A 57,509-nucleotide genomic window follows, 5' to 3' on the forward strand; every position below is an offset into this window, starting at 1 on the left:
CTGTCCCACTCTCCAAACTTTCTATCTACGAGCAAGGCCCTCAGGCTCACTCATCTAGGTAAAGCCCTTTAGCAACACTTTGATCAATAACTTCCTGAGCCAATTCCCAAAGAGTTTCAGAGGTTTCTTGGATAAAGGATTTCTTAGCGATGACCTGCGACTTGGTCAGTCCATAAGGGTTGTCATGGGGCTGAGCGACTTCCAAGTGATTGAGCAGAGGAACCAGAGCGTCCAGCACTCGGGCATATTTAGCCTCTATGCTAATGCCAGTCTCAAACTCCTGCCAAAGCCCTAAAAAGGAATCCTGCTGATCTGAAGGCAGCTTGTTTAAACTGATTTTCAAAGACTCCAGCTCTCTATCGTAAGAATCGCTCTTGCCCACATCGTCAAAGATAAAGGTATCACCAGCATATATTTCGCCCAAATCATGAATCAATAACATAGACATGACCTTTTCCAGATTGACTTCTTCAGGGATATATTCTCGAAAAACTAGAGCCATGAGCGCCCCCTGCCAACTATGCTCTGCAGAATTTTCAAAACGATAAGCGTCCAAGGTCCGATTGTTGCGATGAGTGGCTTTCAGCTTTTCAAGCTCATTGGTAAAAGCCAGCTGCTGTTGTAGACGTTCAAGCATGTGGAACTCCTTTGAAATGTTTTTATAGCTAATTCTATTCAAAATTGATAGTTGCTCTTAACGCTCTATATGATTTTCTTCAAAAACTAAACTTTCACTTCTTTTCTGTTTTTCTTCCCTCGCCATCGAATCACTAATTCTGAAGTCAGATGGGTCAGGATAATCGTCAGAAGGAAGGCCCAACGGCCATTTTCCCACTTGGTCAGCTGCTGGGATTTGAGCAGAAAAAAAGATAACTCAATAAAGATAGGATGGAGGAAGAAATAAAGGATACTTAGATCTTTTAAATGTCGCCAGTTTTTTTCGCGCTTCCACTCTGCTTTTAGTAGCCAGTTAAATAAGAAAAGTGTAAAGGGAATGAGAGCAAAGAAAAAGTTTTTATCTAATCCCTGCCTGATGTAAACCAGAACTCCTTCACCTACCAGGAAAAGGCTTGCCAGCAGAAGAGGCATCCAGCGTTTTTTCTGAAATAATGCTACCTGCCCGTAATCAGCTAGAAAGTAGCCTAAATAGATAAAAATGGGCGTATAGAAGAGGCCATTCCTGCTAGTGAAAAAGAGCTTGGCATAGGCATCATACCAGTCTGTTAGCAGGCTAGGCGCCAGATAGGCGTGATAAGTCTCAATAGCACCTAAGGCGTAGAGAACCAGTAAAAGAGCAAATGTTTTCTTTGGACCCAACTTCCTATACAAGAAATGGACCAGCAGCAAACCTAAGAGAAAGGCAGGAATATACCAGAGCTGGTAGCTCATTCCGATGTAGAAGAGCGCTGCTAGGATAGCCAGAGGAGCTAGGTAGAGGGGTAAATGCAGTGATTGGAAATAAGTCAAAGCATAGGGGAGATAGACCAAGCTCCAAAAGCCATAGACCTTTAAAATACCTTTAATATACAGAGTCAGTTTCGTAGAACCTTGCTCTCGCTTCCAGCGTACTCGGAAAAAATAGGCTGAAGAAATTAAAAAGAAAGGGACCGCCATGCGACCAAACATACTCTTCTGAATAAAATGTAGAGCTTCATGCTCAAAAAACCTCTGGCAGTGAACCAGAATTACCAAAATGGAAGCAATATATTGAAAAAGGCTGAGCAGGGCATAATTGACTGGCTGTCCTGGCCCTACGACTTCTCTCCTTTGCATCAAGCTTTCTCCTTACGAGGTTTGTTTAAGATGTAAATGAGCACTTTTTTCCTTTGACCTAGGACTTGACTAGCCAAACATGCTGAAAGGCAGCAATGTCCCGATAAGGTGATTGGTTGCAGACAGCCAGCTCCATCTCAAGCATTTTTTCAGCCCAGCCAGGGGCAGTTTTATAGTCATTGGCCTGCAAGCCATAAAAAATCCGTACTCCTTGATAATCCTCAACTTCTAAAGGCAGACCTGAAATCACATCTTGAACCTGATAGACCTTTGCAGCTCCCATACTGTGGGTTTGATATTTCTGACCCGCTAAAAGCTGCTGGGCCTTTTCTGGGTCATTTTCAAAAACCACTGTATGCATAATGCGTCCAACCTCGTGATGCTTGACCAGAGAAATTTTGCCGTCCTTTTTTAAGAGACGGGAAAATTCTGTCAAATAGAGAGCAGGGTCAGATACATACTCTAAGACATTATGACAGACGATGACATCAAAAGACTGGTCAGGCAGATTTTGTAGAAGGTCCAAGCTGCCATGCAATTGCTCATAGGAAAAGTCCTGCTTGAGCTCAGCAATCATTTCTGAACTAGGCTCGATGGCGGTCACTTCGTTCTTTTCCGCTAGAAAATCAGCCACAATCCCAAAACCGCTACCGAAATCAAGAATTTTCTGGCCCTTCAGCGACTCTAGAAAGGCAAAAACAATATCATATTGCAGTTTTCCCCAAGGTGCCTGCAGATGAGCTTTGTAGGCTTGTAGATTAGCTGTCATAAAACCTCACTTATAGTTAAACATATTGACTGCCATCTTGTCGGCAATTCTTGGAAAAAGGGTATAAAGCTTGTGGGCCAGATTGAGAATCCTAGGTAGATTAATTTCCCGCCTCTTTTTACCAAAGGAACTGACAATTTTGCTCGCTACAAAGTCAGGTTCCAAAATATACTTATCGACTGCTTTTACATAGGAACCGTCAGGATCTGCCTGATCGAAAAAGGAAGTTTTGATAGGACCGGGATTAACTGTCGTGACATAGACCCCAAAAGGCAGGAGTTCCAAACGCAGGGCATTGGAAAAACCAATAGCAGCAAACTTGGTCGCTGAATAAAGACTGGACTTGCTACTGGCAATGAGGCCGGCCATACTAACGATATTGACGATATGTCCTTGACCTGCCTGCTTCATGCGAGCTCCAAAGATACGGGACAAATTCATCAGGGCAAAGGTATTGACCTCGAACATGGCCTCGATATCGCTTGAGCTGATTTTGTCAAATTCTTCAAAAATCCCATAGCCAGCGTTATTAACCAGAACATCGACATGGCCGTATTGGTTGTCAATCCGCTCTGCAAAGCTTTCCAAAGCTGAGCTGTCAGTAATATCCAGCTCAACTAGGTCAAGATTTTCCCTTTCTCCATATAGTTTTTCCAGCTTAGCCTTGCTCCGTCCGACCAAAATCAGTCGGTCATGGGGCAAGAGCTTAACCATTTCCTGGGCCAGTCCGCCGCTAGCCCCTGTGATGATGATGGTTCTCATATCTCCACCTCTTCCAAGTCCTTGACTACATGGACCTTTTCAAAGATAGCGCTGGCATCGCGGCGCATTTGGCTAATGTCCTTAGCTAGAAAGCGAGCACTGATATGATTGAGGAGGAGGCGCTTAGCACCAGCTTCCTTGGCTACTTCTGCTGCCTGCATATTGGTCGAATGACCATGATTTCGGGCAAGTTTTTCGTCTCCCTTGCCATAGGTCGCTTCATGGACCAGTACATCTGCGGCCACAGCTAAGCGGACACTGGCAGCAGTCTTCCGAGTATCACCCAGAATAGCAATGGTCTTGCCCGGACGAGGGGCTGATATATAGTCAGCTGCAATGATTTTGGTCCCATCTTCTAGGATGATATCCTGACCATTCTTGACTTTACCAAAGAGGGGACCAAAGGGGACGCCTGCTGCCCGCAGCTTGTCCGCATCCAGCGTTCCTTCCAAATCTTTCTGCATCACCCGATATCCTACGCAGAAAATCGTATGATCCAGCTTTTCCGCATAAACAGTGAACTTGTTCGTTTCCAGAATCTTGCCCAGACTGTTTTCATCAAACTCATGAAAATCAATCCGATAAGGCAGACGAGAACCTGACACGCGCAGGCTAGACAGGACAAAGTTTTTAATGCCTTTGGGTCCATAAATTTCCAAGTCAGTCTGCTCTTCATTGGCCTGAAAGGAGCGACTGGACAGAAAGCCCGGCAGACCAAAAATATGGTCGCCATGCAGATGCGTGATGAAAATCTTACTGATTTTGCGCGGTTTAATCGTCGTCTCCAAAATCTTATGCTGGGTTCCTTCACCGCAGTCAAACATCCAGACCTCATTGATTTCCTCCAACAACTTGAGGACAAGGCTGGACACATTGCGAGCCTTGGATGGCTGACCGGCTCCGGTTCCTAAAAATTGTAATTGCATGTTTTTCTTTCTAAATGATATAAATCATGGCAGAGCGATTCTGCGAGTGATAGTATTTTCTGCCAGCATAGGACTGAGCCAGCTGACTGACTTCATCTTGATTGTAGCCCAGAACCCTCTGGCTGCCATCCGCCAGCTGCTGCCAATCGGTCAAAGCAGTCAGCGCCTGACTGTCCACGACTTGAGACTCAGCTTTGAGAGGTGCCATTTTTATTCTCCCAGCTTCTTCGTAGACCAAGTACTGGGGAAAGACTTGGGCGATTTCAAAGAGCAAGTCAGCTGTTACCGGCTCTGGCTTTTCTGGGAATACCAAGCCGACCTCCTCGCTCTCAAAGCAAAATCCATAGGCCTTGCCAGAAAGATTGAGCCGGACAAAAGGTTTGCTTTCTATAAAGCTAGGCGCCGGATTCCACAAGTCCAGCGCCTGACTGATTTCTAAAAAATAGGCTGTCGCGGCTTCAGGACTTTTCTTTTGATAAAGCTCAGCAAAGTAAGCATTGATAACGCTGGGCGGCGGTGTGATGAAGCTAAGCTTCTGCTCTTCTGTCAGGCCAGCCAATACTTGCTCTAAGTAGACCCTGTCTAGGCTCGTAAAACCGCCGTATTTCAAGGCCAAGTCAATATAATCAGTCATAAAATTCTTCCAGTTTCCATTTGTTCTTCTCGGCAATCCAGCCCGAAATGACTTCGAAATCGTCTAAGTATTCTCGATTCCCCATAATCACGACTTTCTCTAAATCATGAATCTTGTAAGCTTTAGCCGGCGCCACCTTGATGGTAAAAGGCAAAAAAAACTCTTTCATCCGCTCCAGCAGGACTTGCTGCAAAAGAGCTCTGCTATTGTCCGCCTTAGCCGAAATCAAAGAATAAGGAGTCAGGGTCGGGGTGAAATGCTCCGCCTTGTCCGCTTTGTTATAGAGAGTCAGACGGGGAATATCCAGCATGTCCAACTCTTTCATAATGTCGAGGACGGTCTTTTCATGCTCCTCATGATGAGGGTCGCTGGCGTCAATAACATGGACCAGCAAATCGACATTTTTACTCTCCTCTAGAGTAGACTTAAAGCTTGACACCAGCTCCGTCGGCAAATCCTGAATGAAACCAACTGTGTCTGTCAGCGTGACATTGAGCTGACCACTGAGGTTGATATTCTTGGTCGTGGCATCTAGCGTCGCAAAGAGTTCGTCTGCCTCATACTGACTCTTACTAGTCAAGCAGTTCATAATAGTGGACTTGCCAGCATTGGTATAGCCGATGAGGCCGATTTTGAAAATGCTGGACTCCAGCCGTTTTTCACGAACAGTTGCCCGATTTTTCTCCACTGCCTTGAGCTGGCGCTCAATATCGTGAATCTGATTGCGGACACTGCGGCGATTAAGCTCCAGCTGGCTTTCACCAGGACCGCGGGAGCCAATGCCACCTGCCTGACGGCTGAGCATAATGCCCTGGCCGACCAAGCGAGGCAGCAGGTACTTGAGCTGGGCCAAATGAACTTGGAGCTTGCCTTCATGACTCCTAGCCCTCATGGCAAAAATATCCAAAATCAGCTGCATACGGTCAATGACCTTGACCCCCAAGCTTTCCTCTAGATTAACATTTTGGCGGGGTGTCAGACGGTTATTGACAATAACGGTCGAAATCTCCTCAGCATCAACCATCTGCCGGATTTCTTCTAACTTGCCAGAACCGACAAAGGTCTTGCTGTCATACTTTTCCCGCTTCTGGCTATAGGAGCCGACTACCTCAGCCCCTGCAGTCTTAGCCAGACTTTGCAGCTCCTCCATGGATAGGTCAAAATTCTCCGTATCTGCTAGTTCCACACCGATCAGAAAGACACGCTCTGTTTTTTTCTCTGTTTCTATCATCTCATATCCTTACTAAGACTTGGTCAGCCAGTTACTTGTCCAAAAACTTCCTGATGTCTTCCATAACCTGATTTTTATAGTCTGGATTTCCCACCTGATAAAAGGTCACGGACATCCGATTGCGAAACCAAGTCAGCTGGCGCTTGGCAAAACGGCGAGTATTCTGCTTGAGCTTGTCCACGGCCTCTTCTAGGCTCATCTGACCTTCAAAGTAGGGGAAAAGTTCCTTGTAGCCGATACCCTTGCTGGCTTGACTGGTTGGAGCCTGTTCATAAAGCCAACGAGCTTCTTCTAAAAGTCCGACTTCTAGCATCAGATCTACTCGCTGATTGATTCGATCATAAAGTTTTTGTCGCTCATCATCTAGACAAATCAATAAAGCTTCATAATCTGGCTGGCTGTTTTCTAGTGGCACGCCTAGCTGAGCAATCTCCAGTGCTCTCATAGCCCTGCGTCTATTTATCTGTGGAATCCCGATACCTAGCTCTGCTATTTTCCCAAACAAATCCTCATCCGACCAACTATCCAGCTGCGCCCGATAGGCCAAAATCTCCTCGTGAGGGACGGAGCCGCCCAGATGATAGCCCTCGAGCAAGCTCTGGATATAGAGCCCTGTGCCACCGCAAATGATGGGAAGCTGATCTTGAGCCGCAATCTCACGAATAGCCTGAGCCGCCTCAGTCACAAAATCATAGGCCGAATAGCTTTCTCCGACCTCCCGCACATCCAGCAGATGATGGGGAATGCCCTCTTGCTCCTCCGGACGAATCTTAGCCGTGCCAATATCTAAGCCACGATAGACCTGCTGGCTGTCACCGCTGATGATTTGACCATTGAAGCGCTTGGCTACCTCAATACTCAAAGCCGTTTTTCCAACTGCCGTAGGCCCCACTATCACAATTATCTTGGTTTTCATCTTTTTTCCTTGAAAAAATTTTGATTTTTCGTTACTATTAATTATAACATAAATAATAAAAGTTCAGAAAAGGAGAAATCACATGGCTAAAGGATTTGGAAAAGGCGTTCTTACAGGAGTTGCAGCTACAGTTGCTGCTGTGGCAGGCGCAGTATATGCAGTCAAGAAAAAAGTCATCGAACCTGAAGAACAAAAAGCGGCTTTCATCGAAGAAAACCGTAAAAAAGCAGCTCGCAAACGTGTAGCACACTAATCTTGCTCATTTCACTAAAAAGCCTGGAAAAATCCAGGCTTTTTGCTTTTGAAGGAGAAAACTTAGTCAAAATTGAGTTCCCATCTAGAACACACAATAATACGAAAAGACCGCTCGTTTGGGTGGTCTTTCTTCTTGCTATAGTCGGCACAACATCAAATAATCATCTTCCCTCTCTTCAACCGTGACAAAGCCCAGTCTTTGATAAAAGCCAACGGCGGGATTGTCTTTTGAAACGGAGAGGGAGACACCTGGGTAGCCTTTGGACTTGAGTAAGTCCAGCATGGCCGTCATCAACTGCTGCCCTAGACCTTGACCCCTGAACTCAGGCAGGAATGAAATGGACAGAGAGGGAGTCCGGTCGTCATAATAGCCGTAATCTTTCATGATCCGAACCCAAACAGCTCCTACCAGCCGGCCGTTCACTTCTGCTGCTAAAGCCCAATCATCTGGCTGTTGACCAAAGTCCTTGATATACATCTCAAGTTCTGGCTCCTTCAAGATACTTCTGGGCAGCGGCTCTAGACCTTGGGGGATAAAAATAGCTTGGTAAAGAAATTCCTCTAAGAGCGGGATTTCCTCTGGTTTTAAGGGCCTAATCTCGGTCATGATTTCTCCTTCTAGATCAACTGCTCCTCACCTATGCCGGCCTCAGCTAAGATTTTGGCCACTCGGTCAAACTGTAAGCGGAAATGCTCCAGCTTGTGGCCATCTGAACCAACTGAAAAGCGCTGACCGCCCAGCTCCTTGACTAGAGAGAGAGCGTAAATATAGAGTTCCTCGTGGCCGTACAGATACATGGACTTGCAGTTGAGCTCAAAGGCCAGACCATAATCAATCATCTTGTGAAAAAGCTGTCGCAGCTCTGGTTCAAAAGTTTTTAACTCCTCTACGGTAAGCGCAAATTTTCGGAAACCATAGTCAAAGTGAGCTAACACATCTGCTGGCACAGCCTCGATAGCCTCTTCCAGCTCTCTTAGGTAGCGGGGAATTAACTCCATCTTATCCAGCTGCAAGACTGGCTCTTCCAGATAGTCAAAACTGCCATTGTGGTGAACAGATAGGAGCTTGAGGTCATAATTCTTGTCCGTTAGGAAAGCTAGGATATCGTCCTTACGCGGAGCGTAATAGCCAATTTCAATGCCCTTTTTGATGCGGTTGCCATATTGCTGGTTCAGCTCTGCTATTTTTGCTGAATAGGCCTCATAGTCAGGCACATCATCATGGGGCGAGGCTGCTTCATAGGGGTAGGGATTGGACAAATCATAGTGCTCTGTGGTGACAATCTCGCCCTTGTAATGGTCCAGATAGTCACAGAAATCTGCCTCAGAATCATAGGAAAAATAGGTATGAAGATGGTTGTCGCGCATGCTGGACCGCCTTTCTGCAAATCTTGTGTCCCTTTAGTATTGGTCAATTTCAGGTCGGTCATGAATCCGACTCTGCTTGCCCTGTCTGGCCTGGAGGACGGCCTCTACCTGATCCAGACTGACGCCGGTCTCAACTAGAGCGACCGTCAGATGGTAGAGCAGATCAGCTGTCTCATTGGCCATCTCGTCCTTGTCAGCATTTTTTGCGGCAATGACCACTTCAGTCGCTTCTTCACCGACTTTTTTGAGAATCTTGTCCAGCCCCTTGTCATAGAGATAGCTGGTATAGGAGCCTTCCTTGGGCTCCTTTTTGCGTTTGAGGGCTTCTTGATAGAGGGTTTCTAGCATAGTATCTCCTTGTTACTGTCCTTATTTTACTATAAAAAGCAATTCTTTCCAATGGCAGGCTGGTGTCTTGATACTGACTTCTTCGTTTTATATTTGCATTAACCAAGTACTAAAGTAAAGCAAGGGAGCTTTTAGTCAGTTTTGCCGTCTTCTTCATCCCAAATTTTATGGAAAAAGCAGGATTTGGAACCGGTATGGCAGGCAGCTCCCAGCTGGTCTACCTCGATTAGCAGGGTATCCAGGTCGCAGTCAGACGTGATTTTTTTGACAATCTGATAGTGGCCGCTGGTGGCTCCCTTATGCCAAAGCTCCTGACGTGACCGGCTCCAGTACCACATTTGCCCGCTAGTGCAGGTCAGCTGATAGGCTTCTTCATTGAGATAGGCCAGCATGAGGACTTCTTTGCTAGTGTGGTCTAGGATAATGGCAGGTATAAGACCGCCTTGCTTTTGAAAATCTAACTTTACTTCTGTCATCAGATGCGTACCTCCAATCCAGCTTCCAGCATGGCTTTTTTGGTATCTGAGATGGAGACCTGACCATAATGAAAAATCGAAGCCGCCAAGGCACCTGTCGCTGCAGTTTTTTCAAAAACTTCTAGGATGTGCTGGCTAGAGCCAGCACCACCAGATGCGATGATAGGAACGGAAACCACTTGAGAGACGGCTTCCAGCATAGGCAAGTCAAAACCTGACTTTGTCCCATCCTTGTCCATACTGGTCAGAAGAATTTCCCCAGCTCCAAGACTGACAGCTTCTTGAACCCAGTCTAACAGGTCGCGACCGCTGTCCTTGCGACCACCAGCCAGATAAACATGCCAGCTGCCGCCCGCTACTTTCTTAGCATCCACGGCCAGCACCACACATTGACTGCCGAATTTCTCAGCGCAATCAGCCAAAAGCCGAGGATTTGTCAGTGCTGATGAATTAACTGCAACCTTATCCGCCCCAGCTTGGAGCATCCGCTTCATGTCCTCAACCGTACGAATGCCGCCCCCGACGGTAAAGGGAATGAAAACCTGCTCCGCCACGCGCCGGACCATCTCGACCGTCGTGCCCCGCTTCTCATGGGTGGCGGTGATGTCCAGAAAGACCAACTCATCGCAGCCGGCTTCATAGTAGGCCTTGGCCGCATCAACTGGATCGCCCACATCAGTCAGATTGACAAAGTTGATGCCCTTGACCACCCGGCCGTCCTTGACATCCAGACAGGGAATGATTCGTTTTTTTAGCATGGCTAGCCCCTTTCTGCTTCCTTGATCTGCTCTAGGCTAACTCGTCCACTGTAATAGGCCTTGCCCACAATGGCACCAGCCAAGCCCAGCTTTTTCAGCTCCTTTAAGTCATCCGCTGACTGGATACCACCAGAGGCAATGACTTGAGCATCCTTGAGGGAACCCAGCAATTTTTGATAATGCTGGATATTGGGGCCAGTCAGAGTCCCGTCTCGGTCCACATCTGTATAGACGAAGAGACGGACGCCGATTTTTTCCATGGCCAACGCCAGACTGATATAGTCCTGATTGCTGGTTTCCAGCCAGCCCTCAGTCGCAACTAGACCGTCTTTCGCATCAATGCCAATCACGATTTTGCTGCTTCCAAAGCGCTCCAGTGCGGCCTCAACAAAGGCAGGATTCTTAACAGCCATAGAGCCAATAATGACACGGTCAATGCCAACCGCCAGGTAATCTTCAATCTGCTCCAGACTGCGGATACCACCCCCGACTTGGATAGCTAGACCAGTCTCTGACTTAATTCGGGCAATCAAATCCCGATTGGCCGCCCGACCTTCTAAGGCTCCGTCCAAGTCAACCACATGAATCATGGTAACCCCGGCTTCTTTGAAAATTTTGGCTTGCTCCAAGACATCGGGATTGACCACCGTCTTCTGGCTAAAATCCCCTTTAAAAAGGCGGACGGCCTGGCCGTCTTTGATATCAATAGCGGGCAGTATTTTCATAGACATACTCCTTAAACTTCTCTAGGATACCGAGACCAACAGCACCTGACTTTTCTGGGTGAAACTGGCAGCCAAAGACCGACCCTTGGTGAATCATGGCTGGGATGGGTCGCCCATAATCAGCCGTCACATCCAAGTACTCCTCCGGAACATCCGTATAGTAGCTATGGACGAAATAGACTGACTGGTCCTCGAGACCAGCTGTCAAAGCAGACGAATGCTGGACCTGTAAGTCATTCCAGCCCATGTGAGGCACAGGCAGACCAGCCTGATCTGGAATCCTACGGCAAACACCGGGAATCAAGCCCAGTCCAGAGTTTTGACCATTCTCCAATCCAGACTCCAGCAGGAGCTGCATCCCTAAGCAAATCCCCAAGAGAGGCTTGCCATCAGCCACAGCCTCCTGAATAACTGACACCAGCCCTCGCTTTTCCAACTCCTGCATGGCAGTAGGAAAAGCACCGACACCAGGTAAAACCAAACCATCAGCGTCCAAAATTTCCTGCGGGTCAGCTGACAGACGCGCTTCTACTCCGACCTGAGCCAGAGCGCGGAGAACATTGGCAGTATTTCCCGCGTCATAATCAATAACAATCATCATCTCTACATCAACTCCTTTCACTCAGAAGGACAAGCTAGAGCAAGCCCTTGGTGGAGTTGACTCCATGAATCTCAGGATTTATGGTAATAGCCTCCCGCAGAGCTCGGCCACTCGCTTTAAAGAGACTTTCCGCCTTGTGGTGGCTGTTCTTGCCATGAAGGACTTTCAGGTGCAGATTCATCTGCAGATTAAAGGCTAGGGCTTGGAAAAATTCCTCCACTAGCTCGGTGTCAAAATTTCCAAGCTTGGGATTGTCAAAATCAGCCTCAAAAACCAGATAGGAGCGACCGGATAGGTCCAGACTGGCCATACCCAGCGTTTCATCCATAGGCACAAAGCTAGTGCCGTAGCGGTTGATACCTGCCTTGTCTCCCAAAGCCTGACGCAGAGCCTGCCCCAGCACGATCCCCACATCCTCGACCGTATGGTGGCTATCCACCCATAGGTCGCCTTCAGCCTTGACCGTCAGAGAAATCCGACTGTGGCGGGCAAAAAGGGTCAGCATATGGTCAAAGAATCCGACACCAGTCTCGATAGCGACCGGCTCCTGTTGGTCCAGATTGACAGCCAGTTCAATATCGGTCTCCTGTGTTTTACGCTTGATTTCAGCTTGTCTCATGGCAACTCCTTCTATTTTTCCTGTCTGCGGGCTTCGATGGCCTTGGCATGTCCCTGCAGGCCTTCTGCATAGGCCAGACTGGTAATATCCTTGTCAGCTGCCCCTACAGCAGCACGGCTGTACTGGGTGTACTGGATGCGCTTGATAAAGTCATAGACTCCCAGAGCTGATGAAAAACGGCTGGTGCTGGTTGTCGGCAAAACGTGATTGGCTCCCGCATAGTAATCACCGATAGGCTCACTGGTATAATGCCCCAGAAAGACAGAGCCAGCATTTTCAACCTGATCTAGATAGCTGTAAGCATCATCCATGGCAATTTCCAAATGCTCCGGTGCCACCTGATTCATGAGCTCAAACATGGCTTCCTTAGAAGGTGCAAGGATGATGCGACCGTTGTTCTCAATCGAAGCACGCGCGATTTCCTCCCGCGGCAGCTCTTTCAGCTGTCTGTCCAGTTCTGCTTCGACTTGGTCTGCCAGCTCCTCCGAGTCGGTTACCAGAATAGCCCGAGCTAATTTGTCGTGCTCAGCTTGCGACAGGAGGTCGGCAGCCACATAGACGGGACTGGATGAACTATCCGCAATGACTCCAATCTCCGAAGGACCGGCAATCATATCAATTCCCACGACCCCATAAACCATCTTCTTGGCTGTAGCCACAAAGATATTGCCTGGTCCTGTTATCTTATCCACCTTGGGAATGCTCTCAGTTCCATAAGCCAGAGCTGCTACACCTTGGGCTCCGCCAATTTGGAAAATCCGATCCACACCAGCCAGCTTGGCAGCGACCAAAATCGCTGGAGTAAAATGCTCCTGAGGTGGTGTAATCATGATGATTTCTTTGACACCAGCAATCTTAGCTGGGATAACATTCATGAGGACGGAGGAGGGATAGGCTGCGGTGCCGCCAGGTACATAGGTGCCGACCCGCTCAATCGGCCGAATCAACTGACCACGAACAACGCCCTCGCTGGGACTATCCTCAAAACCAGTCTCCAACTGCTGGCGGTGGTAGGATTCAATATTAGCTTGGGCATTTTTCAGTGCAACCAGGACCTCTGGGTCAATCTCCTCAAAGGCCTGGTCAATCAGCTCCTGTCCAATCTCAAAATCTGTCACCTCAACCTTGTCAAAAAGCATGGTATAGTCTCTTAAAGCTTGGTCACCGTCTTGTTTGACTCTTTCAATAATCTCAGCCACCGCTTCTTCCACATCTAAGTTTTGCTGACTGAGCTGCAGCTGCTCTTCGTATAAAATCCGTGAAATTTCTTCGTTACTTCCGCTTAAACGTTTGATAATTGTCATTTAAAAGCCACCTCTCTTCTTCCTACTAGGGATTCAATCTTTGCCACAAAAGGCATGATATCTGGGTTATTTTTCAGGGAAGCCTGATTAGCAATGAGCCGGGCTGACACCCGACAAATGTCTTCAAAAACCAGCAGGCCGTTAGCTGACAGGGTATGCCCCGTCTCCACAATATCGACAATGGCATCCGCCAGACCCAGCACCGGTGAAATCTCCACGCTGCCTTGGATGGAGATGATTTCCACATCTTCCCCCTTTTGATTAAAATAATCAGTCGCTACCGTTGGGTACTTGGTCGCAATCCGCTTGCGCTTGTGATCATGAGGGTCATAGTTGGGAACCGAGGCCAGTGAGAATTTACAAAGCCCAAAGTTCAGATCCAGCAGCTCCAGATAGCCGGTCGGATGCTCAAAGAGAATGTCCTTGCCTACAATGCCCAAATCAGCGACTCCATGGCGTACATAGGTCGTCACGTCAGGCCCTTTGACCAAAAGAAAGCGAAAGCGACTGTCTGGACTTTCAAAAATCAAGCTACGCCCCTTGTCTGCCATGAAGGACATATCAAAGCCAGCCTTGGTCAAGAGCTTGACCGTATCTTCCTCAATCCGCCCCTTGGTCAGGGCAATGGTAATCTGACTCATCTGCTATCACCTTCCTTTCCGCCCTCGTCCGGCAGGTCATCATGAATGGCCTGATAGACACTGTCAATGTCTAGGGACCAGCCGATAGCTGTCAGCTCTGCTGCCCCGAAGCGCTTGAAAAGCTGGTCATAGCGCCCACCAGATAGAAAGGCATCTGGTACTCGGTCGCCAAAGACCTTGAAGGTCAGGCCGGTATAGTAAGGCATGGCCGCCACCTGTCCCAAGTCCATAGTTGTCTGATCCAGCAAGCCTGATAGGCTCTGCAAAACTTGCTCCACATCATCTAATGCCGTCAATATCCGCTCGTTATCAACTATCTCTCTAGCCCTAGCTAAAACCTGTTGGCTAGGACCAAACAAATAGGGCAGCTCCTGCAAAAAATCATCAAATTCACTCGATCTGGTCTGGGTGAATTCAAAGAGTCCCGTCCTATTTTTCTTGCGAATATAATCTAGCAGCTGGGCCTCCTCCTGCGAATCCAAGGCCAGACTCTCTAGAATTGTCTGCAGGATTGCTGCATGGGAAAACTCGAACTGATAAGACTTAACCTGCGCCAAATCCAGCGACTGCTTGGCTGTCTTGATAGCCTCAAGCACCGCCTCGCGAGCTGGATAGCCGATAATCTCAATACCAGCTTGACTGAGCTCGTTGGCAAGACCGCGCAGCTCTTCTTGATAGTGAAAAACCTTGCCCGAATAGGAAAACTTGGTCGGCGTATGCACCCTGGTCGAAGCAATAACCCGACCAATCTGGCTAGTCACATCTGGCCGTAGCACCAGTAGCTCGCCTTTTTTATCGAAAAGATGATAATGATGGGGCTCCACATGGTCACTGAAGACCTCGAAGTGCTCCAAAGTCGGCGTGTCAATCCGATTGAAGCCCTGAGCCATCAGAAAATCACTGATGTCCCGCTCAATCTCGTAGGTTACACGCGCCCTCTTGAAAAGCTTGTCATGCATGCCAATCGGAAGGGTGATTTTATTCATAGGCTGCTTTCCTTTCTTGCTCTATTCTTACACTGGCTGGCTTTGAGTCAAACTCTCAGCTGCTGCAAATTTCCTCGATAGCTGCCAGGACTGTTTCCATCTCCTCTCGCTGTCCGATAGAGATGCGCAGAAAGTCTTTGATTCGTTCTGCTTTTGGAAAATACCGCACATAAATCTGACGCTCTTCTAACTGCTGGAAAAGCTCTGCTGCAGAAATTCTAGTAGGCTGGGCTAGGACAAAGTTGGTCTGACTTGGCAGGATTTGGAAATCCAGCGCAGCCAATTCCCCAGCAAACCAATCTCGGGTCTCTTGAATGGCTCTGCCGGTCTCCAGATAATAATCCCAATCTTCTACTGCCGCAAGAGCCAAGCGCTCTGCTAACATATCTACTGAGTAAGGATTGATGGAGTCCTTGACAGCTTTCATGACAGCTATTAAGTCTGGATGACCGATGCCGTAGCCCACCCGCAGACCAGCCAAGGCCGCATCTTTGGAAAAGGTCCGTGTGATAAAGAGGTTGGGATAGGTTTCTAGAAGAGGTAGGGCAGATTGACCGCCAAAGTGAATATAGGCCTCATCCACCACCACTACCACATCCTGATTGGACGCCAGAATTTCCTCCAACTGATCCAGCGACAGATAAATCCCCGTCGGAGCATTGGGATTGGCTAAGATAATGCCGCCATTGTCTCCAAAATAGTCGGAGGGATGGATCTCAAAATCAGCTGTCAGAGGGATTTCTCGAAAAGGCACGTGGTAGAGGTCCGCCCAGACCTTGTAAAAACCATAGGTCAAATCCGGAAACAAGACCGACTCGCCGCTGTTAAAGAAAGCCAGGAAAGCCATGGACAAGATGTCATCACTGCCGTTACCAATAATGAGCTGGTCGGGCGATACACCCAAGTTTGCCGCCAAAGCTTGACAGAGCTCCGCCTGGTCCAAACTGGAATACTTGCGCAACTCCTGGCCATCAAAGTTCTGCAGGGCCTCTGCCACCTTAGGACTTGGTCCATAAGCATTTTCATTGGTATTGAGCTTAATCATGTCTGGCTCATTGGGCTGTTGCCCCGCTACATAAGGATTGATCTGCCTGAGACCTTTTAGCTTCACCATCTTGCCACCTCTCTTTCACACACTAGCCATTATCTGACTCTGATTATCTTTTAAAACTTCTAATAAATGAAAGACGAAATTTACCGCTTTGGTAAAGGAAAATAGGGGAATCTTCTAATTTAAATATAATAAAAAGCCCTAGCAAAAAAACTTTGCAAGGACGTTGACACGCGGTTCCACCTTTATTCGGACCCCAGTCGCCTGAGGACCCTCTGGGAGTACAAGACTCCAGATTGATAACGGCAATCAACCGTCGGACACTAGTCTCAGACTGCTGACTGATTTCGCATCCGCACTCAAGAATGTGTCGTCTAAGGATTGCATGCCGTCTCACCATTAGGCACTCTCTGTTTCTTGTCTTAGACTTTTTCTCTCATTGCTTTCAATTTATTGTTGAATATTCTACATGAATTTTTATTAAAAATCAAGAGGAAAATTGAAAAAAATTAATTATTTTTTTCTTTCTAAATAAATTAACGTTCTTTCAGCATAGAGCTAGACAAATTCAACAGATTAATTGCTGTTTCAAAATACTCCCCCATCAGGTCATAGACAGCATCTTCGCTTAAGACGCCGCAAGCTATATTTTCAGGGAAATCCGGTCCATTCGAGAACTCTAAATCATCAAAAAACTCCTGACCAGTATAGTAGTTCCTCAGCTGGATATAATCTGACTGGCAGCGCTCCAGCTCAGCTAAAGCTTCCTGGGCTCTTGCCAACACCTGAGAATATTTATTCAGATGCTTTTCCATTTTTTGAATGCGTTCTAACTGTTCCACAGGCTTCCTTCCTTTCTGGACACGACAAACTAATTAATCCACCTTAACCACCTGCAGCTGCTCACCGCCTAGCAAAATCAAATATTTTTCAATCTGAGAAATACCATAAGAGCAGCTGAGAGCTTGAGCATATAAGTCTAGCTGGCCATGGTAGCGAGCAATCAACTCAGATGAATCCTTATATTTATCCGTCTTGTAATCAAAGAGGATAATCCGATCCTCAAAGAGCAGGTAACCATCCAAAATCCCCCGCAAAACAAATTCCTGACCACTAGCGTCATCCCTCTTGAGCATGGCAAACGGTGCTTCTCGACGCACTCTGTCACTGTTCTCAATCAAGAGGCGTCCCAAATCTGTCTCGAAGAAAGATGCAATCTTAGGCAGCTGAATCTGCTTTTTGACTGCGTCATCAGCCTGAACCTGAGCTAAGGCAGAACGAAGTACAGCCATGCTGGGACGGCTATCCAAAGGAATTCGCTGCATGAGCTCATGAACGGCACTGCCGACCTGCGCTCCAGTCACTTTGGCTTTCTTGCCAAAATCAGGCAACTCAAAGCTAGGCTGCGGCCGAAAAGCTGCTCGCTCATCCATGATGTCCAGACCATCCGTATCCATGATCGGCTCATAAAACTTCTTAATCTGGCTTGGAGTTCTCACACTAGGCAGTTCAATGGCAGAGCGGTACTGGCTATTCAGTTGGTCCACGCTTTCTAAAATATCCAGAGCCCGACGGATGCTGTCCGACTGACGATTATCTGCCAAATCATCCGCTGGAAAGAGCACAGGCTCATTAATTCGCCCTATCTCTTCAGCAGTTAGCTCCTCATCAGTGACAAAACGGGTCTCGTAGGCAAGATTCTCATCAGAAAAAACAGCCTGAATGGCATAGAGCCAGTCTTGGAAATTACTGAGCTGGCTGCGCAGACTGGCAGACAAACGCCCTTGTTGGCTCTTGCCCCATTGACGCTCATCCAAAACCTCTTGACTGCCCTTTCCGACCAGATAGAGCTTGGTTTCAGCCCGTGTCATGGCCACATAAAGCAAACGCATCTGCTCAGACAGACTAGCCAACTGCAGTTCTGCAAGATTCTGCTGATAAGGCAGCGTATCCATGGAAATGCGTAGCTGATTCGGCGCATAGGGAGCTTCCACAGACACCGATACATCCGCTACATACTTGATACCAACTCCCTTGGTCCGGCTAAGGATAATCGCAGAGCTACTATCCTGACGGTTGAAGGCCTTGTCCATATTGAGCAGAAAGACGTACTTGAACTCCAGCCCCTTACTCTTATGAATGGTCATGAGACGAACGGCGTCCTTAGGCGCCGCCACTGGCACACTAGCTAGATCATGCTGGTTTTCCAAGATACGGTCTATCATCCCGATAAAACGAGACAGGCCTTTAAAGCTAGACTTTTCATACTCATTAGCCCGCAAAGAGAGGGCATAGAGATTAGCCTGTCTCTGGGCACCATTGGCCAGAGTTCCCACCATGTCATAGTAGAAACGGTCCTGGTAGATCTTCCAAATCAAGTCATACAGCGAATGTGTCTTGGAATAGGTCCGCCAGCTTTGCAGGGTCTCATGGAAATGCTGCAGCTTTTTCTGCAGTTTCTCAGTGACTAAAGCAGGATGCAAACCTCTTCCTTCAAGAGCATTGACCAGCTTTTCATAAAGATTTTCCTGAGAATGTTCTTGACTGGCCTGCAGGGACAGCCGAGCCAGCTCGTCCTCACCAAAGTCAAACATAGGAGACTTGAGAAGGGCGGTCAGGGCATAGTCATTCAGCGGATTATTGATAGTACGCAGGGTGTCTAGCATGACTAAAACCTCAACCGATTGCAGATAGTTTGCGGCGCCATCATCTGGTACCAGCGGAATCTGGTGCTGCTCAAAGGCAGCTAAAATCAAATCATTGCGGGTTCTGGATGCCGTCAGCAGCGTGATATCTTTAAAAGCCACTCCTTCTTCATTGTGCAGGCGGATGATTTCCTTGATGACTAGGTCCACTTCCCCAGCTGATACTGCCTGTGGCAAGCCCTCATCAGCCTCCTCTTCCGGACTCTCCTTAGAGCCTTCATAGATTAAGAAAGAAGCGCGGTTAGCTGGATTAGGCTCACGTTTGGCTGGATTTCCCGCCACCAAATAGTGGGTTTCATTGTAGTCAATTTCCCCAACTTCTTCATCCATCAGGCGTTTGAAAACATCATTGGTCGCTTCCAGTACCTCAAGATGACTACGGAAATTTTCCTTAAGGACGATTAGCTTGCCCTGACTGCTATCCTCTTGATAGGCCTTAAACTTATCACTGAAAATCTGCGGGTCAGCTTGACGGAAACGGTAGATAGACTGCTTGATATCACCCACCATAAAGCGATTTTGCCCTCTGGCAAGCAAGTCCAGCATGCGCTCCTGCGTGTGGTTGGTATCCTGATACTCATCCACCATGACCTCGTGGTAGCGTTCCTGATAAAAGCGACGCACCTCTGGGAATGTCTCTAAAATCTCAATAGCAAAATGGCTGATGTCACCAAATTCAAAGGCATTTTCCGCTTTCTTTCGCTCCAAGTAAGCCTGTGCAAAGTCCGCCACAAAGCCCCGCAGAAGCTCAACCAGAGGCAGGCATTCATCCTGATGCTGCTCGATAAAGTCCAGTTGATAAAGCTGCTGGTCAAAGCTACGCAGCCGTTCAATCATAGGCTTTCTGGCTTCATTGTAGTCCTTGACCATTTCTTTTTTAAGCTCGTCTGCATTCTTGCCAACCCGAGCTGTAAAGGCCTGGCCATTGGACAGTTGGGAAAGTGCCACAATCTGTTTGAGAACCTGAGCTGTTTCTTCTATCGAGGACAGTTCATTCAAGCCTGATAAAAGGTTCAGAGCATCTTGAACATTTTCCTGATATTTAGCACCCGCAAATTCTCTTCCTTCATGCTCCAAATGAGCAGAAAAGAAAGCTTCCAGCTCCCAAAGGGCTGATTTGATTTGACCGAATATCCGCTCTCTCTCTGCTGCAAAGTCACTGTGCTCATAACCATAGAGGAAGGTTTCTTCTAGCCAGCGCTGAGGACTGCTGGTTGACTGCAGAAAACTGTAAATCCGATAAACTTGCTCCCGAAAGCCTGATAAATCCTTGCGCTTACCAGTAAAGTTCTTTACCAAACGGCTAAACAAAGCCTGACGCTCGCTGTCATAGTAACGATCAAACACTTGGCTGAAAACTTCATTTTGCAGAATCAGCTGCTCACTGGCAGACTGGAGAATCCGAAAATTCGGTGCCAAACCAAGCAGGTAACCATAGCGACTAAGTACTTTCTGGGTAAAGGCGTCCATGGTGCCAATATCGGCATTTGGCAAGTCAGCTAATTGCTGGGCCAAATGTTGCTTGAGTTCAGGACTCTCGGCCTCCTTCAAGGCCTGCCCCAGTTCCTTCTCCAGCCTCTCTTTTAGCTCGCCTGCCGCCTTAACAGTGAAGGTCGAGATAAAGAGCTGGCTGACAGCGACACCTCTAAGAATCTGGTCTATAATCCGCTGGACCATGACAAAAGTCTTACCCGAGCCGGCCGATGCGGAGACAAGAATATTCTGGCCAGAGGAGTAGATGGCCTCAATCTGCTCTGCCGTCTTTTTCTGTGGCTTGTCCGAAGCAGCTTCTTGGGTTTGCTTAAGAGCAATCTCTTCTGCAGTTAAAAAAGGAATTCTCTTCATTTTTCCATCTCCTCCCTCATCTTTTCTAGCCAGGCCTGGCGCAACTTCTCACCAGTCGGCCGCCTATCAAACTTGCTTGTATCCAGCTTTTCCAGCTGACGTGCCTGTCCTAGGTGGAGATTGGCTTCAAAGCCAGTAATGGCCTTAAACTGCCCTACATAAGGAGCAATGCTGCGCCCATTCTCTGTATAAGGATTAACCGCAAAATGGCCTGATAGAATGCCTTCCGCAGCTTTTTTGTAGAGATAAGCATTGTAGGCCAGCAGCAAGTCCAAGTCTTCCCGACTCAGCAAGTTGGTCTTATTTTTTTCATAGAGCGGACCAAGTTCCTTGACAGCATCTGCCACAAAAAGTCCCTTGTACTGCAATGGCTTCATAGACTGATTGACTGCATCCGCCAAGGTCTTGGTATCTTTAAGCACCACAATCGGATCGGTCATCTGCAAATACATGGCGCCAAAAATTCCCTTGTCCTCTTGATAGTCTGCTAACTCCTCAATCGCTGCCAGATAGGTCGGCAGCTGAGAATTGAGCCCATTAAAGAACTTTTCAAAGCTGAACTTAATATCGCCAGACTTATAGTCCACCACTCCCAGACTCTCGGTCTTGGTCAGACGATCAATCCGGTCCACCTTGCCGCTCACGGTCACTGCTCTGCCATTTTCCAAGGTCAGGAAAGGCTTAGAAGCAGAACCAAAGCCAGTCTCCTCACCAATGGTCTCAATCCCAGTTGGATGAGCCAGCACACGGCCAGTCGCCCGCGCCGTATCCAGCAAGAGCTGGCGGGAAAAACGGGTCTGACCTGACTCACTGTAGATGCTCTCAAACTCAGCCTCTCGGCTGGTCTCTTCCATAGCCTGCGCTAAACGCCGGTCAAAATCGTCAGACGAATCATCCTGCAGGACCTTTTCAAAGATTCGATGGAGGAAAATCCCATGACTGCGAGCATCAGGATGAATGGTCCACTCTTCCTGCAGACGCAGAACATACTTGAGAAAATAAGCATACTGATGCTGGAAATACTCGTTTAGAGCAGACGCTGAAAGTCGGAGAGGCTGTTCTTGAGGGTAGAGGGCTTGCAGAGTTTCTGGCTGCAGAGACTCCGTTTTCAGTTCCTTGCTGATTTGCGGAATGCTGATGCCTTCTGCTACCAATTTCTTGCGCAGAACCCGCACAGCCACTGCCCAAAAAGTCTGCTCCTCCGTTGTCCACTCTCGATCAATCTCCTCTTGGTGGAGCTCGATGATTTGAGATAAGAGAGCTCGGTAGCTGCCGATATCATCACTGGAAGCTTGAGGCTTTTTGACAATGATGGGCAAGGAAAGGGGAGCTGCAGTCAATTCCAGCAGATAGGTCGACATACTGTCCTCTACTTCATTGACCAAGGCTGGTGCAGACAAGACCAGCTCTTTGGTAGCAGAATTAATCAATGAAAGCGCTGTATAGCGATTCTTCTTGAGATTTTCTGAACTGGCAATCTGGAGTTCGGCCTGAGAATCCGTTGCGTCATTGAGCCGAGCCCGATCTTCATCACTGAGCAAACTCTTGTTTTGCGCTATTTTCGGAAAACGCTCCTGGGTCAGTCCGATTGCATAGACATAAGGTGCTGCTAAAGGCTCTATCAGGTCATAAGACTGGACCTTAACCACATCTACTGTCGCTGGCACCGTCCGATAATTGGACAAAAGCATACCTGACAGAATCAAGGCTAGAAAATCATCCAGTTTGACCTTGCTATCTGCAAAAACCTGAGCAAACTGCTCTAAGACATGGCTGAAAGCCTTCCAGACTTCCTCATGACGCTCCTGCTCCTGCTGACTTTCTCCCTGCAGCAGAGCCTTCAAATTGTCAGACAAACAGGCTGCTTGGACGAACTCCGTAAACTTAGCTAAGAGCCCAGACGCCGTCTGACTACGGGATTTGAAAAAGTCTTGCAGTGGAGTCATAACCCGAAGACGAATATGATTGAGACGGTCTAGGTCAAATTTCCCTTGGCTATTGGCCGTGAAATCCTTGGCTAGCTTGGCTGCTCCCTTGATATCCGCAAAGCGCAGATATTGCTCAAAATGATCCAGCTCCTCCTGAGTAAAATCTCCGTATAACCCTGTCTTTAAGAGATTGAGCAGGTCTTCCAGTTGGAAGTTATAGCGCTTGAGCCGCTCCAAGGACTCGACAAACTGGACCAGCGGATGCTGTGCCATCGACTCGCTCCGCCCTAGATAGTAGGGAATCTGATACTGGTCAAAAATAGTCTTGAGCTGAAGCTGGTAGGCTTCCACATCTCCCAAAAGCAGACGAATATCCTTGTAGCGCACACCATCATGAACCCGCTGTCGGATGGACTTAGCCACATACTCCAACTCTTCTTTCTGGTTCATAGTAGCCCAAATCTGAAGCTGCGAGCGGTCTGTCTCACTAAGACTAACCGTTGATTCTGAAAAGTCATAACGACTCTCCAAGACCTTAGAAATTCGTCCAAAGGCATCTTCTGCTTCCGCATGAGGGATATAGTCAGGCTTGACCTGATAGTCCTCGGCCAGCTTTCTCAAAAAATCCACACTAGCTTGATAGAGATTGCCCTCACGAAAGGCTGCTCGATAGGATTTTTGACTGGCATAGGTCCCAATAACAATCTCCACACCTTTTCGATGCAGGAGACTGACCAGATATTCCTCTTCGGCAGAGAAACGAGTAAAGCCATCGATGACCAAGGCCAAATCTGCCAATTGCTCGTCTGTGTCGCCAGCCAGAATATGCTGGGTAAAAGCAGCAATCTGAGAAGACGAATCAAAATCACCCTTATTGAGAGCAGCAGTCGACGCTGTAAAAATCTTGACCAGATCCTCCCGCTTCTCAGGCTCCTCAAGAAATTCCAAATCCGCAAAGGACATCTGGGCGGTCTGCAGTTCATGATGAAGATCCATCAGTTGCTGGATAAACTGGGGATCCTTCTTAATCCGACCATAGACCTTAAGCTCTCCATCATCTAACTCTGTCAAGGTCCGATAAATCAGCATTCCTAGACCAATATCGTCCAAACTCTGCCCTTGCCGAACATCATTTAGCACAAAATACCGAGCCATCTGGGCAAAGCGCGTTACCGTAATAGCAAAGGAAGCCTGAGTTTCCAGACACTCCAAAACCGCCCGCTCCTTCTCAAAAGAAAGCGAATTAGGCGCAATATAAAAGACTCGCTTACCAGCCGCCACCAAGCTCTCAGCTTCCGCCACCAACACCTTGGTCAAAGAATGGCGAATATCTGTATAAAGTAATTTCATAGCCTGCCTTTTCCTCTAGAAAATATAGGAACATTATACCATTTTTACCGATAATTCTCATGGAGAATAGTCCCAAAGCCCAATTAGAACCCATCATCCAAAGATAGCGTTAGTGAATAGTTCGTTATGTCCATAAACAAATGAAAAAAGCCACTGCTTCCAGTGACTTCCTAAGTCTCTTACTTCTTTCAAAGCAAGGGCTCATTTAATCTTATGCTTATTCATCTTTTCTTCAAAAATGCTTGTCATAATCACGCGCAATTCTTCTCTTTCCTTGTCAGGAAGTTCGCCTTGCTGCTTGGCTACAGCGTACAACTCAGGATATTGCTTAGCAACTCGCTCAACCGTCTTGGTCGTTGCATGCCCTCTCACGAAGAAAGGAATTCTCTTAATCCACTCTTTAGGCACAAGTGCCAGAATCTTTTTGGCAGCTTCCTTATCGGAAATTTCTGCAGTGCTGAGCCCTTGATTAATCTGCTCCTGTTCCTTTTCTGTAAAATCTTTTAATTCCATACGCTAAATCTCCCAGTTCTATTTTCTTAATGCTAACTGAAGCACACTATTTACCCTCTACCCACTTATCATTGTCCATGATAAAGGGCTTGGCCAGTCCTTCCCCTGTGTAGTCCTTATATTTTGTCTGCAAGTATTTGTAGACATCTTCCTTGGTCGCAAACTTGATTGCCTGGTATGGCTCTTCAAAGGTCAGCTTTTCGATAAATAAATATCCGTCTTTATCTGGAACCAAGACGCCGACATGACCTACAAAGAGAGAATCACCGTCAAGATTGTCGTGGACAATGACTGAAAGCATCCTTGCTTTTTCACTAAACTTGAACTGCTTGAAGTATTCCTCCATCTTCTTAGCGTGGACTTTTACATCTTGAGTCGCTTCAGTCTTGACTCTTGAAAATAGGATATTAAAATCTTCCTTCTCCTTGGCATCAAAGAGCTTGCCCTTGTCAATCGAATCATTATCTATGAACAAGAGTTCATCATTTTTTTCAATTTGAGGAATTTCGATGCTATTTTTCAGCAAAGTATAGGTATTAATCCGACAATTTGTCCCGATAAAATCGCCCTTCTTTGCCTGCCACAGAGGATTGATTTTTTCTACATCATATTCTGTTTTGGTAAATTTAGTGAAATCGCCTGTTAATCCAGTAGAGCCAACAAGTCCATTGTAGTCATTGACTAGATTGACAAAATTATTGACACTGTCTTTATCCAAGTCGGCCGCCAACAAATTCTTAACTTCTTCGACACTCTTTTTACTGTTTAGATTTGAATAAGTCGATGTAGTTTGACTTGTTTCTTTATTTTTCTGGGAACTAGCACATGCCACAAGCCCAAAAGCCAAAGCCAGGCAGGCGCAGGACATGATTATTTTGTTGTATTTTTTCATTCTTATTTCTCTCTAATTCTTGTCTTCTACAGACTATTTTGCTTTACAATTTTTCTGATGAGCCTTCAATTTTTTCATGGCCCAGTCATAATGGCTGGAGGTAGCACTTACAAAATAGGAACCTAGTACACTCCCTCCGACCCATTTATAGACATTTTTTGAAAATAATTCTTCGTTTGTAAATATGTCTGCCAAGTCCAAAACATCTTGATGCGACTGATGAAAGATCCCAGTTGCCTCTTCAAGAGAAGTATTCTGATGTTTCTTCCAAAATTCCTGATTCAGCTCACCGTAAGTCCTCCAGTTATAGGGAGCAGGAAGAAAGGGCTGCCCTTCCCCCTTTTGATTGGAATGCACCCAATTCAACAAGAGCTGATGCCATTCATAGAGGTGAACCAAAACATCCCTTACATTTTTATCCCGTCTCCAATGAGCCTCTTTCTTCTTTTCATCCCGAGAAAAATCAAAGGGCGTATTTAACTCTTCATCAGACATCTTAGAAATGAGCGTACGTAACTTCTCATAGTTTTCCTTAGCAGCCAGCAGCAAATCTTCTTTAGTTTTCGGTCTAGGCATAAGATTACACTCCTTGCATAGTTAAAGCTTAATCGTTATCATTACGAAACGAATGTTCAGAAACCCATTTTGAGTAGCTTTTTAAATTTTGCTCAGACAGTGATTCAACCGCTATTCTTACACACATTTCAACCGCTTCTTCAAGCGTAACAGCAAAACGATAACCGTTTAATCGTAAAAATTTTACTAAAACATAAAAAGCCGTTCGTTTATTAGCACTAGCAAAAACATGCTTTTTTATCAATTGAACAAATAAAATTGTCGCCTTATCAAAGATTGATGGATAAAGAGGTTTTCCAAAAACAAATTGTTCAGGTAAATTCACAATCATATTTAGTGCTGATGGACTAATCGTCTTGATTTGTTCTTTTGGAGAATAGCGCTGAATAACTAAAGTATTAATCTTTTCAATTTGAATTTCTGTTAAATAGACTGTCATTTTTCCACCAAAGCTTTAAAAATATCATCGTATTCATCAAAAATATTATCTAAATCCAATTCAAAAGATTCGTCAGAAATAAAAGTAACCTGATTTTCAGTCTTTTCTGGAGTAAAGACAATTTCGCCACTCGGTAACAATTTAGCATCGTAATGCACGCCACTCGGAATATTAAATTCACTTGGAATCGTTATTGTTATAGAATTCCCTTGTTTTCTAGTTTTTACTGCCATCTTGCTTCCTCCTTAGGGATATTATAACAGATAATTACAGTAATTACAAAAATAGAATAATCTTCCGACTTCTCTTATCTTATTTGGAATACATCATGGGATTAAGATATTCACTAAACACATCTCAAATGCAAGACTCATCACAATAAACTACAAATCCCTTTGGTAAGATGAGCACTTGCTGGTCATCAGTTTGGCAATGACTGACCAAATCAGCTGAATCTCTGTCTAAAAGATAATTCTCATTCGACTGATTAAAAATGGCTCTGATTGCTTGATTATCATGTTGCCATTCTAATGCTAGCACATTAGGCTTGATTTCTTCTAGGGTAAATTCCCCATACTGAATAATGCCCGCAACATCTTTGCGAAGCTGAATCAAGTTCTTCATAAAATTGAGCATATCATTGCTACTTGAAACCCGGTCCCAAGGCATGACCCGTCTACAATCCGGGTCCATAGCTCCACCCAATTCTAGCTCGGTCCCATAATAGATACAAGGAGTTCCTCTTTGTAAAAAGAGAAAGGCGAGTGCGGATTTGACAAGCTGGATATCACCTTGAGCAGTCGCCAAAATGCGCTCCGTATCGTGCGAATCCAAAAGATTAAACATAACCTCAGAAATCTGCTGCTTGTAGTACATGGACTGGCAGTTAATCTCAGCTATGAATTGACTGGTCTTCTTGCGCCTGCTCAAAAAGTAGTCCTTGATACTATCCGATAGAGGATAGTTCATGACCGCGTGAAACTCATCTCCATTTAACCAAGGCTGAGAGGTATGCCAAACCTCTCCAAGAATATAAAGGTCAGGCTTTTTGGCCAAAACAGCCTTCCGAAAATCTCGCCAAAATTGATGATCAACCTCATTGGCCACGTCCAATCTCCAAGCATCAATATCAAAATGTTCAATCCAATAGGTCGCAACGCTTAAGAGATAGTCTTTCACCTCAGGATTTGCCGTGTTTAACTTAGGCATGTAGCTGGCAAAGGCAAAGGTATGATAAGGCAGTTCTTTTGGATTCATAAATTTCTCATTCATCACTGGGAACTCTTGAATGTGGAACCAGTCTTTATATGCCGACTTTTCACCATGCTTGAGAACATCCTGCCATTGAGCGGATTGATCGCCCATATGATTGAAAACCGCATCCAGCATCACCTTCATGCCACGCAGATGAGCTTGCTCCACCAGTTTACGGAAAGTCTCCTTGTCCCCAAAGTGTCGATCAATTTCAAAGTAATCTGTCGTATTGTACTTATGATTACTTGGAGATTCAAAGATGGGACAGAGATAAAGCCCTGTAATCCCTAAGTCCTGTAAGTAATCCAGATGTTCAATAATTCCTTGTAAATCCCCACCAAAGAAATCCGTAGGTTTAGGACTGATAGCTGCATCCCAAGCTAACGCTCCTTCAGGAGAAAGGTCGGGATTTCCATTGGCAAATCGTTCTGGAAAAATCTGATACCAGACCGTTTTTGAAACCCATTCAGGAACCTGGCAGCCATCAATTTCGTGAATATAAGGGAGTTTAAATCTGTTGCCCTCATAAGCAAGGTTTTCTGGACTATTGTCAGTGAAACCTTTATCTCCATACAAGACGCTTTGCCCCTCTTTATCCTCAAGCTCAAACAGATACTGGAGCCGAGCAAAGCGCACAGAGACAGCTACTTGCCAATAATCAAATAAGTCATCAGAGGTCACTTTGACCATCTCTTTCACATCTTCATAAGAATCCTCAAGAAAGATAAAGGGATCCCCATAGTGCAAAAAGATTTTCTCTATATCCTCTTTCTTAGTCCTAATTCTGATATGCACTTGACCTTCTTTATAAAGATAGGCATACTCCGACTCCGGTCTATGATAAATGGCTGTTAATTCCATATTTTTCTCCTAAATATTTCTCTTTCTTAAAGTCGCTTCACATTTATGCAAACGATTCCATGGCTAGCCCTAGTATACTATTTTAAAAAAAGGATTGCAAGCTATTGTTTAATTTTGGGAATAAAAGGTATAGCAGAGAATATTAAAAAGCCTTGGAGATAAGGCTTTTAGTTATTTAAGTTTTTAGAAAGATTCCTTACTTTTCTAAATCAAGTCATCTAGCCCACTTTTGCTGAATCTAACAACCAGATAAGTCTCAAGATTATTGTTGTTTAATAAATTCAATTCAAGTGTTACTTATTTCTATCAAAGTCAAACCCTACCTGCCAAAATCCCATATCAAGTATTTTCATCTGCGGGTAGAGCATATCTGCCACCTTCATTTTTTTCCTGGCAGATTCTAGCTGTTCACTATATTTTTCATAGAATTCTACAAGCTGCAAAATGGATTTAATATTATAATTTCCTGTTGCAATCTTCTGCTTTTTTATACCATCAATAAAGTATCTATCATACGCAGGTACACACCCAAGTGTACCCATGAGAATTTTTGTAATAAGCGTATCTGATAATTTGTTTTTCAGTTCTATCCCTTTGACTTCGCGTCTAATCTTATCGTAATATTCATTTAAAAATGCATTAATCTCCACTAGTAATTTTTGATTATATACCTCTCTAAAATCTGTACATTCTATCCCAGCTAAAGGATTATATTTTTTTCTTAACAATTCTTTCACTACTGGTATATGAACTCTATAATCCTTTTGCAGTAAAAACGATGAACCTCGATACATCCCCCAGCTTGCTAAATAAAACGCAAGTTGTAAACTTAAATAATCAACATTTACATTGTTATTCTTTCGAGCATTTATAAAATGTGAATAACAGTGCTCCCACGAACGATATCGACCATGTTCGTCAGCATTTAAATCATTGAAAAATTTTATTGACGAATCAATAATCAAATCGACAGTATCCATACTATTTACTCCCTATTTATTATTTATACCTGTTCCTATCTGAAAATACAAATGATTGTTCAAATAGTACTCCAACAACATCGGTTAATTTTTTTATTTTTCCAGTGTGTATCTTAGAAAAATAACATTCTTTATAGCTTTTTCCAAATAAACATAGTCACGAACCAGAATCAATAATATGCGTATGCAAAAGACCTATAACAAGGTTTGTGTTAATTTCTATTTTTCTCAGATTACAATAATATACATTTACTTATTTTCAACCACATATCTACTTCTCTCCAGTTCTATCACCTTATCATAGCGCTTCAAGTCCTCTTCACTATAGTGATGAATCGCTTCTACGACTGCTTGTGGGAGAGAGAAGAGAAGCTGGCTGATTTTCTCTTGATTTTTAAGGTCCAGATTGGCCTTGACCTCATCAGCCAGGATAAATTGACGATCGTGATAGAGAGCGCGGGCAATTTCTAGCCGCTGCTTCTCACCTCCTGACAGAGTTTTATTGCTAGGTGTTTTGCCTTGGAGTGCTTCCAAACCGGTTTGCTGTAGGATTTTTTCCATCCTTACAGAATCCAGTTCTTGCCCCAGCGCGATATTTTCCTCTAGAGTCAATCCATCAAAGACATGACTAGACTGGAGAATGTAAGCTCCTGCCTGATAAAGTTCATCCGAGCTTAGCTCTTGTCCATGGTAGCGAATCCGACCTTGACTAGGCTTGATTTCTCCATAGATGAGGTTAAGTAAGGTTGTTTTCCCAGACCCGCTTTCTCCGATAATGGCAATCTTTTCCCCTTCCTCAATGGTAAGGTTACAAGGGGTTAGGATTTCTTGATCATCACGCTCTACGCTGACTTGCTCTAGCTGGATAGGAAAGACGGACGTTTCAAGAACAGAAGGCATCGTCAACTCATCTCCCAGCAAGTTTTGATATTTATCACAAAGAGACTTAGCTGATTTCCTAGTATTGATAAAGTAGGACAGTTCCTGAAATTGGTAGCCGATATTATGCGAAACTAGGTAAATCCCAACAAAGCTGGCTGCAGATAGGTAGTTATAATAGGTCATGAAACCACCAATCACAATAGGCGCAACCGAACAAAAGGCATCAATCCCATTGATAAAGAGACTGTTTAGCGTCCGTTGCTTTTCATAGGCGATTTCTTGCTCTAAAGCCTTGTGCAAATCTTTGGAAAACAGTTTGTAAAACATGCTTTGTCCCCGATAATGCCGTATCGGACGAGCGCCCGCAATCATATTGGTCACTTGAGAGACATAGCCTTGGTTAGCCATGGACTTCTGCTCAGAAATCGCATCCAAGCGCTTGGAACCTATGCTACTACAAAGGACAGGTATCGAATAAAAATTGATAAAGAGCAGGCCTAGAAAAAAATTAGTCCATAGTGCATAACAGATGGAGACAGTTGTAAATCCCAAAGAAGAAATGATAATGACAGTCGGCTCAATATAGTTATCTTCTAGCTGTTTCACATCATTTTCCAGGTCGGATAAAACCTCTTCATCCGCTATCCGACGGGTATATAAGAAAGTCTGAAAGATAGCCTGCTTAATACCCGACTTGAAGTCCGTCAGCACTCGTGCATAGTAATAGCGTTTACCCGCTAAACCCAGCAAGAGAATCAAATTCCCCACAATCCCCCAAATCAAGACCTGCCACAGCAAATGCAACTGGTGATTGGTAAAACTAGAGACAATATACTGAATCAAAGCTGGTGTAATGACAGCCTCCAGCCAAGTAATCATAATCGCCACAAAATAGAAGAATAAATACTTTTTAGTTACATAAGATCTAAGCATAGCGTATAAACCTCCTGAAGTTATTTACCAACTTAGATAGTCGTTTTTTCTAGACGGGGATATATAAGGGCTTAATAAATCTTTCGCTAAAAGATTCCTAGTTTTTCACCAGCAGAGCTACACACTCAGCGGTTCGGACTTACCGTATTATTTCGTCGGTTTCCCTCCTCATTCTACGAGTCCTATCCCATGGGCGGAGCATCTACTTCTACTTCGCTGATGCCTCAGCTCGTACAAGCTGTGATACCGCCTCAACATGGTGCGTCTGCGGAAACAAATCTACCGGTTGCACTTTCTTCAATTCATAGCCCAATTCTTGATAGAGTTTGATATCACGCGCCATGGTTGCGACATTGCAGGAGATATAAGTGATTTTTGGGGGCTCCATGCTGACGCTGGCTTTGATGAAGCTCTCTGTCAAGCCTTTTCGTGGTGGATCGACTAAGATAACATCCGCTTGGATGCCCTCTTTAAGCCAGTTTTGGATGGCTTCTTCAGCAGGAGCGCAGACATAGCTGGCATTGGCAATGCCGTTGATTTCTGCATTCTTTCGGCTATTTTCGACCGCTTCTGGGATCACTTCCATACCATAGACCTGCTTGACATGTTTAGCAACAGAGAGTCCAATCGTCCCGATACCGGAGTAGGCATCGATAACCATATCATCTGCAGTCAGTTCGGAAAAGTCAATGGCTGTCTGATAAAGCTTTTCTGCCATTTCGGTATTGACTTGGTAAAAGGCGGGCGCAGCAATCTGGAAGTCATTTCCCAGCATCTGGTCGGTAATGTAGTCTTGGCCATAAAGCGTTCGCCAGTCTTTTCCGAAAATGGCGTTGCCGGGCTGGTCATTGATATTCTGCATGATGGACTTGATAGCTGGGAAGGTTTCTGTCAAGCGCTCCATCAACTGCTCAACTCGGAATATTTTAGGGCGAGTTGTGACCATGATTACCATGATTTCCCCTGAATAATGGCCACGGCGAACAACTAGATTACGAATGAGTCCAGTCTTTTCTTGCTCATCATAAGGTTTGAGGTCAAAACGACGCAGCAAATCACGTGTAAAGAGGATAACTTGGTCAATGACTGGATCCTGAATATAGAAATCTTCAATCGGCAGGAGGTCATGGGAATTTTTCCGGAAAAATCCTGTTTCCAGCTGGCCATTGACACGGCGGACAGGCACTTGAGCCTTATTGCGGTAACCCAGCGGCTGCTCCATACCAAGTGTCGGCGGCACCTCTACATCGGACACACCAGCAATCTTATAGAGACTGTCCTTGACCTGCTTGCGTTTGAAGTCCAGCTGAGCTGGATAGTTCAGATGCCCCAAGTCAGCAATCCCCGTACGAAGATAGGCCATATCAAGATTTTCATTGCGCTGGTCTGAAATACGGAGAAATTCCTCCACCTTGCCAAAGCCGATTTTTTTGTTGACTTTGAGCACACGCATGCGGATGAGTTCACCCGGTAAGGCATTTTCCACAAAGAAAACCAGGCCTTCTGCCTTGGCAATTCCAGCTCCCTCATGGCTCAGATCCACGATTTCAACTTCAATCATATCATTCTTTTTTAACATATTTTTCTCTTTCTGCTTTATCGCTCTGCCATTTCCCAAAAGAAAAGGCAGGACATCGTCCTACCTTTCATTATATCATATATCTTATCTGAGACCCATTTGCTGCAGTCTTTCTTTATAGGCTTCAAAGTCAATCAAGAGTCCTTGGCCACCGTACATGTCATAGGTATCAACCCAGTCGCCATTTTCCGGAATCGTCAGGCGCTCAACCCCATTGCGGGAATCTCCTGCCATAGAGAGACCATTAGTCAAAAGGAAGCTGTAAGGCACATTGGTCGAAGTCAAGGCAAAGACCTTACCAAGAGCCTCTGACCCAGTAAAGAGCTTGGTCGGATCTTTGACCTGCTGGAAAACAGCTGTCAAAACTTCCTGCTGGCGGCGGGTCCGACCAAAGTCCCCCTCGTCATCCTTACGGAAGCGAGCGTAGTTGAGCAAGGTCCGACCGTCCATCTGCTGCTGACCAACCTTGATTGTTTGATTAGGCACCACACCGTCTTTCATATTCAGGTCATCTGGTACTTCAACTTCTGTCACCTTTTCCCCATCAATGGTTGAGAACTGGGCGTTCATGCTAACGCCATTTGGGAAAAGGGTGTCAATAGCTGTCGCAAAGGTCTGGAAATCCACCAGTGCATAATATTTGATGTCCAAGTCAAAATTGTCCTTGAGCATCTGGCGGACATAGTCTGCACCGCGGTTGTGGTTTTGCTCCCCAATCGTGTAGGCAGAATTGAGCTTTTGGTCATAGTAATCTGCCTGCGACGGATCCGTGTACTCATTGCTGACGCCATCAATGTGAATAAGGGTATCACGCATAAAGCTGACCAATTTCACCTTGTGGTCCTTATTACCAACATTCAAGACCATGATAGAGTCAGTCCGTGTCTCAGTCGAGTCATCACCAACTCGGCCGTCTGTTCCGAGAATGAGGATATTCACTCCGTCCTTAGTATCCTTGCCGTCAAAGAATTCCGTTTCTGCTGGTTTAGAATTGCCAGTGTGAGCTGTCGTCAAGCCTTTGATAAACATGAAAATCATGCCCCCCAAGACCATCAGCAGGAAAATCCCTGCCCAAAGCAAAATTCGTTTCAAGCGGATTTTTTTGCGGGGTTTCTTGGGCTTGTCTTGTCCCAAACCAGCTCCTGCCAGAGCTTCCGACGCCTTCTTTTCTCTTCTGCTGCGAGAAGAACGCTCAGGGTACTTGGGCAAGAGGCCAGAAGAATCCATTTCCACTGGCTCTTGCTCATAAGTGTCACTAACCGTATGCGGCTGCTCTTCATGGTCGGGCGCACTAGCTGAACTGCCAATCCCCTTGGACTTCTGCCGCAAATAGTCAAATTCTTTCTTTTCTTTATCGTTTAGATAATAATAATTTTTATAGAGATAATCTAAGCGGAGCTGTTCATGATGGCTAAGATTTTCTGGTTTCTTCATCTCTTCTCCAATCTACTGCTACTTGTCCTGAATCAGAAACACACTGTAGCTACCAAAAATTTTATAAGTAATTCCAAGACTTGTCAACTCTTGATAGGCAAAATCCGCCAATTTTTTCTGCTCGTTGTCAATGTCAATAATGAAGAAATACTCTCCCAGAGCCGTTTTTAGAGGCCGGCTCTCAATCTTGGTCAGGTCAATCCCGCGCCAAGCAAAAGTAGACAAGGCCTTATAGAGAGCTCCTGGCAGATTGTCCGGCAAGGTCAAAGCCAGTGTCTGCTTGTCTCCTGTCTTGGTCAGTCGAAGCTCAGGAACCTCATGACCAAGAATCCAGAAGCGGGTATAATTTTCTTCCATTTCCTGAATGTCGCTGGCTGCTACTTTGAGCCCGTACTCTGCTGCAGCCGTGCGCGGGGCAATAGCCGCAAAATTCTTTTCAGGATGCTCTGCCACAAAACGAGCTGCATAGGCCGTACTAGCCGTCACCTCAATGGCAGCCTGCGGATAATGTTGGCGGATGTATTTCTTTCCTTGAGCGATAGCCTGCGGGTGAGAAAATATTTTCTCAATTGGCTTCTCCAAATCGGTCACTAAAAGCTGCTGCTTGATGGGCTGCACAATCTCAGCCACTGCCTGAATATCTGCTTGATGAAAGAGATAGTCCAGCGTCTCATGGACACTGCCCTCAATGGAATTTTCCACCGGAACAACCGAGTAATCCACTTCCCTAGCCTCATAAGCCTTCATGACCTCGGTGATATTCTGATAAGGCACCAAGTCCTCGCTTGGAAAGGCAGCTTGGGCTACATGGTGAGAAAAGGAGCCTCTAGGACCTAAAAATGCTATTTTCATTGAATTTCCTCAATAATTTCCTGTGGGCTTTTGAGCCTCGTATCGACAATCTGGCTCGCTACTTTCTCGTACCAGGCCTGACGCTGCTCAAAAATCTGCTGCAAGTCTGACTTGCTCTGGTTTAAGAACAAGGGTCTCTCCTGCACTGCATCCTGCTGGATTCGCTGATAGAGCGTTTCAAAATCTGCTTTCAGGTAGATATTGTCAGCATTCTGAGTCAGTAATTTGCGATTTTCAGGGCTGACGACTACACCGCCGCCAGTTGAGACGACCAAGTCCGTATCGATTAACTCAGCTAAGAGTTGGGCTTCAGCAGACCGAAAGGCCGCTTCACCGTGCTGGTCAAAATAATCCTTTATTGACATGCCCAGCCGCTGGCAGAGCAGTTCATCCATATCGACAAAGTCTTGGGCTAAGCCTCTAGCCACTGTGGATTTTCCGGCTCCCATAAAGCCCAGCAATATCTTAGCCATGCATCAAGCCCTCCAAGTCGCTGAAGAAACTTGGATAGCTAGTCTTAATAGCTTCAGACCGCTCAAGTTCCACCTGACCACTTTGAGCCAACAAAGCAGCAATTGCCGTCATCATTCCGATACGATGGTCACCAAAGGTATTGACTTGGGCACCATGAAGAGGTGTTTTCCCTTCGATAATCATGCCGTCTTCCGTCGGGGTAATAGCTGCGCCCATGCTATTGAGAGCGTCTGCTACTACCTGGATACGGTCGGTTTCCTTGACCTTGAGCTCCTCTGCATCACGAATAACAGTCCGTCCCTGAGCCTGAGTCGCAAGAAGCGCAATAATCGGCAACTCATCAATCAAGCGTGGGATAATCTCGCCGCCAATCTCCGTTCCCTTAAGATCAGACATCTCAACAGTGATAGTTGCAGACTTGGATACTGGATCGACATCTGACAGCGTCATCCGTCCACCCATAGCCTCTATCACTTCTAAAATCCCTGTCCGAGTTTCATTGATGCCGACATTTTCTAAAACAATCTTAGAGTCCGGCACAATCAATCCAGCCACCAGCCAGAAAGCCGCGCTGGAAATGTCTCCTGGAACCGTCACTTCCTGAGCAGTGAATTCCTGACCGCCCTGAATGCGAATTTCCTTGCCCTTGACTTCAATCTGCCCGCCAAACTGGGCAATCATGTCTTCTGTATGATTACGGGTGATTTCCTTTTCAATAATAACCGACTCTCCCTGAGCCTGCAAGGCAGCAAAAATCAAGGCCGACTTAACCTGAGCAGAAGCCACTGGCAGCTGATAATGGATAGGCTGCAGTTCCCTGCTGCCCTTCATCTTGAGCGGTGGTAAATCACGCTCAGTCCGACCAGCAATCTCTACTCCCATCTGCCGCAGAGGAATGGTCACCCGATCCATAGGACGCTTGGATAGACTGTCGTCACCAAACATTTCAGCCTCAAAATCCTGGCCAGCCAAAACACCAGAAATCAAACGGATAGACGTTCCAGAATTACCCATGTCCAGCTTATTTTTCGGTGCTTGCAGACCTTCAAATCCTACACCATGTATCTTGACTAGATTTCCATCGTCCTCAATCTGCACGCCTAAGTCACGAAAAACCTGCATGGTGGACAGCACATCTTCCCCTCGCAGAATGTCACGAACAGTAGTGACCCCCTTAGCCAAACTGCCAAAAATAATGGAACGGTGGCTGATAGACTTATCTCCTGGTACGCGAATACGGCCCTTCAGGCCTTTTACATTGGTTGATAATTTCATAGATGACCTCGTACTTTCCTTTGTTGCTTCTTATTTTATCATAAAAAGACCAGAAATTCTTAAAATTTCTGGAATCCGAGCTGAAGCAAAAAGAATCCGGGTATTCAGCCCAGATTCTTCTTTTTTTATTAGCTTATTTAAGCAAATCCTGCACCGGATCAAAGATGATACGCTCGATATCCGCCAGATAGATGGACAGTTGCTGCTGCTTATTGAAGAATTCAGAAAGAACAGCATTGCCCTGAATCTTCTCGCCAAAGGAAGTCATCTTGTCCTGCACCTCCTGGGTCGGTACCTGACCAGTCTGAGCCAGCTGTTGCAGCTCCTGCTGGAAAGCCAGATAATCCTCAAAAATAGCCTTCGCTTCGCTATCAGCATCCACTGCTTTCTTACTTTCTGCGACGGCCTTGTACTCAGGTAAATCACGCAGATTTCTGCTCAGTTCATTGGCTAAATCATAAATATTTGACATAGAGTTCTCCAATCTATATTAGTCTACGGACACTAGGTAATCCGTATTTTCTCTTACTATTTTAGCAGATTTTTCCAAATCTTGGTGATTTTTAAAGGTGATTTGCAGAATACCGTTGATATCTTCTCGGTTTTCCTCGTTAATCTGGATGTTGACGACAGAAATTCCCCGCAGAAGCTCCAAAATACCCAAAATCGCATCTTCTTCGTCGGGCACCTCAATAAAGAGGTCATAAAAACTGTCCACACCGGCCCGTTTATAAATTTCCATCTGCTTGCGGCTCTGCCGTCCTCGGTCGAAAAACTCCCAGATAGCTGTCTCGTCCTTAGCCTCAATCGCTGCGGCAACCTTGTCTAACTGATCTTTAAAATCTTCCAGCCGCTCCAAAATGGCTTCGGGATTTGTCAAGAGGATAGAGGTCCACATACCCGGCTCACTCTCCGCAATCCGCGTCATATCGCGAAAACCGCCGGCTGCAAAAGACTGGGTCAGCTCGTGTTCCTGGCTATAAGCTGCTGCTTGCTCCATAAGGCTGGAGGCTAGGATATGAGGAAAATGGCTGATTTGACTGGTCACTCGGTCGTGCTCTGCAGGATCTACCTGAATAAAACGGGCATGAAGACCACTCAGCAAGCCTTTCATTTCCTCAAGCGTACCAGGCTTAGTCAAACTAGAGGGGGTGAAGATATAATAGGCATTTTCAAAGAGGTTGACATGGGCAGCCTTGGCTCCAGTCTTGTGACTTCCAGCCATGGGATGAGCTCCAACGAAGCGGACGGGTTTATTCTGCAGATACTTTTCTGCTGCTACCACAATCTCTGCCTTGGTTGATCCAGCATCAGAGATGATAACATTTTCCTTCAGTTCCAGATCTGCTAGCTCCTTGATAAAAGCTATGGTCTGCTTGATGGGCACAGCCAGAATAATCACATCAGCCAATGGAGTAAAGGCAGCAAAATCATCCGTTACCCGGTCTACCATTCCACGTTCTAAGGCAACCCTGCGTGATTCCTCACTGCGATTATAGCCAAGAATCTCTATCTCAGGATGAGCTCGCCTAATGCCCAGAGCCAAAGAAGCTCCAATCAGTCCCAGACCTGCGATATAGACTGTTTTTCTCTCCATGCCCTTCTCCTTACTTCTAAAAGTTCTTGACAAATTCTCGGTGGCGGGCTACCGCATCCTTTAGTTCTTCCAGATTGTCCGAAGAGAACTTCTCCAGTACTTCGGTGGCTAAAACTGCTGCCACCACGCTTTCCATGACAACACCAGCCGCAGGCAGAGCCGTAGGATCGCTCCGTTCCACTGTCGCCTTATAAGGCTCGTGGGTCTCAATATCCACGCTCATCAGTGGCTTGTAAAGAGTTGGAATGGGCTTCATGACACCTCGCACCACGATTGGCTGACCATTTGTCATACCGCCCTCAAAGCCGCCTAGATTATTGGTTCTGCGAGTGAAGCCATCTTCCGCAGACCAAAGGATTTCATCCATTACCTGACTACCCTTGAGACGGCCGGCTTCAAAGCCCACACCAAACTCGACTCCCTTGAAAGCATTGATGGACACGACTCCCTGAGCAAGCTTGGCATCCAGCTTCTTGTCCCATTGGACATAGGAGCCCAGACCGACCGGCACACCGCCAACGACAGTCTCAATAACACCACCGATGGTATCCCCGTCTTTCTTAATCTGGTCAATGTAGGCCTTGATTTCTTCTTCACGCTCGGGATTGACAATGGAAACCTCTGACTGGGCAACTCTTTCCTTGATTTCTGCTACAGTTAGATTATCTGGTACATCGATATCGATACCGCCAAAGGTCACGATATGACTGGCTACCTCTACACCAATTTCTTCTAGCAAGCGCTTGGCGACTGCTCCGACTGCCACACGCATAGTCGTTTCGCGGGCAGAAGAACGCTCTAGGGAATTCCGCAAATCCTCAAAGCGGTATTTCATGCCACCAACTAAATCAGCATGCCCAGGGCGCGGTTTGGTAATCTTGCGCAGCCCTTTTTTCTTTTCATCCACATCTGCCGCACTCATAATCTCCAGCCACTTCTGATGATCGAGATTTGTGACATTGAGGGTAAGCGGGCCGCCCATGGTCAAGCCATGGCGAACCCCAGAGGTAATCTCAACTTGGTCACTTTCAATCTTCATGCGGGCACCGCGGCCGTACCCACCCTGGCGGCGCTTGAGCTCAGCATTGATATAGTCAGCGGTCAAAGGAAGACCAGCCGGCACTCCCTCAATAATAGCTGTCAGACGTGGTCCATGGGATTCTCCTGCAGTTAAATATCTCATACATTCTCTCCTATTTCTGGGATGGAAACACTGGACATTCTGTCTATTTTTCATCCAAACTGTTCAATCGACTTAAACTCCATCTGGCACTTATTTCTTCAGAAATTCTTTCATCTCTTCCAGCGGAATCTGGTGAATACTAGCCGACCCTAGCTCGGGCACCAGTACTAGCTTGATAGAGTTGCCTCGAGCTTTCTTATCGTGGGTCAGAGCCTGATAGAGAGCATTCTCATTCCAAGGATGGTAATCCACCGGCAAACCAAACTTCTGGCACATACGGATGATGTCTTCTGTAATTCCGGCTGGCATGAGGCCTTTCTTTTCAGCAACACTAGAAACCTGTACCATGCCAATCGCCACGGCTTCACCGTGCATGACTTTTCCGTAGCCTGCTGTCGCTTCGATAGCGTGCCCAATAGTATGACCGAAATTCAGATAGAGGCGGGCGCCATTATCCAGCTCGTCTTCGACCACAATTTTACGCTTGACATCGCAAGAATGGTAGATGATGCTCTCTGCATGCTCCAAAATAGACTCTGGACTGCCATCCATTTCTGACAGCTCATCCCAGAGTTCCTTATCTTCAATCAAGCCGTACTTGACTACCTCGCCCATACCTTCGATCAATTCACGCTGGCCCAAAGTATGCAAGACTTCTGGGTCAATCAGAACTCCGTCAGGCTGGGTAAAGGTCCCGACCATATTCTTGGCCCAAGGAGTATTAACGCCGGTCTTGCCACCGATAGAAGAGTCTACTTGGGCTGTCAGACTGGTCGGAATCTGCACGAAATGAATGCCCCGCATGTAGGTCGATGCAGCAAATCCTGCCAAATCACCAACAACGCCGCCTCCCAAGGCCACGATACCATCGCTGCGGGTCAGACCAACCTTGACCAAAAACTCATAGACTTTGTTGACCGTCTTTAAGTTCTTGCTGGCTTCGCCTTCTAAAAAATCAAAGACAAAAGTTTCAAATCCAGCCGCTTCCAAGCTCAGCTTGACCTTTTCCGCATAGAGTCTAGCCACTCGATTGTCCGTGACGATAACCACCTTCTGAGGCTGCCAAAGCTGACTCAGCCAACTTCCAGCCTGAGATAAAGACCCCTTTTCGATGAGAATATCATAGGGATGATGCGGGAGATTCACATTCAGTTTCATAAGCGCCTCCTTATTTATACAATTCTTCTAAATACTGCCAAATTTCCTGACTGGGCATAGGCTTGCCAGTCCAAAGCTCAAAGGCTTCTGCTCCTTGATAGAGCAGCATACCAAGTCCATTGACCGCTGTGATATTTTGATTTCTGGCCCATTTGAGAAAGGGCGTTTCAAAAGGTTGGTAGATAACATCTGCAACTAAAATCTGGCTAGGCAGTTCAAGCTGTTCAGGCAGGGGCATGCTGATGCCATCCATACCTAGACTAGTCCCATTGACCAGAAGGTCTGATTGGTTGATTGTATTCTGTAAGCTATCCGCATCCTCTAAGGTTAGTACTTGGATACGACTCTTGGTTTGGTGGCTGATAGCTGCCATCTTTCTGACAGTCTTCTCATAGGAAGCTTGGCGAGTAAAGACGAAAATTTCCTCTGCATTGTCCAAAGCTGCTTGAGCAATAATAGCTGTCGCTGCTCCACCTGCTCCCAAAATCGTCATTTTTTTGCCCTGAATAGCAAAAGAAGGCAAGCTCTTAAAAAATCCCTTGCCATCTGTGTTATAACCAACTAAAATTCCATTTTTATTCACAACCGTATTGACTGCTCCGATAAGGCGGGCACTGACATCCAGCTCATCTAGATAAGGTATCACTTCCTGCTTGTAGGGCATGGAAAGATTGACACCAAACATATCGTATCTGCGGATATTTTCTATACTGGCCTGCAGATCCTTTGCTTCTACTTCCCAAGCTAGATAGACACCATTGACATCAGTCTTTTCAAAAGCCATATTGTGAATAAGAGGAGAAATACTGTGCTTAATTGGCTTGGCAACCACAGCAGCCATGCGGGTGTGGCCATTAATTCTCATTCAAAATCTCCTGGATTTTCTTCATATTGCTCAGAGAAATCTGACCAGGTGCTGACGCCATCTCCTGGCTGGCAAAAGACCAGCTGGAACCTGTCAAATCAGCCGCAATGCGTGAAATCTTGCCGATTTTTCCCATGGAAATGGTGACAAAATCCTGCTCAGGATTCAAAGTCTTGAAACCGCGAGTATAGTTCATCAAGTCCAGCACATCCTGCTCATTGTGAGCCATGACAGAAACCTTGACCACCTTAGGGGTCAGAGAAGTAAGCTCAGACAGGATTTCCATCATATTTTCAGGCGTCTCCTCAAAGTTATGGTAGCTCAGCACCAGATTAGGAAACTCCAGCATTTCTTCAAATTTCCCCTTGTAAGAGAAATATTCAAAGTCGATATAATCCGGCTGGTAAAAATTGGCTACTTCCTTGATGAGAGCTACATATTCATCATCGGACAGTTCGATTTCTCCGCCTTCCTGACGGGTCCGCAAGGTGAAAATCAATTCACGTCCGGCAAATTTTTCAAAAATAGCTGGCGCAACATTTAAAATATCATCCTTGGCCAGAAAATCTGCCCGCCATTCAATAATATCAGCATCTTCGTAGCGTGATACATCAATTTCTTGAGCTTCTTCTAAACTCTTGGGCATTACAGAAACGACTAATTTCATTGGTCCACCTTTATTGTAAATACCTTGAGGTAATTACTGCTCCCGTCTTTTTTATTATAGACAAAGTCTGCTGGCAGGCCATACTCCGCAAGATAGCGGTGCTTTCTGCCAGCAAGGCCTTTTTCAATTTCTTGTTTAAACTTACTTTTGGAAAGATTGGCTGCATTGGTACTTAAAATCATGATTCCCTGAGGATTCAGGATTTCCAAAGCTTGTGCAACCAAACGATGATAATCTTTAGCAACCGAGAATGTCCGCTTTTTATTTCTAGCAAAGCTGGGCGGATCTATCACAATGACATCAAAGTTTAGATCGTGACGCTTAGCGTACTTGAAATAATCAAAGACATCCATCACCTGAAAGCGATGCTGATCCAGTGTCAAACCATTGGCCAGAAAATGAGCCTCTGACAGCTCACGACTGCGCTTGGCCAAATCCACTGAGACTGTCTGACTGGCACCGCCCATAGCTGCTGCTACTGAAAAAGCAGCTGTATAGGAAAACATATTGAGTAAACTTTTACCAGCAGCCAGACCATCTACCAGACTAGCACGCACATCGTGCTGATCCAGAAAGATACCGGTCATAAGACCGTCATTCAGAAAAACCTGATAGCGAACACCGTTCTCCAAGACTGTGAAAGTTTCCGGCGCTTCCTCTCCATAGAGATGAGCCGATTCGTAGTTCAAACCCTTGAAACGAATCTTTTCATAAGCTCCCTGAATCTCTGGGAAAACCTTAGCGAAGGCTGTCAGAATCTGCTCCTTGATAGCAAAGACAAAGTCATTGTACCAAGCAAAAAGCGCAAAGTCATTGTAGAAATCCACTGTGAAGCCACCGAAGCCATCCCCCTCTTGATTAAAGAGTCGAAAGGCTGTTGTGTCAGACGAATGAAAATAAGTAGAACGTCTGCTCTTAGCCTGCTCAAAGAGGTCTTGAAAAAAATCCGAGTTCAGCTCTACCTTCTTCTGGGAAACCAGCCAGCCTACTCCCTTATTCTGCGGAGAGAGATAAGCTGTGCCTAAGAACTTTCCCTGACGGTTTTGCAGCTCCACACATTGATTCTGAAGCGAAAGAGCAGAAAAATCCTTTTTATCTAATAAAAGAATGCCCTTTCTCAGTTTTTCTTCTGCCTCTTGACTAACAGTAAGTTTATTCATAAATTATATTATACCAAAGATTGTGAAAATTCTCAAAACATATTTTACATTTGAGTTAATAAAAGATTTCACAAACGAGTGCAAAACGACTATAAACCTCTCCATAGAGGGGATAAGGCTTTTATAGAAATATTACAATTTCGCCGATTTAAAATATCTCAAATGCAGCTCAAATTTTCCTTAACTGGAGAAATTATGTTATACTTAGAGGAGAAAATTTTTAGGAAATAAGACAAGGAAGTAACTTTTTGTGAAAAAAATAACCAAGAATTTACTCAATTTCATGAGTACGAGACTAGGTTTTGTCTTGATTTTACTGGTCCTCTATTGGATAAAAACCATGTGGGCCTACACGATTGATTTCAACCTCGATATTCAAGGTCTTTATCAAGTATTTTTAGCTATTATCAACCCTTTCCCTATCAGCCTCTTGCTGCTAGGACTAGCACTTTATGTAAAACGTACAAAATTATTCTACAGCCTAGCCTTCGGAATTTATCTGCTCCTCTTTGCTTGGCTGGTATCTAACTCCATTTACTATCGCGAGTTCAGCGACTTTGTTACGGTCAACACCATGTTGGCTTCTAGCAGCGTTTCAGCTGGACTTGGGGAAGCAGCACTTGAGCTCTTCCGCCCTTGGGATATTCTTTATCTGATTGATTTCCCTATTTTGGCCTTCTTATTCTTTAAAAAATATATCCGCATGGATGACCGGCCTTTCAATAAACGCGCCAGCTTTGCCGTGACCTCTCTGTCCGCCATGCTTTTCTCAGCCAACCTTTTCTTGGCTGAAATTGACCGGCCTGAGCTCTTGTCACGTGGATTTTCCAACTATTATGTCGTTCGGGCTCTAGGATTGCCAGCCTTTCTAGGTTACAGTGCTAACCAGACATATACCGCCAATCGTGAGCGCTCCAAAGCTTCTGAAAAAGACTTGGAACCAGTAACAGAATATATCCAATCCCATTATGCGGAACCAAATCCAGAATATTACGGGATTGCCAAAGGACGCAACGTCATCTATGTCCATCTGGAAAGCTTCCAGCAGTTCCTGATTGACTATAAGCTGCAGGCAGATGGGAAAGAGTACGAGGTGACACCTTTCCTCAATTCCCTCTACCACTCCAATTCGACTCTGGCTTTCTCTAATGTCTTCAACCAAGTCAAGGCTGGCAAGACTTCTGACGCTGAAACCATGATTGAAACTGGGCTCTTCGGTCTCAATCAAGGCTCCTTCATGGTCAACTACGGTGGTACCAATACCCAGCAAGCAGCACCTTTTATTCTTTCCAAAAACGGCGACTATACTTCTGCTGTTTTCCATGGAAATACAGGAAGCTTCTGGAACCGCAATACTGCTTACAAGCAATGGGGTTATAACTATTTCTTTGATGCGTCATACTTTACCAAGCAGGACGATACCAACTCCTTCCAGTACGGCTTGAATGACAAGATTATGCTGAAAGATTCCATCAAATATCTGGAACACCTGCAGCAGCCTTTCTATGCTAAGTATATCACGGTTTCCAATCACTATCCTTACACGACTAGCTTGATTGGTGACGAGATTGGCTTCCCGCTGGCTAAGACCAAGGATGAAACCATCAACGGCTACTTTGCCACGGCCAACTACCTAGATTCTTCTGTCAAGGCCTTGTTTGATTATCTCAAAGAATCCGGCCTCTATGACAACTCTATTATCGTTCTCTACGGAGACCATTTTGGAATTTCCCAAACCCGTAATCCTAACTTAGCCCCTCTTGTAGGAAAGACTTCTGAGACTTGGTCCAATTATGACAATGCTATGATGCAGCGCGTACCATACATGGTAGTGGTACCTGGCATGGACAAAGGAAAGATAATTGATACCTACGGCGGTCAAGTGGATATGCTCCCAACATTGGAGCATTTGCTGGGCATTGACTCTAAAAACTACCTTCAGGTTGGACAAGACCTGCTGTCATCTCAGCATCAGCAAATCACAGCTTTCCGATCCAGCAATAACTTTGTCACTCCAAAATACACTAGCTTCAACGGACGGACCTACTACACCCAAACCGGTGAAGAAATTACCAATCCAGATGAAACTATCAAGAAAGAACTGGATGAGATTCGTAATGCCGCCAATACTCAGCTTAAGATGAGTGACGCTATTCAAACCGGTGACTTGATTCGCTTCTACAAGGGAAATGACTTAGGCAAGGTCAACCCTAAAGATTACTCTTATCTTAATTCAATGAAAGCCTTGTTGGCTATTGAAAAAGAAAAAGGCGACCAATCAACCAGTCTTTACTCCAAGCGAGGCAATGTTTCCACTGTGGACCTCTTTAATTCGCCAAGCTATAGGGCACTGCATCCAGAGCAGTTCCAAACTAGCAGCAGCGACGAAGACAGCAGTCAGGAAGACTCGAGCTCTTCCAGCTCTAGCTCCACAGCCAATCCATAGATAGCAAAAGCCTTAAGTCCATTGGACTTAAGGCTTTTCTTGTAGCTAATATCTTATTGAATAACTTCAAAAACAGAAACCGTCAGATTTTCAACATAGAAAGGCTTCTTATGACGACTATTGCCTACTAAGAGACGCAGCTTGTCTGCATTAGGTAGATAGTAAGGAAGCCCGCTGGCATTAAAAATAACCTGATAATGCTTGTCGTCCTTAATCTCAAAGATAATCAAACCACTGCCCTGCTCTGCTGATTGAACAAAGACATGCTTATAAATATCTTCATAGGTCTGATAAGAAAAGGCCTTGCAGCTTGTCTTGAGACGAATGATGTCCTTGATAAAATCAATGCTCTCTTGATGGTCCTGCAAAATATCCCAATTCACCTGATTGACTGCATCTGGCGCATTGTAGCTGTTCATTGCCCTTTCGCGATCACTGTGAAGAACTTGACCGTCTTCTCCAGTCGCCACTAGCTTGGTTCGGGAAAATTCCTGTCCCAGCTCCATGAAAGCCATGCCTTGCATGAGAAGGTTCATGGCAGTTGCCAGCTCAATCCGCTTGGTGCGAGTCAGTACATCATCATCGGGATGCAGCTCCGCAAGCAAATCATGCAGGTTGAAATTATCGTGAGCCTCCACGTAGTTAAGAACTTGATCAGGGCTGAGATAGCTGCCTAGCTCACTGCTACCAAGGATAGACTTAGCGACGATATCCTCCGTCGCCTGACCACTGACAAAACCAGCCTTGATGCCACCGTAAACCTCGGCTCCCTTGACTGCATCGCGCTCAGTGTCGTTGAAAAATCCAATCCGCGGTAACTGATAAGCATTGTCCTTCTTAGCTTTTTCTTCTGGTCTCAGACCCGTACCCATATCCCAGCCCTCTCCATAGAGCAGGATTCTCGGATCCACCTTATCCATAGCTTGACGGATGGCATTCATCGTTTCTACATCATGAATTCCCATTAGGTCGAAGCGGAAGCCATCTACATTGAACTCCTCTACCCAGTACAGCAGAGAGTCAATCATAAACTTGCGGAACATCTCATGCTCGCTGGCCGTCTCACTCCCCACTCCAGTTCCGTTTTGGAAAGAGCCATTAGGATTCATCCGATAGTAATAATCCGGTACCGTAGCTTGGAAAGCAGAATCATAGGTCGAGTAGATGTGATTGTAAACAACATCCAGTGTCACCGAAATACCCGCATCATGGTAGGCCTGAATCATTGTTTTCAAATCTCGAATAGCCTGCGCTGGGTCGGCAGGATTGCTGGAAAAGCTAGTCTCCGGAGCATGATAGTTCTGTGGGTCATAGCCCCAGTTGTAAATCAGCTCTCCATTTTCATCATAGTCCTTGTGACGGTCAGAGACAGGCTGAAGCTGGACAACATTAACGCCTAAATCGCTGATATAGTCAAAACCTGTTTTTTGCCCTAGATGATTGGTAGTTCCTTTTTGACAGGCTCCCAAGAAAGTACCGCGTAGCTGACTATCCACGCCTGAAGTCTCCGACTTGGTCAAATCCCGAATATGCATCTCATAAATCACTGCCTGATTTGGATTGTCCAAACGCCAGAGAGCTTCTTTGCCTTGACGGACTTGAAAACCAGCTACTTCAGTCTCATTTACCCCAAGAATCGCTGAGCGCTTGCCATCTGGACTGGTCGCAACAGTATAGGGATCACGAGTATAAAAATTGCGGTATTCAAAGCTAACATGGTAGTGATAAGTTTTGCCGGTCAAGTCCTCTGCTATTTCAGCTGACCAGACACCGATGGTATTTTCCTTATGGTCGTGAGAATATCGTTCTCCTTTTTGCATTGGGAAGATTTTATAAACAGGAGCTTGATTGTCAGCCGATTCATACACTACCAGCTTTACCTTCCTAGCTGTCGGTGCCCAAACTTTGAAAGTATGTGCGCCGTCTGTCTGACGGTGTCCCAACCAGCCTTGATAGCCCCAGCATTCATCAAAGTATTCTGTTCTCAGGGCCATATCAAAGTTATGCGGACGCCGGCGTGAATACTGATGACTTGTCGTTGCAGCCTGTAGGGAATAATAAACCTGAGCATCTCCCTCAATCAGCCAAATTTCCGTCACCAGATGAGGAGGCAACAAATCAATATGATAGTCACAGGACTGGCTAGACCAGTCTGAACGTTTGATAATCACATGAGCGTGATTCAAATGCTCCCAGGTCTCAAATGATAATTCCCCCTGAATACCAAAATAATCAAGTTTGGAAAAGGCTGTTTCCTTTCCCCATTGGTTTATTTGCCACTGCCACATATCATAGGAGAAATAATCTCCAGTAGGATTGTGGTAATGGACTAAGACTTTATAGTCTAGCATGTTCTTTCATCTCTTATCTAAAATTATTCTATTGAAAGGGCTGTATGACTGATTTCATCGATATTGGCAAAAAATTCCAAATGTCCGTGCAGCACTTCCAGTTCAACAGGCGTATCGCCGCCGTATTCTCCATCCAAATTCAGCATAAATGGACCTTTTTTGTCTAAAATTTCCAGCTGCAACTTGCTTGTTTTGAGGTATTCTACATTGATATCGCCAACGTGCTGACCGCCATTAATAGCCTGCATCATCAGACTCAGCATATCGAAGAGATTGGCTGTCTTGACCAAAATCAAGGTAAAATTCCCGTCATCTAATTTTGTGTCCGGTGCTAGCTTTTCAAAACCACCGATAGAGTTGGTCAGAGCCGCAAACATCAGCGAAATCTTCCCTTCAAAGACACCGTGATCGTGCTTGATACGAACCTTGCGGAACTTAGAGCGAGGTAGCTTTTTTGCTCCTTCTGCGACATAGGCAAAGTAGCCTAGGCGGGATTTGACCTCGCTAGGTACGCTATAAGTTAGCTCTGTTAGGGTTCCAGCCGCTGCAATATTGATAAAATACTTGTTACCATATGCCCGGCCAATATCCATCTTTATGGTCTGGTTCTTTTCAATAATGCGGGCTGCCGCTACCGGATCTCCCATGGGAATCTTCAGAGCACGCGCATAATCGTTGGTTGTGCCAGTTGGAATAAAGGCCAATTTAGGCCGTTCATCCAGATTCGCCACACCATTGACTACCTCATTGATGGTACCGTCGCCGCCTGCCGCAATAATCAAATCAAATCCTGCTTTTGCTGCTCTCTCAGCTTCTTTTTGAGCAGAAAGAGGCGCTGGAGTGGTTTGGTAGGCACTGGTTTCATAGCCCACATCCTCCAAAACATCCAGAACTTCCGCAATATTTTTCTTAATAATTTCCTGTCCCGAAGTCGGGTTATAAATCAATCGTGCTCGTTTAATCTTATCCTTCATACTTCAGCCTCATAAGCTATCAAGCCAATCTTCATCCCGAATTTCAATTCCTAACTCCTGAGCCTTGGCCAGCTTGCTGCCAGCATCTTGGCCAGTCACTACCAGATCTGTTTTTTTAGAAACAGATCCAGAAACATTAGCACCCAAACTCTGCAATTTTTCTTTAGCTTGATTGCGTGTCAATTTTTGTAATTTACCAGTCAAAACAACCGTCATACCTGATAGGGCTGCATCAGCCGCTGCCTTTTGTCCCAGATAGTCTAGATTCACACCTGCTTCCTGCAGCTCCGCCAAAAGAATCTGAGAGCCTTCCTGCTCAAAATAGGTATGCAGACTTTGGGCAATCACAGTTCCAAGACTGTCAATAGCCGCAATCTCTTCTTGGCTGGCCTGAGACAGCTTAGGAATATCATGGAATTTCTCCAGCAAAATCCGACTGGCCTTGCTTCCCACATGGCGAATCCCCAAGCCGAACAAGAGACGTTCGGCCGAGTTCTCCTTGGAAGCTTGAATAGCAGTATACAATTTATTTGCTGATTTTTCCTTAAAGTTCTCTAGTTCTAGTAAATTTTCTACCGTCAGCCGATAGATTCCAGCCACATCCTTGACTAGATTTTGAGCAAAGAGCTTCTCTACCACTGCTGGACCAAGGCCAGTAATATTCATGGCATCCCGGCTGGCAAAGTGAATCAAGCCCTCCTTGATCTGGGCTGGACAGAGTGGGTTAATGCAGCGCAGAGCGACTTCATCTTCAAAGTGCACTAACTCACTCTCACAGCTCGGACAGTAACTTGGTATTTCCAGAGGTTCCTCTGAGACACGCTTGGACTCAACCACTCGCAAGACAGCAGGAATAATATCTCCCGCTTTATAGACGATAACGGTGTCTTTCTGACGAATATCCTTCTCCGCAATATAGTCCACATTGTGTAAAGTTGCTCGACTGACAGTCGTTCCCGCTAGCTGCACCGGCGTCAGATTAGCCGTCGGAGTCACAACTCCCGTCCGACCCACTGTCCAGTCAACAGACAGAAGCTGGGCTTCCTTTTCCTCAGCTGGAAACTTATAGGCGATAGCCCACTTAGGTGCCTTGACAGTAAAGCCAAGCTCTTCTTGCACCGCCAAGTCATTAACCTTGATGACAATACCGTCAATCTCATAAGGCAGACTGTCACGCTCCTGAGCAATCTTTTCGATAAACTCCCAAACTGCTTGGATAGAGTCCGCCAGAATACGAGTAGGATTGACTGAGAAGTCCAAATCTGCCAGCTTGTTTAAGACTTCTTCTTGGCTGCCAACCTGAGTCGGACTGGCTTCTTGGTAGAGAAAGGTTGCTAGATTGCGCTTGGCCACAACTGCTGTGTCCAACTGCCGCAAGGTTCCTGCTGCCGCATTTCGGGGATTGGCAAACTCAGGCTCACCATTCTCCTGCCGAAGCTGATTAACCGCATCAAAGGAAGCCTTGGGCATATAGCACTCTCCGCGAACCGTAATGTCCAGCGGTTCTTTCAATGTCAGAGGAATATCCTTGACCCGCTTGAGATTTTCAGTGATGTTTTCTCCAACAGAGCCATCCCCCCGAGTCGCTCCCGCTACCAAGATTCCCTTTTCATAGGTCAGGGAAATAGAGAGCCCGTCAATCTTGAGCTCACAAAGATAAGAGACCTGAGGAAATTCCTTGCGAATCCTCTGGTCAAAGACTATTAATTCTTCACGTGAAAAAGCATCCTGCAAACTAAAGAGAGGATACTGGTGTGGATATTTTTCAAATCCTTCTAAAATCTTCCCTCCCACCCGATGTGTCGGACTGTCAGGCAGGATATCGGTTGGGTACTTTTCTTCTAACTCCGCTAACTCACGATAGAGTCTGTCATACTCGCTGTCCGACACGCTTGGCCTGTCTGCCGTATAATATTCATGAGCATATCGGTTGAGCAATTTTACTAATTCTGACATTCTTTCTTTCATACTTCTATTTTATCACAAATACACAAAATCTTCCTCTATTTGTTCCCAATTCTTCCTAAAAAGCAAAAGGACATAAAAAGAGCGGAAATTCCGCTCTCTGCTGTCTTATTTTGTCAAATCAATCCTTTTCGCAATCTGGTTAATAAGGATAGCTCCAGCAATCAAGGAAGCAAATTCTCCAATGGCTGTTGTAAACCAAGTCAGGAAGAATGGCAGACCTTGCAAGAAGTGTAATTCTGCAGCAATGGTCACCATCGAAATAGAAAAGAATACTGCAAAATAGAAATGATCCAAACGAATCAAGCCTTTAATCAGATATTGATTCTTATAGCGACTGAAAAGGTAGACACCCAATGACAGGAAGACTAAAGTGGACCCGCCACCGACAAAGACATCAACGATTCCAAAACTATAGAGATTGGCAATCATACAGCCAATGGTCACTCCCATGATATACTTCCGATTATAAAAGGCCATAAAGTTCATCATTTCAGAAATTCTGAACTGGTAAGCACCATAGCTTATAGCATTTAAAGGGGGCGTAATCGTTAGAGCTACGTAAATGGCAGCAACAATGGCAATCTGAGCCAAGTCACGAACTCTCAGTTGTTCTTGTTTCATGTTTTCTCCTTTAGCGGCTTTACCGCGTGTAATATGCTTGGCGAAAGAAGTTAAGCGCCAAGGGTTGCGTCACATGAGAGGAGCATCATTAGTTGATTCCCCCACAGATTTGGCAACCCAACTAGTATAGCATAAATCCTAGAAATATGATAGACTATCTTTATGAAAACTTTAATCAAAAAATTCTTTGACAATGAGGTTCTGTCTTATCTCTTCTTTGGTGTGGCAGCTACACTTGTTTATATGACTACTCGTCTCCTTATCTTCGCTCTTACAGGACAGACATTATTTGCGACCATTACTGCTAATGTCACAGCAGTACTTTTTGCTTTTATCACAAATGATACCATTGTCTTTAAACAGCAGCGCAAAGGTTGGCAAAAACGACTTTTTAAATTTGCTCTGGCTCGTTCTGGCACTCTTTTGCTGGATATTGTTCTTGCAAAATTATTAGTAGATACTTATCCTAATATTATCGGGCAATTTGTCAACAATGAACGCAACCTTATCAACTCGATAGAGTCCCTTTTCTCTCAAGTGCTTATCATTGTCCTCAACTATGTTTTCAGTAAAGTCTTTATCTTTGAAAACAAGAAAAACTAATTGGCTATGGTGCTTCAGCCTCAACATATCAAATCTGGACCAGAATTATCTTGTCCAGATTTTTTCATTCTTAGATTTCCATGCTTGGATTTTCAGCAGTCAGATGAGTGATTTCACCTTTGACACCAAAATAGTCCTCAATCAGAGTCTGGAGTTCTGTCATGGCTGCTTGGGCGCGTGATGCTTGCTCTTCATTAATGGACTCAATGACCAAGATGGCGTCCTTAGTCTCCTCTGTCAGCATGGTACGCTGGGCTTCTCTCCAGTTAAGACAACGGCAGACAGCTCCCTCTTCATCATAGTAGATGATTTCTTCTGGCAGTGCTGGTGCGTCACTCTCAGCTCCCAGCGGGAAAAAGGCTTCCCCTCCCTTGGCTTTTCCTAAATGAAGACCTCCGACAATCTTATCCAAATCCTCACCTCCACATGGAACCGCATAAGACAGCGAGACACTGTTGTAGATATCGACCAAAGGATTGATTGGATGAAGTTCCCGCCCCTGACTAACCCGCTTGAGCAGGGCTTCGATAGAGGAGCGCGCTCCTTTTTTGGTCTTGAATTTGCTGAAAGCCTGCCGCCACTCCTGAATAACTTCATTTTGAGTGAAGTTCTCGTCTGGGATAAAGTCCTCAGCTCGCTTTGATCCCTTATCCAGCAGGGATTTGAAATATGGATCCTTACTTTCATCCACACTATTATCAAGCCCTTTGACCACTAAAATACTAATCTGAGCTTTCGGAAATACTTGCCAAAACTCATCTTCAACTGTAACTTTCATGATACACCTCTTTAATCTTAATAATTTCTTTTTTGTCCTTTTTTGACTGCTTCCCAGTCACCTGTGATGTTTTCACGCACTCGTACCAGCATTTCCTCCAAGGCTTGAACTTCTGCCTGAGAAAAGCCCTGCAGGGATGTCTCTTCAGAATAGTCATTCTCCGCTAGGATAAAAGGATAAAGTGTTTCCCCTTTTTTCGTCACAAACCATTCCTTGTTCTTCTTGTTGTCCTTGGCTGCTTTCTGCTGCACCAAGCCCTTGGCCTCTAGCTTCTTTACAGAACGGGCAACCGTTGAGCGATCCACCTTGAGCAGCTCCGATAGCTCCTCTTGGATAATTCCTGGATTCTCCGCGATTCGCACCAGATAAAGATATTGCCCCCGCGCAAGGTCAATATCACGAAACTCAATATTCGCAATGGAATCCAAAGCTCGGGCAATAATCCCAATTTCCCGCAATACTGACATATCCCCTCCTTTAAACTTTTATTTGAAACTATTATATCACATTTTATTGCAAATGCAATAAAATTACTAAAAAAATAAAAAGAGGAAAATCCTCTTTAAGAAATCTATATCAAAATCCTTACAAGTAAGGAATCTTCTTATTCTTATTAAGATAAGTAATGATACTAGAAAAAAATGCAGAATTCAATTCTTGACAGTAGCTAATCAGTTCTTGTCAATCCTTGTCCTCAAACAGGTAAGCCATTGATACTAGGACCTGAATTGGAGAAATGACCTGTCTGAATTTTTCTAAGTAAACTTCACATTTAGCTGCAGTATAGAAGTCTTGAACTTCCTCATGATTGAGTACAACTTCTCTTTGATTCAAGCCTAGCAAAGTACCAGCAAATAAGTTCTGGTTGCCACTTTCTAAGATAGAGTATACATAGCTCAACTCTTTCTTGTCTTTATTTTGTAAATATACAATAGCTAAAGCCAAGCTTCGATAGAGAACAGTCACTGAGTAATTTCCATGAACTAATTCCTCCAAATAAGGCAGTAGGCTAGTACATTCCGTAGCTGCAATTGCTAAAATCAACTCATTCTGAGCTTCCCAAAACCTTGGTTTAGTCATAACAAAGTCCAGAGCTTCAGCTAATGCTTGATCCAGGACTTCTATACGTTGGCGTCTAATTTGCTTGGCTGCTCTCTTAAGTAGAGGTAGTTTTTGAGATAGGAGCATAGAAACAAGTTCTTTATTTGGAGATACTGCTAATTGTTTTGCAGTTTTTAAAGTAGGCATAGTTTTCTTCTCCTTTCATTTTTTAGACGTAATGACTAGGAAAATTTAGTTTTTTATGTATCTATCCTACTGTTTTTCTTTCACCAGCTGATTCTTGAAAGTAAAACGTCCTGTACTTTCAACTTGAAACCCTGACTCACAGCAGCTCTGGATACTGGCATTAAGCACTGCGCCAACAATCAAAATTTTAGCAATCATGATAAACCAAAACATCATCACAACCATAATGATGGAGCTGAAAAATCGAACATCAACTAGGTGATTTAAATAATTATCCATGTAGACGGAAAAGATGTTCAGCAAGGCAAGAATAGTCAGGAGCACAAAGGCGCTGCCTGGCAAAACATAGCGTTTTTTGTTGATTTTCACATTGGGCAGGAAATAATAGAACATGACCAAAACCGCAAAGAGTAAGGCGTAAATCAATGGCTCCGTAAAATTCTGCAAGTGCTGATAAAGCTGACTATCTAGTTTCCAGTAAGTACGGAGAAAATCCAGCGACATATGGCCGAACATGGTCAGAAAGAGGGCCAAGGCAAAGAGAATCTGCAGACCTAAACTCACAAAGAGACTCATGACGCGATGAGAAATCAGCCCCCGACTCTTGGCTACCCCATAGGCTTTGTTAAATGCAATCTGTAGGAAATTCATGGACTTGGAAAAAGTCCAAAGAGCCGACAAGACTGAGAAGCTCAGCAGACCAGTCGAAGGCTGGGTCAGCACTTCACGCATGACTTTTGCTACAACATCATATAAAGTCTCTGGCAGCATGTCCTTGATGGCTGTCAGAAAATCCGCAATTGGAATATGGAAATAAGGCAGAATATTGACGACAATCAAGAGCAAAGGAAAAACGGAAATCAGCCAATAATAAGCAACTGCAACGCTGCTCAGCTCACTATCTGACTCTTTATAAAAACGGAAAAATTCTCTTAAAAACTGATTGTTCCGAACCTTACCAAATAATTTCTTCACTCTCTTCTCCTTCAAAAAAGCTGAGACAACTGCCCAGCCTTTGATTTCTAATAAGTCCCTTCTTCTCCCTGGCTGGTCAGAATGACAGGACCATCTTTTGTAATGACAAACTGATGCTCATACTGACAAGACAAGCCGCCATCCAGCGTTTTATGTGCCCAGCCGGTCTCAAAGTCCGTATCAATTTCCCAGGTACCTGTATTGATCATGGGCTCGATAGTCAGAACCATTCCCTCACGCAAGCGCAAGCCACGTCCTGCTCGACCATAATGCGGTACCATTGGCTCCTCATGCATGGTTGGCCCAACACCGTGACCGACCAGATCCCGCACAACGCCATAGCCATGACTTTCAGCATATTCCTGAATAGCTGCGCCAATGTCGCCGATACGATTGCCAACCTTAGCTGCCGCAATTCCACGATAGAGACATTCCTTGGTCACATCCATCAGCTGCTGAGCCTCAGGACTAACTTTTCCTACGGCATAAGTCCAGCAAGAATCTGCCACGCCGCCCCGGAAGCTCTCTGTGTGCTGCTTCATCTGTGCTACATTGTCAAAATCTAGCTTGGACACATCCAGCTCTGCCTTATCGATCAAGCCAACCACCATATCAACGCTGATGACATCACCTTCTACCAGCTTCTGATGACGGGGAAAGGCATGGGCTACCTCGTCATTAAGAGAGCAGCAAGTCGCATAAGGATAGTCCATGACAGAACCTTCAACACCAATTTGCAGAGGCAACGCATTGTCTTCTTTACAACGCTTGCGGACATACTCTTCGATGTCCCACATGTCAATACCTGGCTTAATCAAATCTCTCAAACCGATATGGACCGAAGCCAGAAAATCTCCACTCTTGTCCATCAAGTCAATTTCACGCTGTGATTTTAAAGTAATCATTCTTTCTCTAATTTCCTCTTCTTAATTAATTTTCACTGTAATCGTGGCTTTGGCAACCAGCATCGCTTCCAGATACATCTCAAAGTCAATAATAGCTGTCCGCCTAGTTTGACGGATAATGCGCGGCTGAATATGCAGCAGGTCATCAATCTGGACCGCTTGAAAGAAATAAATCATCAGCTGGTCGATAATCAAGCTGCGGCCGCTGTTGACCATGAGCTGCTGGGTAATCCGAGTCAAAATTTCTGTCAGCACACCGTTGGCCAACACACCATTTTGCTCCAGCATAAAAGGCTCAACGGTAAAGGAGAACAAATCATCCTGACGGCTAATCTTCTGTCCCACCTGCTCACTGAAAGTCGGAAGGCTGGAAATCTGAGAACGGCTCATTTTTTCCATAATGTCCCGCCGCGTAATCACACCCAGCAAGGTCTGATTACTGCGCACTACTGGTATCATTTCAAAATCTTCTGCAATCATACGCTGGCTGATATTGGCAATATTAGCAGATAAGCCTGTCATAAAGACATTTTTCGTCATGACCTTGTCCAAGGTTGTCAGAGGGGACTTATCACCTGCATCCCGCATGGTTACTACTCCCACCAGCATCTGCTGCTGGTTGATAACCGGAAACCGGCTGGCACGATTGCGACGAACCAAGTCCAGATAGTCACGAACAGTATCAGTATCATGCAAGAAGCCGTACTCGTGGCTAGAGCGATAGACCTGCTCCACTGTTAAAATATCGGTCTTGATCTGCATATTAGACAGGGCCCGATTAATCATGGTTGCAACAGTGTAGGTATCGTGCTTGGTCCTGAGAACCGGTATATTAAGCAAATTAGCCATCTTCAGAACTTCCGAGCTGACTTCAAAGCCTCCAGTTACCAGCACCGCATTCTCATTTTCCAGAGCCAAGAGCTGAATTTTCGTCCGGTCTCCGACAATCAGGAGCCCCCCCTCTGTCAGATAGCGCAGAATATTCTGCTCCGTCATGGCTCCGATAGAAAATTTATTGAATTCTTTTTCTAGACCATCTTCTCCAGCCAATACTTCTGAGCCAGTAATATCAACGATTTCCTTGTATGTCAGGTG

56 protein-coding genes and 1 riboswitch (1 of these 57 running past the window's edge) are annotated in these 57,509 nt (G+C 45.4%); of the genes, 3 read left to right on the forward strand and 53 right to left on the reverse strand.

Annotated features, from left to right (window positions below):
* Positions 1–46 precede the first annotated feature (46 nt).
* The 8 genes from HMPREF9389_RS01805 to miaA form a co-directional block, all read right to left on the reverse strand.
* A complete protein-coding gene (locus HMPREF9389_RS01805; protein ID WP_002930863.1) occupies positions 47–637 on the reverse strand; it encodes an HD domain-containing protein in 591 nt (196 codons plus the stop codon).
* Between the two features lie 86 nt (positions 638–723).
* Positions 724–1,773 (reverse strand): acyltransferase family protein, encoded by a 1,050-nt coding sequence (locus tag HMPREF9389_RS01800; RefSeq protein ID WP_002930864.1) that lies wholly within the window; start codon positions 1,771–1,773, stop codon positions 724–726.
* 58 nt (positions 1,774–1,831) lie between these two features.
* Positions 1,832–2,542, reverse strand: coding sequence for a class I SAM-dependent methyltransferase (locus HMPREF9389_RS01795; protein WP_002930865.1), 711 nt, complete (start codon positions 2,540–2,542; stop codon positions 1,832–1,834).
* Between the two features lie 6 nt (positions 2,543–2,548).
* Positions 2,549–3,304 carry an SDR family NAD(P)-dependent oxidoreductase gene (locus HMPREF9389_RS01790; RefSeq protein ID WP_002930866.1) on the reverse strand — a complete coding sequence of 252 codons (756 nt, stop codon included), beginning with the start codon at positions 3,302–3,304 and terminating at the stop codon, positions 2,549–2,551.
* Positions 3,301–4,230, reverse strand: coding sequence for a ribonuclease Z (gene rnz, locus HMPREF9389_RS01785; RefSeq protein ID WP_002930867.1), 930 nt, complete (start codon positions 4,228–4,230; stop codon positions 3,301–3,303). The genes HMPREF9389_RS01790 and rnz overlap by 4 nt, the downstream gene beginning before the upstream one ends.
* A 10-nt stretch (positions 4,231–4,240) precedes the next feature.
* Positions 4,241–4,864, reverse strand: coding sequence for a hypothetical protein (locus HMPREF9389_RS01780; RefSeq protein WP_002930868.1), 624 nt, complete (start codon positions 4,862–4,864; stop codon positions 4,241–4,243).
* Entirely contained in the window at positions 4,857–6,095 is a 1,239-nt protein-coding gene (gene hflX / locus HMPREF9389_RS01775) for a GTPase HflX (RefSeq protein WP_002930869.1), read from the reverse strand. Before hflX ends, HMPREF9389_RS01780 begins: the two co-directional genes overlap by 8 nt.
* A gap of 31 nt (positions 6,096–6,126) precedes the next feature.
* Positions 6,127–7,011, reverse strand: coding sequence for a tRNA (adenosine(37)-N6)-dimethylallyltransferase MiaA (gene miaA, locus HMPREF9389_RS01770; protein WP_002930870.1), 885 nt, complete (start codon positions 7,009–7,011; stop codon positions 6,127–6,129).
* An 82-nt stretch (positions 7,012–7,093) separates the two neighbouring features.
* Between miaA and HMPREF9389_RS11850 the strand changes: the two genes are divergently transcribed.
* Positions 7,094–7,264 carry a DUF3042 family protein gene (locus HMPREF9389_RS11850; protein ID WP_002895160.1) on the forward strand — a complete coding sequence of 57 codons (171 nt, stop codon included), beginning with the start codon at positions 7,094–7,096 and terminating at the stop codon, positions 7,262–7,264.
* Positions 7,265–7,402: 138 nt separating this feature from the next.
* Here the strand turns inward: HMPREF9389_RS11850 and HMPREF9389_RS01765 are convergent, their stop codons facing one another.
* The 35 genes from HMPREF9389_RS01765 to HMPREF9389_RS01595 all read right to left on the reverse strand — a co-directional run bounded on the left by HMPREF9389_RS01765 (position 7,403) and on the right by HMPREF9389_RS01595 (position 43,545).
* Complete coding sequence (locus HMPREF9389_RS01765; RefSeq protein WP_002930871.1) at positions 7,403–7,873, reverse strand: GNAT family N-acetyltransferase; 471 nt, start codon at positions 7,871–7,873, stop codon at positions 7,403–7,405.
* A gap of 11 nt (positions 7,874–7,884) precedes the next feature.
* Positions 7,885–8,634, reverse strand: a complete 750-nt coding sequence (locus HMPREF9389_RS01760; protein WP_002930872.1) for a PHP domain-containing protein — start codon at positions 8,632–8,634, stop codon at positions 7,885–7,887.
* Between the two features lie 33 nt (positions 8,635–8,667).
* Entirely contained in the window at positions 8,668–8,982 is a 315-nt protein-coding gene (hisE, locus tag HMPREF9389_RS01755) for a phosphoribosyl-ATP diphosphatase (RefSeq protein WP_002930873.1), read from the reverse strand.
* A gap of 131 nt (positions 8,983–9,113) precedes the next feature.
* Positions 9,114–9,458 (reverse strand): phosphoribosyl-AMP cyclohydrolase, encoded by a 345-nt coding sequence (gene hisI / locus HMPREF9389_RS01750; RefSeq protein WP_002930874.1) that lies wholly within the window; start codon positions 9,456–9,458, stop codon positions 9,114–9,116.
* The gene (hisF, locus tag HMPREF9389_RS01745; protein WP_002930875.1) at positions 9,458–10,216 is read right to left on the reverse strand and encodes an imidazole glycerol phosphate synthase subunit HisF; all 759 of its coding nucleotides are present in this window, start codon (positions 10,214–10,216) and stop codon (positions 9,458–9,460) included. Before hisF ends, hisI begins: the two co-directional genes overlap by 1 nt.
* A gap of 2 nt (positions 10,217–10,218) precedes the next feature.
* Positions 10,219–10,941 carry a 1-(5-phosphoribosyl)-5-[(5-phosphoribosylamino)methylideneamino]imidazole-4-carboxamide isomerase gene (gene hisA / locus HMPREF9389_RS01740; RefSeq protein WP_002930876.1) on the reverse strand — a complete coding sequence of 241 codons (723 nt, stop codon included), beginning with the start codon at positions 10,939–10,941 and terminating at the stop codon, positions 10,219–10,221.
* Positions 10,919–11,542 carry an imidazole glycerol phosphate synthase subunit HisH gene (gene hisH, locus HMPREF9389_RS01735; protein ID WP_002930877.1) on the reverse strand — a complete coding sequence of 208 codons (624 nt, stop codon included), beginning with the start codon at positions 11,540–11,542 and terminating at the stop codon, positions 10,919–10,921. Before hisH ends, hisA begins: the two co-directional genes overlap by 23 nt.
* A 34-nt stretch (positions 11,543–11,576) precedes the next feature.
* On the reverse strand, positions 11,577–12,161 hold the full coding sequence (gene hisB / locus HMPREF9389_RS01730) for an imidazoleglycerol-phosphate dehydratase HisB (RefSeq protein ID WP_002930878.1): 585 nt from the start codon (positions 12,159–12,161) through the stop codon (positions 11,577–11,579).
* An 11-nt stretch (positions 12,162–12,172) separates the two neighbouring features.
* Positions 12,173–13,465: a histidinol dehydrogenase gene (hisD, locus tag HMPREF9389_RS01725; protein ID WP_002930879.1), complete on the reverse strand. Its 1,293-nt coding sequence runs from the start codon at positions 13,463–13,465 to the stop codon at positions 12,173–12,175.
* Positions 13,462–14,106, reverse strand: coding sequence for an ATP phosphoribosyltransferase (gene hisG / locus HMPREF9389_RS01720; protein ID WP_002930881.1), 645 nt, complete (start codon positions 14,104–14,106; stop codon positions 13,462–13,464). The genes hisD and hisG overlap by 4 nt, the downstream gene beginning before the upstream one ends.
* Positions 14,103–15,092, reverse strand: coding sequence for an ATP phosphoribosyltransferase regulatory subunit (locus HMPREF9389_RS01715; protein ID WP_002930884.1), 990 nt, complete (start codon positions 15,090–15,092; stop codon positions 14,103–14,105). The genes hisG and HMPREF9389_RS01715 overlap by 4 nt, the downstream gene beginning before the upstream one ends.
* A 55-nt stretch (positions 15,093–15,147) precedes the next feature.
* Positions 15,148–16,206, reverse strand: coding sequence for a histidinol-phosphate transaminase (hisC, locus tag HMPREF9389_RS01710; protein WP_002930885.1), 1,059 nt, complete (start codon positions 16,204–16,206; stop codon positions 15,148–15,150).
* Positions 16,207–16,679: 473 nt separating this feature from the next.
* Positions 16,680–16,985: a DUF4298 domain-containing protein gene (locus HMPREF9389_RS01705; protein ID WP_002930886.1), complete on the reverse strand. Its 306-nt coding sequence runs from the start codon at positions 16,983–16,985 to the stop codon at positions 16,680–16,682.
* Between the two features lie 33 nt (positions 16,986–17,018).
* On the reverse strand, positions 17,019–20,693 hold the full coding sequence (gene addA / locus HMPREF9389_RS01700; RefSeq protein WP_002930887.1) for a helicase-exonuclease AddAB subunit AddA: 3,675 nt from the start codon (positions 20,691–20,693) through the stop codon (positions 17,019–17,021).
* Positions 20,690–23,971 (reverse strand): ATP-dependent nuclease subunit B, encoded by a 3,282-nt coding sequence (rexB, locus tag HMPREF9389_RS01695; protein ID WP_002930888.1) that lies wholly within the window; start codon positions 23,969–23,971, stop codon positions 20,690–20,692. The genes addA and rexB overlap by 4 nt, the downstream gene beginning before the upstream one ends.
* A gap of 201 nt (positions 23,972–24,172) precedes the next feature.
* Positions 24,173–24,484, reverse strand: coding sequence for a hypothetical protein (locus tag HMPREF9389_RS01690; RefSeq protein WP_002912776.1), 312 nt, complete (start codon positions 24,482–24,484; stop codon positions 24,173–24,175).
* A 46-nt stretch (positions 24,485–24,530) separates the two neighbouring features.
* A complete protein-coding gene (locus HMPREF9389_RS01685) occupies positions 24,531–25,376 on the reverse strand; it encodes a DUF4300 family protein (protein WP_002930889.1) in 846 nt (281 codons plus the stop codon).
* A gap of 33 nt (positions 25,377–25,409) precedes the next feature.
* Positions 25,410–25,952, reverse strand: coding sequence for a ClbS/DfsB family four-helix bundle protein (locus HMPREF9389_RS01680; protein ID WP_002930892.1), 543 nt, complete (start codon positions 25,950–25,952; stop codon positions 25,410–25,412).
* A gap of 28 nt (positions 25,953–25,980) precedes the next feature.
* The gene (locus HMPREF9389_RS01675) at positions 25,981–26,391 is read right to left on the reverse strand and encodes a type II toxin-antitoxin system death-on-curing family toxin (RefSeq protein WP_002930893.1); all 411 of its coding nucleotides are present in this window, start codon (positions 26,389–26,391) and stop codon (positions 25,981–25,983) included.
* Positions 26,388–26,624, reverse strand: coding sequence for an AbrB family transcriptional regulator (locus HMPREF9389_RS01670; RefSeq protein ID WP_002930894.1), 237 nt, complete (start codon positions 26,622–26,624; stop codon positions 26,388–26,390). The genes HMPREF9389_RS01675 and HMPREF9389_RS01670 overlap by 4 nt, the downstream gene beginning before the upstream one ends.
* A 124-nt stretch (positions 26,625–26,748) precedes the next feature.
* Complete coding sequence (locus HMPREF9389_RS01665; protein ID WP_002930895.1) at positions 26,749–28,506, reverse strand: glycoside hydrolase family 13 protein; 1,758 nt, start codon at positions 28,504–28,506, stop codon at positions 26,749–26,751.
* 293 nt (positions 28,507–28,799) lie between these two features.
* Complete coding sequence (locus HMPREF9389_RS01660; protein WP_002930896.1) at positions 28,800–29,486, reverse strand: hypothetical protein; 687 nt, start codon at positions 29,484–29,486, stop codon at positions 28,800–28,802.
* 249 nt (positions 29,487–29,735) lie between these two features.
* A complete protein-coding gene (locus HMPREF9389_RS01655; protein WP_002930900.1) occupies positions 29,736–31,301 on the reverse strand; it encodes an ATP-binding cassette domain-containing protein in 1,566 nt (521 codons plus the stop codon).
* A 208-nt stretch (positions 31,302–31,509) separates the two neighbouring features.
* Positions 31,510–32,880, reverse strand: coding sequence for a 23S rRNA (uracil(1939)-C(5))-methyltransferase RlmD (gene rlmD, locus HMPREF9389_RS01650; RefSeq protein WP_080560792.1), 1,371 nt, complete (start codon positions 32,878–32,880; stop codon positions 31,510–31,512).
* A gap of 84 nt (positions 32,881–32,964) precedes the next feature.
* A complete protein-coding gene (locus HMPREF9389_RS01645; protein ID WP_002930905.1) occupies positions 32,965–34,314 on the reverse strand; it encodes an LCP family protein in 1,350 nt (449 codons plus the stop codon).
* Positions 34,315–34,332: 18 nt separating this feature from the next.
* Positions 34,333–35,166: a prephenate dehydratase gene (pheA, locus tag HMPREF9389_RS01640; protein WP_002930906.1), complete on the reverse strand. Its 834-nt coding sequence runs from the start codon at positions 35,164–35,166 to the stop codon at positions 34,333–34,335.
* Complete coding sequence (locus HMPREF9389_RS01635; protein WP_002930907.1) at positions 35,163–35,639, reverse strand: shikimate kinase; 477 nt, start codon at positions 35,637–35,639, stop codon at positions 35,163–35,165. Before HMPREF9389_RS01635 ends, pheA begins: the two co-directional genes overlap by 4 nt.
* Complete coding sequence (gene aroA, locus HMPREF9389_RS01630) at positions 35,632–36,915, reverse strand: 3-phosphoshikimate 1-carboxyvinyltransferase (RefSeq protein WP_002930908.1); 1,284 nt, start codon at positions 36,913–36,915, stop codon at positions 35,632–35,634. Before aroA ends, HMPREF9389_RS01635 begins: the two co-directional genes overlap by 8 nt.
* 133 nt (positions 36,916–37,048) lie before the next feature.
* Entirely contained in the window at positions 37,049–37,387 is a 339-nt protein-coding gene (locus HMPREF9389_RS01625) for a YlbF/YmcA family competence regulator (protein WP_002930910.1), read from the reverse strand.
* An 18-nt stretch (positions 37,388–37,405) separates the two neighbouring features.
* Positions 37,406–38,512 carry a prephenate dehydrogenase gene (locus HMPREF9389_RS01620; protein ID WP_002930912.1) on the reverse strand — a complete coding sequence of 369 codons (1,107 nt, stop codon included), beginning with the start codon at positions 38,510–38,512 and terminating at the stop codon, positions 37,406–37,408.
* Positions 38,513–38,528: 16 nt separating this feature from the next.
* On the reverse strand, positions 38,529–39,695 hold the full coding sequence (gene aroC / locus HMPREF9389_RS01615) for a chorismate synthase (protein WP_002930913.1): 1,167 nt from the start codon (positions 39,693–39,695) through the stop codon (positions 38,529–38,531).
* 90 nt (positions 39,696–39,785) lie between these two features.
* Complete coding sequence (gene aroB, locus HMPREF9389_RS01610; protein ID WP_002930915.1) at positions 39,786–40,853, reverse strand: 3-dehydroquinate synthase; 1,068 nt, start codon at positions 40,851–40,853, stop codon at positions 39,786–39,788.
* 10 nt (positions 40,854–40,863) lie between these two features.
* Positions 40,864–41,718, reverse strand: coding sequence for a shikimate dehydrogenase (locus HMPREF9389_RS01605; RefSeq protein WP_002930917.1), 855 nt, complete (start codon positions 41,716–41,718; stop codon positions 40,864–40,866).
* Positions 41,708–42,385 carry a type I 3-dehydroquinate dehydratase gene (gene aroD, locus HMPREF9389_RS01600; RefSeq protein WP_002930920.1) on the reverse strand — a complete coding sequence of 226 codons (678 nt, stop codon included), beginning with the start codon at positions 42,383–42,385 and terminating at the stop codon, positions 41,708–41,710. The genes HMPREF9389_RS01605 and aroD overlap by 11 nt, the downstream gene beginning before the upstream one ends.
* On the reverse strand, positions 42,382–43,545 hold the full coding sequence (locus tag HMPREF9389_RS01595) for a class I SAM-dependent rRNA methyltransferase (protein WP_002930924.1): 1,164 nt from the start codon (positions 43,543–43,545) through the stop codon (positions 42,382–42,384). The genes aroD and HMPREF9389_RS01595 overlap by 4 nt, the downstream gene beginning before the upstream one ends.
* A 250-nt stretch (positions 43,546–43,795) precedes the next feature.
* Between HMPREF9389_RS01595 and HMPREF9389_RS01590 the strand changes: the two genes are divergently transcribed.
* A complete protein-coding gene (locus HMPREF9389_RS01590) occupies positions 43,796–45,991 on the forward strand; it encodes an LTA synthase family protein (protein WP_002930925.1) in 2,196 nt (731 codons plus the stop codon).
* Positions 45,992–46,044: 53 nt separating this feature from the next.
* Here HMPREF9389_RS01590 and pulA read toward each other — a convergent pair whose 3' ends face one another.
* From pulA to HMPREF9389_RS01570, 4 genes are all read right to left on the reverse strand, one after another.
* Positions 46,045–48,342 carry a type I pullulanase gene (gene pulA / locus HMPREF9389_RS01585; RefSeq protein ID WP_002930926.1) on the reverse strand — a complete coding sequence of 766 codons (2,298 nt, stop codon included), beginning with the start codon at positions 48,340–48,342 and terminating at the stop codon, positions 46,045–46,047.
* A gap of 23 nt (positions 48,343–48,365) precedes the next feature.
* Entirely contained in the window at positions 48,366–49,316 is a 951-nt protein-coding gene (locus tag HMPREF9389_RS01580; RefSeq protein ID WP_002930927.1) for a diacylglycerol kinase family lipid kinase, read from the reverse strand.
* Positions 49,317–49,325: 9 nt separating this feature from the next.
* Positions 49,326–51,284 (reverse strand): NAD-dependent DNA ligase LigA, encoded by a 1,959-nt coding sequence (gene ligA, locus HMPREF9389_RS01575; RefSeq protein ID WP_002930928.1) that lies wholly within the window; start codon positions 51,282–51,284, stop codon positions 49,326–49,328.
* Between the two features lie 105 nt (positions 51,285–51,389).
* Positions 51,390–51,905, reverse strand: coding sequence for a QueT transporter family protein (locus HMPREF9389_RS01570; RefSeq protein ID WP_002930929.1), 516 nt, complete (start codon positions 51,903–51,905; stop codon positions 51,390–51,392).
* Positions 51,903–52,039: riboswitch (PreQ1 riboswitch) on the reverse strand. It overlaps the preceding gene by 3 nt.
* Before the next feature lie 28 nt (positions 52,040–52,067).
* Between HMPREF9389_RS01570 and HMPREF9389_RS01565 the strand changes: the two genes are divergently transcribed.
* A complete protein-coding gene (locus HMPREF9389_RS01565) occupies positions 52,068–52,508 on the forward strand; it encodes a GtrA family protein (RefSeq protein WP_002930931.1) in 441 nt (146 codons plus the stop codon).
* 70 nt (positions 52,509–52,578) lie between these two features.
* Here the strand turns inward: HMPREF9389_RS01565 and HMPREF9389_RS01560 are convergent, their stop codons facing one another.
* The 6 genes from HMPREF9389_RS01560 to spxR form a co-directional block, all read right to left on the reverse strand.
* On the reverse strand, positions 52,579–53,286 hold the full coding sequence (locus HMPREF9389_RS01560) for a B3/4 domain-containing protein (RefSeq protein WP_002930933.1): 708 nt from the start codon (positions 53,284–53,286) through the stop codon (positions 52,579–52,581).
* Positions 53,287–53,303: 17 nt separating this feature from the next.
* The gene (locus HMPREF9389_RS01555) at positions 53,304–53,753 is read right to left on the reverse strand and encodes a MarR family winged helix-turn-helix transcriptional regulator (protein WP_002930935.1); all 450 of its coding nucleotides are present in this window, start codon (positions 53,751–53,753) and stop codon (positions 53,304–53,306) included.
* A 214-nt stretch (positions 53,754–53,967) separates the two neighbouring features.
* The gene (locus HMPREF9389_RS01550) at positions 53,968–54,534 is read right to left on the reverse strand and encodes a hypothetical protein (RefSeq protein ID WP_002930936.1); all 567 of its coding nucleotides are present in this window, start codon (positions 54,532–54,534) and stop codon (positions 53,968–53,970) included.
* Between the two features lie 66 nt (positions 54,535–54,600).
* Positions 54,601–55,524, reverse strand: a complete 924-nt coding sequence (locus HMPREF9389_RS01545; protein WP_002930937.1) for a YihY/virulence factor BrkB family protein — start codon at positions 55,522–55,524, stop codon at positions 54,601–54,603.
* Between the two features lie 32 nt (positions 55,525–55,556).
* Positions 55,557–56,414, reverse strand: coding sequence for a methionyl aminopeptidase (locus HMPREF9389_RS01540; RefSeq protein WP_002930939.1), 858 nt, complete (start codon positions 56,412–56,414; stop codon positions 55,557–55,559).
* 21 nt (positions 56,415–56,435) lie between these two features.
* Positions 56,436–57,509 carry the 3' portion of a CBS-HotDog domain-containing transcription factor SpxR gene (gene spxR, locus HMPREF9389_RS01535; protein ID WP_032906606.1) on the reverse strand. 204 nt of this gene lie beyond the right edge of the window, so the window shows 1,074 of its 1,278 coding nt (coding positions 205–1,278); its start codon lies off the right edge, out of view; the stop codon is at positions 56,436–56,438.

The organism is Streptococcus sanguinis SK355 (genome assembly GCF_000212855.1).
Lineage (GTDB): Bacteria > Bacillota > Bacilli > Lactobacillales > Streptococcaceae > Streptococcus > Streptococcus sanguinis_A.

Excerpts from the sequence above, each read along its gene's own strand:
- hisD (WP_002930879.1), bottom strand. The coding sequence starts at position 13,465 with ATGACAATTATCAAACGTTTAAGCGGAAGTAACGAAGAAATTTCACGG.
- rnz (WP_002930867.1), bottom strand. The coding sequence starts at position 4,230 with ATGCAATTACAATTTTTAGGAACCGGAGCCGGTCAGCCATCCAAGGCT.
- hisG (WP_002930881.1), bottom strand. The coding sequence starts at position 14,106 with ATGAGTCAGATTACCATTGCCCTGACCAAGGGGCGGATTGAGGAAGAT.
- hisH (WP_002930877.1), bottom strand. The coding sequence starts at position 11,542 with ATGATGATTGTTATTGATTATGACGCGGGAAATACTGCCAATGTTCTC.
- HMPREF9389_RS01655 (WP_002930900.1), bottom strand. The coding sequence starts at position 31,301 with ATGCTTAGATCTTATGTAACTAAAAAGTATTTATTCTTCTATTTTGTG.
- addA (WP_002930887.1), bottom strand. The coding sequence starts at position 20,693 with ATGAAGAGAATTCCTTTTTTAACTGCAGAAGAGATTGCTCTTAAGCAA.
- pheA (WP_002930906.1), bottom strand. The coding sequence starts at position 35,166 with ATGAAAATAGCATTTTTAGGTCCTAGAGGCTCCTTTTCTCACCATGTA.
- hisE (WP_002930873.1), bottom strand. The coding sequence starts at position 8,982 with ATGCTAGAAACCCTCTATCAAGAAGCCCTCAAACGCAAAAAGGAGCCC.
- aroA (WP_002930908.1), bottom strand. The coding sequence starts at position 36,915 with ATGAAATTATCAACCAATGTAAAAGGCCTGAAGGGCCGTATTCGCGTA.
- HMPREF9389_RS01580 (WP_002930927.1), bottom strand. The coding sequence starts at position 49,316 with ATGAAGGATAAGATTAAACGAGCACGATTGATTTATAACCCGACTTCG.
- HMPREF9389_RS01645 (WP_002930905.1), bottom strand. The coding sequence starts at position 34,314 with ATGAAGAAACCAGAAAATCTTAGCCATCATGAACAGCTCCGCTTAGAT.
- HMPREF9389_RS01800 (WP_002930864.1), bottom strand. The coding sequence starts at position 1,773 with ATGCAAAGGAGAGAAGTCGTAGGGCCAGGACAGCCAGTCAATTATGCC.
- HMPREF9389_RS01790 (WP_002930866.1), bottom strand. The coding sequence starts at position 3,304 with ATGAGAACCATCATCATCACAGGGGCTAGCGGCGGACTGGCCCAGGAA.
- HMPREF9389_RS01660 (WP_002930896.1), bottom strand. The coding sequence starts at position 29,486 with ATGGATACTGTCGATTTGATTATTGATTCGTCAATAAAATTTTTCAAT.
- aroC (WP_002930913.1), bottom strand. The coding sequence starts at position 39,695 with ATGAGATATTTAACTGCAGGAGAATCCCATGGACCACGTCTGACAGCT.
- rlmD (WP_080560792.1), bottom strand. The coding sequence starts at position 32,880 with ATGTTAAAAAAGAATGATATGATTGAAGTTGAAATCGTGGATCTGAGC.
- HMPREF9389_RS01555 (WP_002930935.1), bottom strand. The coding sequence starts at position 53,753 with ATGTCAGTATTGCGGGAAATTGGGATTATTGCCCGAGCTTTGGATTCC.
- HMPREF9389_RS01595 (WP_002930924.1), bottom strand. The coding sequence starts at position 43,545 with ATGAATAAACTTACTGTTAGTCAAGAGGCAGAAGAAAAACTGAGAAAG.
- HMPREF9389_RS01635 (WP_002930907.1), bottom strand. The coding sequence starts at position 35,639 with ATGGCTAAGATATTGCTGGGCTTTATGGGAGCCGGAAAATCCACAGTG.
- ligA (WP_002930928.1), bottom strand. The coding sequence starts at position 51,284 with ATGAAAGAAAGAATGTCAGAATTAGTAAAATTGCTCAACCGATATGCT.
- hisI (WP_002930874.1), bottom strand. The coding sequence starts at position 9,458 with ATGACAGAAGTAAAGTTAGATTTTCAAAAGCAAGGCGGTCTTATACCT.
- HMPREF9389_RS01540 (WP_002930939.1), bottom strand. The coding sequence starts at position 56,414 with ATGATTACTTTAAAATCACAGCGTGAAATTGACTTGATGGACAAGAGT.
- HMPREF9389_RS01760 (WP_002930872.1), bottom strand. The coding sequence starts at position 8,634 with ATGCGCGACAACCATCTTCATACCTATTTTTCCTATGATTCTGAGGCA.
- HMPREF9389_RS01675 (WP_002930893.1), bottom strand. The coding sequence starts at position 26,391 with ATGACAGTCTATTTAACAGAAATTCAAATTGAAAAGATTAATACTTTA.
- HMPREF9389_RS01715 (WP_002930884.1), bottom strand. The coding sequence starts at position 15,092 with ATGAATAAAATCACCCTTCCGATTGGCATGCATGACAAGCTTTTCAAG.
- HMPREF9389_RS01795 (WP_002930865.1), bottom strand. The coding sequence starts at position 2,542 with ATGACAGCTAATCTACAAGCCTACAAAGCTCATCTGCAGGCACCTTGG.
- miaA (WP_002930870.1), bottom strand. The coding sequence starts at position 7,011 with ATGAAAACCAAGATAATTGTGATAGTGGGGCCTACGGCAGTTGGAAAA.
- HMPREF9389_RS01780 (WP_002930868.1), bottom strand. The coding sequence starts at position 4,864 with ATGACTGATTATATTGACTTGGCCTTGAAATACGGCGGTTTTACGAGC.
- pulA (WP_002930926.1), bottom strand. The coding sequence starts at position 48,342 with ATGCTAGACTATAAAGTCTTAGTCCATTACCACAATCCTACTGGAGAT.
- HMPREF9389_RS01565 (WP_002930931.1), top strand. The coding sequence starts at position 52,068 with ATGAAAACTTTAATCAAAAAATTCTTTGACAATGAGGTTCTGTCTTAT.
- hisB (WP_002930878.1), bottom strand. The coding sequence starts at position 12,161 with ATGAGACAAGCTGAAATCAAGCGTAAAACACAGGAGACCGATATTGAA.
- hflX (WP_002930869.1), bottom strand. The coding sequence starts at position 6,095 with ATGATAGAAACAGAGAAAAAAACAGAGCGTGTCTTTCTGATCGGTGTG.
- HMPREF9389_RS11850 (WP_002895160.1), top strand. The coding sequence starts at position 7,094 with ATGGCTAAAGGATTTGGAAAAGGCGTTCTTACAGGAGTTGCAGCTACA.
- HMPREF9389_RS01670 (WP_002930894.1), bottom strand. The coding sequence starts at position 26,624 with ATGGCAGTAAAAACTAGAAAACAAGGGAATTCTATAACAATAACGATT.
- HMPREF9389_RS01620 (WP_002930912.1), bottom strand. The coding sequence starts at position 38,512 with ATGGAGAGAAAAACAGTCTATATCGCAGGTCTGGGACTGATTGGAGCT.
- rexB (WP_002930888.1), bottom strand. The coding sequence starts at position 23,971 with ATGAAATTACTTTATACAGATATTCGCCATTCTTTGACCAAGGTGTTG.
- hisA (WP_002930876.1), bottom strand. The coding sequence starts at position 10,941 with ATGAAAATACTGCCCGCTATTGATATCAAAGACGGCCAGGCCGTCCGC.
- HMPREF9389_RS01550 (WP_002930936.1), bottom strand. The coding sequence starts at position 54,534 with ATGCCTACTTTAAAAACTGCAAAACAATTAGCAGTATCTCCAAATAAA.
- hisF (WP_002930875.1), bottom strand. The coding sequence starts at position 10,216 with ATGCTAAAAAAACGAATCATTCCCTGTCTGGATGTCAAGGACGGCCGG.
- HMPREF9389_RS01685 (WP_002930889.1), bottom strand. The coding sequence starts at position 25,376 with ATGAAAAAATACAACAAAATAATCATGTCCTGCGCCTGCCTGGCTTTG.
- HMPREF9389_RS01605 (WP_002930917.1), bottom strand. The coding sequence starts at position 41,718 with ATGAGAATTAATGGCCACACCCGCATGGCTGCTGTGGTTGCCAAGCCA.
- aroD (WP_002930920.1), bottom strand. The coding sequence starts at position 42,385 with ATGAAATTAGTCGTTTCTGTAATGCCCAAGAGTTTAGAAGAAGCTCAA.
- HMPREF9389_RS01665 (WP_002930895.1), bottom strand. The coding sequence starts at position 28,506 with ATGGAATTAACAGCCATTTATCATAGACCGGAGTCGGAGTATGCCTAT.
- hisC (WP_002930885.1), bottom strand. The coding sequence starts at position 16,206 with ATGGTGAAGCTAAAAGGTCTCAGGCAGATCAATCCTTATGTAGCGGGG.
- HMPREF9389_RS01560 (WP_002930933.1), bottom strand. The coding sequence starts at position 53,286 with ATGAAAGTTACAGTTGAAGATGAGTTTTGGCAAGTATTTCCGAAAGCT.
- aroB (WP_002930915.1), bottom strand. The coding sequence starts at position 40,853 with ATGAAACTGAATGTGAATCTCCCGCATCATCCCTATGATATTCTCATC.
- HMPREF9389_RS01680 (WP_002930892.1), bottom strand. The coding sequence starts at position 25,952 with ATGCCTAGACCGAAAACTAAAGAAGATTTGCTGCTGGCTGCTAAGGAA.
- HMPREF9389_RS01570 (WP_002930929.1), bottom strand. The coding sequence starts at position 51,905 with ATGAAACAAGAACAACTGAGAGTTCGTGACTTGGCTCAGATTGCCATT.
- HMPREF9389_RS01690 (WP_002912776.1), bottom strand. The coding sequence starts at position 24,484 with ATGGAATTAAAAGATTTTACAGAAAAGGAACAGGAGCAGATTAATCAA.
- HMPREF9389_RS01625 (WP_002930910.1), bottom strand. The coding sequence starts at position 37,387 with ATGTCAAATATTTATGATTTAGCCAATGAACTGAGCAGAAATCTGCGT.
- HMPREF9389_RS01765 (WP_002930871.1), bottom strand. The coding sequence starts at position 7,873 with ATGACCGAGATTAGGCCCTTAAAACCAGAGGAAATCCCGCTCTTAGAG.
- HMPREF9389_RS01805 (WP_002930863.1), bottom strand. The coding sequence starts at position 637 with ATGCTTGAACGTCTACAACAGCAGCTGGCTTTTACCAATGAGCTTGAA.